This is a genomic window from Methylobacterium sp. WL9, assembly GCF_008040035.1.
GTDB classification, from domain to species: Bacteria; Pseudomonadota; Alphaproteobacteria; order Rhizobiales; family Beijerinckiaceae; genus Methylobacterium; species Methylobacterium thuringiense.
Window position 1 is genome coordinate 1 of the sequence record NZ_VRVE01000003.1, and the last position, 56,259, is coordinate 56,259.

General features: G+C 67.9%; 52 protein-coding genes and 4 pseudogenes (1 of these 56 only partly in view). 24 read left to right on the forward strand and 32 right to left on the reverse strand.

The annotated features are described in order from the left end of the window. Positions 1-532 (reverse strand): annotated as a pseudogene (locus tag FV217_RS01845) (IS481 family transposase); the annotation flags it as partial. A gap of 129 nt (positions 533-661) precedes the next feature. On the opposite strand from FV217_RS01845, the pseudogene FV217_RS01850 reads away from it, so the two are divergent. Next, a pseudogene (locus FV217_RS01850) lies at positions 662-1,740 on the forward strand (IS630 family transposase). Positions 1,741-1,940: 200 nt separating this feature from the next. Here the strand turns inward: FV217_RS01850 and FV217_RS01855 are convergent. Further along, positions 1,941-2,393 (reverse strand): annotated as a pseudogene (locus tag FV217_RS01855) (integrase core domain-containing protein); the annotation flags it as partial. A 206-nt stretch (positions 2,394-2,599) separates the two neighbouring features. Between FV217_RS01855 and FV217_RS01860 the strand changes: the two are divergent. Both FV217_RS01860 and FV217_RS01865 read left to right on the forward strand, forming a co-directional pair. Then, a complete protein-coding gene (locus FV217_RS01860; protein ID WP_147813734.1) occupies positions 2,600-6,400 on the forward strand; it encodes a glycosyltransferase in 3,801 nt (1,266 codons plus the stop codon). Beyond that, the gene (locus tag FV217_RS01865) at positions 6,397-6,993 is read left to right on the forward strand and encodes a hypothetical protein (protein ID WP_147813736.1); all 597 of its coding nucleotides are present in this window, start codon (positions 6,397-6,399) and stop codon (positions 6,991-6,993) included. Before FV217_RS01860 ends, FV217_RS01865 begins: the two co-directional genes overlap by 4 nt. Before the next feature lie 198 nt (positions 6,994-7,191). Here FV217_RS01865 and fae read toward each other — a convergent pair whose 3' ends face one another. Further along, positions 7,192-7,731 carry a formaldehyde-activating enzyme gene (fae, locus tag FV217_RS01870; protein ID WP_147813738.1) on the reverse strand — a complete coding sequence of 180 codons (540 nt, stop codon included), beginning with the start codon at positions 7,729-7,731 and terminating at the stop codon, positions 7,192-7,194. 157 nt (positions 7,732-7,888) lie between these two features. On the opposite strand from fae, the gene FV217_RS01875 reads away from it, so the two are divergent. Further along, positions 7,889-8,125, forward strand: coding sequence for a hypothetical protein (locus tag FV217_RS01875; protein WP_147813740.1), 237 nt, complete (start codon positions 7,889-7,891; stop codon positions 8,123-8,125). Positions 8,126-8,140: 15 nt separating this feature from the next. On the opposite strand, the gene FV217_RS01880 is transcribed toward FV217_RS01875, so the two are convergent. Then, positions 8,141-8,575: a hypothetical protein gene (locus tag FV217_RS01880; RefSeq protein ID WP_147813742.1), complete on the reverse strand. Its 435-nt coding sequence runs from the start codon at positions 8,573-8,575 to the stop codon at positions 8,141-8,143. 188 nt (positions 8,576-8,763) lie between these two features. Here FV217_RS01880 and FV217_RS01885 point away from each other — a divergent pair, with 188 nt between their 5' ends. Then, positions 8,764-12,204: an SbcC/MukB-like Walker B domain-containing protein gene (locus FV217_RS01885; RefSeq protein ID WP_147813743.1), complete on the forward strand. Its 3,441-nt coding sequence runs from the start codon at positions 8,764-8,766 to the stop codon at positions 12,202-12,204. 29 nt (positions 12,205-12,233) lie between these two features. Beyond that, positions 12,234-12,608, forward strand: a complete 375-nt coding sequence (locus tag FV217_RS01890; protein WP_147814000.1) for a helix-turn-helix transcriptional regulator — start codon at positions 12,234-12,236, stop codon at positions 12,606-12,608. A 4-nt stretch (positions 12,609-12,612) separates the two neighbouring features. Here the strand turns inward: FV217_RS01890 and selA are convergent, their stop codons facing one another. Next, positions 12,613-14,022, reverse strand: a complete 1,410-nt coding sequence (selA, locus tag FV217_RS01895; RefSeq protein ID WP_147813745.1) for an L-seryl-tRNA(Sec) selenium transferase — start codon at positions 14,020-14,022, stop codon at positions 12,613-12,615. Positions 14,023-14,244: 222 nt separating this feature from the next. After that, on the reverse strand, positions 14,245-14,448 hold the full coding sequence (locus tag FV217_RS01900; protein WP_147813747.1) for a hypothetical protein: 204 nt from the start codon (positions 14,446-14,448) through the stop codon (positions 14,245-14,247). A gap of 362 nt (positions 14,449-14,810) precedes the next feature. Between FV217_RS01900 and FV217_RS01905 the strand changes: the two genes are divergently transcribed. Further along, on the forward strand, positions 14,811-15,098 hold the full coding sequence (locus FV217_RS01905) for a hypothetical protein (RefSeq protein WP_147813749.1): 288 nt from the start codon (positions 14,811-14,813) through the stop codon (positions 15,096-15,098). 61 nt (positions 15,099-15,159) lie between these two features. Here FV217_RS01905 and FV217_RS01910 read toward each other — a convergent pair whose 3' ends face one another. Next, on the reverse strand, positions 15,160-16,500 hold the full coding sequence (locus FV217_RS01910) for an adenylate/guanylate cyclase domain-containing protein (RefSeq protein ID WP_246682699.1): 1,341 nt from the start codon (positions 16,498-16,500) through the stop codon (positions 15,160-15,162). A 112-nt stretch (positions 16,501-16,612) separates the two neighbouring features. On the opposite strand from FV217_RS01910, the gene FV217_RS01915 reads away from it, so the two are divergent. Continuing rightward, positions 16,613-17,839, forward strand: coding sequence for an MFS transporter (locus FV217_RS01915; protein WP_147813751.1), 1,227 nt, complete (start codon positions 16,613-16,615; stop codon positions 17,837-17,839). A gap of 130 nt (positions 17,840-17,969) precedes the next feature. Here the strand turns inward: FV217_RS01915 and FV217_RS01920 are convergent, their stop codons facing one another. From FV217_RS01920 to tolQ, 6 genes are all read right to left on the reverse strand, one after another. After that, positions 17,970-18,260, reverse strand: a complete 291-nt coding sequence (locus tag FV217_RS01920) for a type II toxin-antitoxin system RelE/ParE family toxin (protein WP_147813753.1) — start codon at positions 18,258-18,260, stop codon at positions 17,970-17,972. Between the two features lie 3 nt (positions 18,261-18,263). Beyond that, the gene (locus FV217_RS01925) at positions 18,264-18,503 is read right to left on the reverse strand and encodes a type II toxin-antitoxin system ParD family antitoxin (RefSeq protein ID WP_147813755.1); all 240 of its coding nucleotides are present in this window, start codon (positions 18,501-18,503) and stop codon (positions 18,264-18,266) included. Positions 18,504-18,579: 76 nt separating this feature from the next. Beyond that, positions 18,580-19,905 (reverse strand): Tol-Pal system beta propeller repeat protein TolB, encoded by a 1,326-nt coding sequence (tolB, locus tag FV217_RS01930; RefSeq protein WP_147813757.1) that lies wholly within the window; start codon positions 19,903-19,905, stop codon positions 18,580-18,582. 164 nt (positions 19,906-20,069) lie between these two features. Further along, positions 20,070-21,362, reverse strand: a complete 1,293-nt coding sequence (gene tolA / locus FV217_RS01940) for a cell envelope integrity protein TolA (protein WP_147813759.1) — start codon at positions 21,360-21,362, stop codon at positions 20,070-20,072. Positions 21,363-21,375: 13 nt separating this feature from the next. Continuing rightward, the gene (locus FV217_RS01945) at positions 21,376-21,828 is read right to left on the reverse strand and encodes a biopolymer transporter ExbD (protein WP_147813761.1); all 453 of its coding nucleotides are present in this window, start codon (positions 21,826-21,828) and stop codon (positions 21,376-21,378) included. Between the two features lie 24 nt (positions 21,829-21,852). Beyond that, on the reverse strand, positions 21,853-22,569 hold the full coding sequence (gene tolQ, locus FV217_RS01950) for a protein TolQ (RefSeq protein ID WP_147813763.1): 717 nt from the start codon (positions 22,567-22,569) through the stop codon (positions 21,853-21,855). Positions 22,570-22,982: 413 nt separating this feature from the next. Between tolQ and FV217_RS01955 the strand changes: the two genes are divergently transcribed. After that, on the forward strand, positions 22,983-23,720 hold the full coding sequence (locus tag FV217_RS01955) for a class I SAM-dependent methyltransferase (protein ID WP_187272398.1): 738 nt from the start codon (positions 22,983-22,985) through the stop codon (positions 23,718-23,720). On the opposite strand, the gene ybgC is transcribed toward FV217_RS01955, so the two are convergent. The 7 genes from ybgC to FV217_RS01985 form a co-directional block, all read right to left on the reverse strand. Next, entirely contained in the window at positions 23,717-24,163 is a 447-nt protein-coding gene (gene ybgC, locus FV217_RS01960; protein WP_246682700.1) for a tol-pal system-associated acyl-CoA thioesterase, read from the reverse strand. The genes FV217_RS01955 and ybgC overlap by 4 nt on opposite strands. A 190-nt stretch (positions 24,164-24,353) precedes the next feature. Continuing rightward, positions 24,354-24,896, reverse strand: a complete 543-nt coding sequence (locus FV217_RS01965; RefSeq protein WP_147813767.1) for a sigma-70 family RNA polymerase sigma factor — start codon at positions 24,894-24,896, stop codon at positions 24,354-24,356. 788 nt (positions 24,897-25,684) lie between these two features. After that, a complete protein-coding gene (locus tag FV217_RS22645) occupies positions 25,685-25,861 on the reverse strand; it encodes a hypothetical protein (protein WP_187272399.1) in 177 nt (58 codons plus the stop codon). A 51-nt stretch (positions 25,862-25,912) separates the two neighbouring features. Continuing rightward, positions 25,913-26,227, reverse strand: coding sequence for a hypothetical protein (locus FV217_RS01970; protein ID WP_147813769.1), 315 nt, complete (start codon positions 26,225-26,227; stop codon positions 25,913-25,915). A gap of 52 nt (positions 26,228-26,279) precedes the next feature. Beyond that, positions 26,280-26,696, reverse strand: a complete 417-nt coding sequence (locus tag FV217_RS01975) for a CsbD family protein (protein ID WP_147813771.1) — start codon at positions 26,694-26,696, stop codon at positions 26,280-26,282. 65 nt (positions 26,697-26,761) lie between these two features. Continuing rightward, entirely contained in the window at positions 26,762-27,052 is a 291-nt protein-coding gene (locus FV217_RS01980) for a hypothetical protein (protein WP_210245115.1), read from the reverse strand. A 56-nt stretch (positions 27,053-27,108) separates the two neighbouring features. Then, positions 27,109-27,981, reverse strand: a complete 873-nt coding sequence (locus FV217_RS01985) for a DUF6502 family protein (protein WP_147814006.1) — start codon at positions 27,979-27,981, stop codon at positions 27,109-27,111. Between the two features lie 383 nt (positions 27,982-28,364). On the opposite strand from FV217_RS01985, the gene FV217_RS01990 reads away from it, so the two are divergent. Continuing rightward, on the forward strand, positions 28,365-28,745 hold the full coding sequence (locus FV217_RS01990) for a hypothetical protein (RefSeq protein ID WP_246682703.1): 381 nt from the start codon (positions 28,365-28,367) through the stop codon (positions 28,743-28,745). A 75-nt stretch (positions 28,746-28,820) separates the two neighbouring features. Here the strand turns inward: FV217_RS01990 and FV217_RS01995 are convergent, their stop codons facing one another. Next, positions 28,821-29,567, reverse strand: a complete 747-nt coding sequence (locus FV217_RS01995) for a glycerophosphodiester phosphodiesterase family protein (protein ID WP_147813775.1) — start codon at positions 29,565-29,567, stop codon at positions 28,821-28,823. 2 nt (positions 29,568-29,569) lie between these two features. Beyond that, on the reverse strand, positions 29,570-30,043 hold the full coding sequence (locus FV217_RS02000; RefSeq protein ID WP_147813777.1) for a RidA family protein: 474 nt from the start codon (positions 30,041-30,043) through the stop codon (positions 29,570-29,572). 215 nt (positions 30,044-30,258) lie between these two features. Between FV217_RS02000 and FV217_RS02005 the strand changes: the two genes are divergently transcribed. The 3 genes from FV217_RS02005 to FV217_RS02015 all read left to right on the forward strand — a co-directional run bounded on the left by FV217_RS02005 (position 30,259) and on the right by FV217_RS02015 (position 33,081). Further along, positions 30,259-31,461 (forward strand): aspartate aminotransferase family protein, encoded by a 1,203-nt coding sequence (locus FV217_RS02005; RefSeq protein ID WP_147813779.1) that lies wholly within the window; start codon positions 30,259-30,261, stop codon positions 31,459-31,461. Positions 31,462-31,502: 41 nt separating this feature from the next. Next, complete coding sequence (gene argF / locus FV217_RS02010) at positions 31,503-32,459, forward strand: ornithine carbamoyltransferase (RefSeq protein WP_147813781.1); 957 nt, start codon at positions 31,503-31,505, stop codon at positions 32,457-32,459. A gap of 196 nt (positions 32,460-32,655) precedes the next feature. Next, on the forward strand, positions 32,656-33,081 hold the full coding sequence (locus FV217_RS02015) for a CAP domain-containing protein (RefSeq protein ID WP_147814010.1): 426 nt from the start codon (positions 32,656-32,658) through the stop codon (positions 33,079-33,081). A gap of 12 nt (positions 33,082-33,093) precedes the next feature. Here FV217_RS02015 and FV217_RS02020 read toward each other — a convergent pair whose 3' ends face one another. Together FV217_RS02020 and FV217_RS02025 are read right to left on the reverse strand one after the other, a co-directional pair. After that, complete coding sequence (locus tag FV217_RS02020; RefSeq protein ID WP_147813783.1) at positions 33,094-33,927, reverse strand: flagellar motor protein MotB; 834 nt, start codon at positions 33,925-33,927, stop codon at positions 33,094-33,096. A gap of 19 nt (positions 33,928-33,946) precedes the next feature. Beyond that, positions 33,947-34,720 carry a MotA/TolQ/ExbB proton channel family protein gene (locus FV217_RS02025; RefSeq protein ID WP_147813785.1) on the reverse strand — a complete coding sequence of 258 codons (774 nt, stop codon included), beginning with the start codon at positions 34,718-34,720 and terminating at the stop codon, positions 33,947-33,949. Between the two features lie 257 nt (positions 34,721-34,977). On the opposite strand from FV217_RS02025, the gene FV217_RS02030 reads away from it, so the two are divergent. Beyond that, a complete protein-coding gene (locus FV217_RS02030; RefSeq protein ID WP_147813787.1) occupies positions 34,978-36,765 on the forward strand; it encodes a glucan ABC transporter ATP-binding protein/ permease in 1,788 nt (595 codons plus the stop codon). 391 nt (positions 36,766-37,156) lie between these two features. On the opposite strand, the gene FV217_RS02035 is transcribed toward FV217_RS02030, so the two are convergent. The 3 genes from FV217_RS02035 to FV217_RS02045 all read right to left on the reverse strand — a co-directional run bounded on the left by FV217_RS02035 (position 37,157) and on the right by FV217_RS02045 (position 40,086). Continuing rightward, positions 37,157-37,387: a hypothetical protein gene (locus FV217_RS02035; RefSeq protein WP_147813789.1), complete on the reverse strand. Its 231-nt coding sequence runs from the start codon at positions 37,385-37,387 to the stop codon at positions 37,157-37,159. Between the two features lie 225 nt (positions 37,388-37,612). Beyond that, positions 37,613-39,190: a glycosyltransferase 61 family protein gene (locus FV217_RS02040; protein ID WP_147813791.1), complete on the reverse strand. Its 1,578-nt coding sequence runs from the start codon at positions 39,188-39,190 to the stop codon at positions 37,613-37,615. Continuing rightward, positions 39,187-40,086 carry a YihY/virulence factor BrkB family protein gene (locus tag FV217_RS02045; protein ID WP_147813793.1) on the reverse strand — a complete coding sequence of 300 codons (900 nt, stop codon included), beginning with the start codon at positions 40,084-40,086 and terminating at the stop codon, positions 39,187-39,189. The genes FV217_RS02040 and FV217_RS02045 overlap by 4 nt, the downstream gene beginning before the upstream one ends. Positions 40,087-40,291: 205 nt before the next feature. Between FV217_RS02045 and FV217_RS02050 the strand changes: the two genes are divergently transcribed. Then, the gene (locus FV217_RS02050; protein WP_147813795.1) at positions 40,292-41,173 is read left to right on the forward strand and encodes a DMT family transporter; all 882 of its coding nucleotides are present in this window, start codon (positions 40,292-40,294) and stop codon (positions 41,171-41,173) included. Between the two features lie 113 nt (positions 41,174-41,286). Continuing rightward, positions 41,287-42,978 carry an acyl-CoA dehydrogenase family protein gene (locus FV217_RS02055; RefSeq protein ID WP_147813798.1) on the forward strand — a complete coding sequence of 564 codons (1,692 nt, stop codon included), beginning with the start codon at positions 41,287-41,289 and terminating at the stop codon, positions 42,976-42,978. Positions 42,979-43,066: 88 nt separating this feature from the next. Here the strand turns inward: FV217_RS02055 and FV217_RS02060 are convergent, their stop codons facing one another. Next, positions 43,067-43,264 (reverse strand): hypothetical protein, encoded by a 198-nt coding sequence (locus FV217_RS02060; protein WP_147813800.1) that lies wholly within the window; start codon positions 43,262-43,264, stop codon positions 43,067-43,069. Positions 43,265-43,318: 54 nt separating this feature from the next. Then, on the reverse strand, positions 43,319-44,617 hold the full coding sequence (locus tag FV217_RS02065) for a glycosyltransferase family 4 protein (RefSeq protein WP_147813802.1): 1,299 nt from the start codon (positions 44,615-44,617) through the stop codon (positions 43,319-43,321). A 116-nt stretch (positions 44,618-44,733) separates the two neighbouring features. Here FV217_RS02065 and FV217_RS02070 point away from each other — a divergent pair, with 116 nt between their 5' ends. The 4 genes from FV217_RS02070 (at position 44,734) to FV217_RS02085 (ending at position 49,226) form a co-directional block, all read left to right on the forward strand. After that, the gene (locus tag FV217_RS02070) at positions 44,734-46,002 is read left to right on the forward strand and encodes a glycosyltransferase (protein WP_147813804.1); all 1,269 of its coding nucleotides are present in this window, start codon (positions 44,734-44,736) and stop codon (positions 46,000-46,002) included. A gap of 265 nt (positions 46,003-46,267) precedes the next feature. After that, positions 46,268-46,621, forward strand: coding sequence for a phasin (locus tag FV217_RS02075; RefSeq protein ID WP_147813806.1), 354 nt, complete (start codon positions 46,268-46,270; stop codon positions 46,619-46,621). A gap of 157 nt (positions 46,622-46,778) precedes the next feature. Further along, positions 46,779-47,687, forward strand: coding sequence for a phasin family protein (locus FV217_RS23645; RefSeq protein ID WP_147813808.1), 909 nt, complete (start codon positions 46,779-46,781; stop codon positions 47,685-47,687). Positions 47,688-47,771: 84 nt separating this feature from the next. Next, a complete protein-coding gene (locus FV217_RS02085; protein WP_147813810.1) occupies positions 47,772-49,226 on the forward strand; it encodes a Do family serine endopeptidase in 1,455 nt (484 codons plus the stop codon). 99 nt (positions 49,227-49,325) lie between these two features. On the opposite strand, the pseudogene htpX reads toward FV217_RS02085, so the two are convergent. Further along, positions 49,326-50,150, reverse strand: a pseudogene (gene htpX / locus FV217_RS02090) (zinc metalloprotease HtpX); the annotation flags it as partial. A 166-nt stretch (positions 50,151-50,316) separates the two neighbouring features. Between htpX and FV217_RS02095 the strand changes: the two are divergent. After that, positions 50,317-51,627 carry a replication-associated recombination protein A gene (locus tag FV217_RS02095; RefSeq protein WP_147813816.1) on the forward strand — a complete coding sequence of 437 codons (1,311 nt, stop codon included), beginning with the start codon at positions 50,317-50,319 and terminating at the stop codon, positions 51,625-51,627. Between the two features lie 58 nt (positions 51,628-51,685). Here the strand turns inward: FV217_RS02095 and FV217_RS02100 are convergent, their stop codons facing one another. After that, a complete protein-coding gene (locus tag FV217_RS02100) occupies positions 51,686-52,258 on the reverse strand; it encodes a TetR/AcrR family transcriptional regulator (RefSeq protein ID WP_147813818.1) in 573 nt (190 codons plus the stop codon). A 7-nt stretch (positions 52,259-52,265) separates the two neighbouring features. Further along, positions 52,266-52,739 carry a nuclear transport factor 2 family protein gene (locus FV217_RS02105; RefSeq protein ID WP_147813820.1) on the reverse strand — a complete coding sequence of 158 codons (474 nt, stop codon included), beginning with the start codon at positions 52,737-52,739 and terminating at the stop codon, positions 52,266-52,268. Positions 52,740-52,892: 153 nt separating this feature from the next. On the opposite strand from FV217_RS02105, the gene FV217_RS02110 reads away from it, so the two are divergent. The 3 genes from FV217_RS02110 to FV217_RS02120 form a co-directional block, all read left to right on the forward strand. Next, the gene (locus tag FV217_RS02110; protein ID WP_147813822.1) at positions 52,893-54,398 is read left to right on the forward strand and encodes a carboxypeptidase M32; all 1,506 of its coding nucleotides are present in this window, start codon (positions 52,893-52,895) and stop codon (positions 54,396-54,398) included. A 90-nt stretch (positions 54,399-54,488) separates the two neighbouring features. Further along, on the forward strand, positions 54,489-55,769 hold the full coding sequence (locus tag FV217_RS02115; protein ID WP_147813824.1) for an Hsp70 family protein: 1,281 nt from the start codon (positions 54,489-54,491) through the stop codon (positions 55,767-55,769). Positions 55,770-56,042: 273 nt separating this feature from the next. Further along, positions 56,043-56,259, forward strand: partial view of an RluA family pseudouridine synthase gene (locus tag FV217_RS02120; protein WP_147813826.1) — the start only. It continues 1,244 nt past the right edge of the window; 217 of the gene's 1,461 nt are visible here — the first part of the coding sequence; it begins with the start codon at positions 56,043-56,045; the stop codon falls past the right edge of the window.

Below are 56,259 nucleotides of genomic sequence, written 5' to 3' on the forward strand. Positions count from 1 at the left end.
AGTCACCGGCAACTCGCCGTGTCGCCTTCTCGTGCAACTCGACGAAGGCGAACTTGGTCGTGCGATCGATGGCGACGAGCAGGTAGAGCCGGCCTTCGGCGGTGTGAACCTCAGCCAGATCGATGTGGAAGTAGCCAAGCGGGTAGGCCTTGAAGCGCGACCGCTTGGGCTTGTCGCCGTCGACCTCCGGCAATCGGCTGATCCCGTGCCGCTGCAGGCAGCGATGCAGCGACGAGCGGGTCAGGTGCGGGATCGTGGCCTGAAGCGCGTAGAGGCAGTCGTCGAGCGGCAGGAGCGTGTGGCGGCGAAAGGAGACGACCACAGCTTCATTTTCGGGTGACAACACCGTCGAATGCGGATCCTTCGGCCCCGTGCGCTGGTCGGCGACCGAGGTCCGTTTCTTCCACTTGGCAACCGTCTTCGGGTTGATCCCGTAGCGCTTCGAGAGCGTCCTCAGGCTCGCTTGACTATGTTGGATCGCTCGACGGACCGCCTCCGTCGTTGTGGCGCTGCCGTGAAGAACCTGGCCCATAGCGCGTCCCTCCACTCCGACGTGAAGACTGCACCATCAAACCCTGGGATCAAACATTTAGTGGCTGAAATCTAACGGGCGAGTCCGTGGCGGGTTTCGGTTTCGGGTTTGTAATGCGAGTCTGTGGGGATGCGGCATGGCATCTCGATCACCCTCACGCCTGCGGATCGCAACCGGCTCGCGGCAATCGTCGGGGACCGGAACACGGCCCAGAAGCACGTCTGGCGCGCCAACATCGTGCTGCTGAGCGCCGACGGCCTTGGCACTCATGCGATCATGCGCGCAGCGGGCGTGTCCAAGACGGCCGTCTGGCGCTGGCAGGAGCGGTTTGCTCAGGAGGGTGTCGACGGGTTGCTGCGGGACAAGACGCGACCGGCGCGTCTTGCGCCACTCGGTCCGGAGGTGGCGGAACGCGTGGTGGCCCTGACGCAGGGTGATCCGCCCGGCGAGACGACGCATTGGACGGCGGCGGCCATGGCCAAGGTCGCGTCCATCAGCACCTCGTCGGTGCAGCGGATCTGGCGCGGGCATGGCCTGCAGCCGCACCGGGTCCGCCAGTTCAAGCTCTCCACCGACCCGGCCTTCGCCGCCAAGCTGCGTGATGTTGTTGGGCTCTACGTCGACCCGTCGGCTCATGCCGTCGTGCTCTCCGTTGATGAGAAGAGCCAGATCCAGGCGCTCGCTCGCACACAGGCCCCCCTACCGATGAAGCCGGGCCGCCCGACGACGCGCACCCACGACTACAAGCGCCACGGCACGACGAAGCTGTTTGCCGCCCTGAACGTGCTGGAGGACAAGGTGATCGGCCGCTGCATGCAGCGCCACCGGCATCAGGAGTTCATCCGCTTCCTCAATGCGATCGAGGCGGCCGTGCCAGCCGGCAAGGTCGTGCACGCGATCCTCGACAACTATGCCGTCCACAAGCACGCGAAGGTGCGCGCCTGGCTCGATCGCCATCCGCGATGGACCTCCACTTCACGCCAACCTCCGCCTCCTGGCTCAACGCCGTCGAGGGCTTCTTCGCCAAGCTCACACAGCGGCGGCTGCGACGCGGCGTGTTCCGATCCCTGATCGACGTGCAGGTGGCCATCAAACGCTTCGTCGCCGAGACCAACCGCCAACCAAAGCCCTTCGTCTGGACCGCCTATCCGGATCGCATCATCCAAGCCGCAAAACGCGGGCACCAAGCGTTAGATTCGACCCATTAGCCTTCCCGTTGATGCTATATTCTCTACCGATACCGTTCGCCGCAAAAGCTGGCGCAGATGGGAGACTATGGCCCAATCCGCTGCATTTGCCGTTCGTGCATGCCGCGAATGATACGGAATATTGAATTGATTTCCCGAGCAGCTGGTAGCGCATTGCTGCACTTTGACCCGACGTGGACAGAGTGCCTGACCTAGACCCATCAAACTGAGTCAGGGTCAGGTCTCCTGACGATGGTGGCGCTGGCGAACGGCGTTGAGCTGCTCGGTTCGGTTGGCCAGATGACGACCTCTGGCGCAGGCGGCTGGTAGCCGAGTGACGAGTGCGGACGAATGCTGTTGTCGTGCCTCCGCCATTGCTCGATCACGACGCTGGCCTCTTTAAGGGTGTGGAACACCGCGCCGTTGAGAAGTTCGTCCTGCAGTTTGGCGTTGAAGCTCTCGCAATAGCCGTTCTCCCACGGACTGCCCGACTCGATGTAGGCGGTCTGCGAGCCAACTGCTGCGATCCAGTCCTGGACCGCTTTGGCGATGAACTCCGTCCCGTTGTCCGAGCGGATATGACCCGGCACACCGCGCCGGCTGAACAGATCCGAGAGAACATCGATCACGTCGAGTGCCTTCAGCTTGCGAGATATACGGATAGCCAGGCACTCGAATGCCGATTGGTATTAAACGGACTCGGCCGACTGCGGGTTGATGCCCCTTGCAGGCGAGTTCCCGCGAAGGCGTGGCTCGCCGCCGTGGTATCTTTTAATGACAAAAACCGCACTGCCGCCTATGTGTCCCGCTCGATCTTCGATGGTGCGGTGCGGGAGCACCGCATGCGACTGGAACGATCCTAACCAGAGACATACGGTCCGTGAAAATCCTCCTCGATCTGCAAGGGCTTCAGTCGTCGAGCCGGGAGCGCGGCATCGGGCGGCTGACCCGGCAATTGGCGCTCGCGATGATCGCAGAGGGGGGGCACGAGTTTCATGTGCTCCTTGGAGAAGATCTCTCCCACGAGATCGATGCCGTCGAGACGGAGTTCCGGCGCTTGCTGCCGCCGGGGCGGATCCACACCTTCGGACCCTATGGACCGACGGCCTGCGTACACCAGGCCAATGTCTGGCATGCCCGCGCGGCCGCCCTGTTGCGCGAGGCGCGCATCGCGCAGATCGCGCCCGACATCGTTCACGTCGGCTCGCTGTTCGAGGGCTTCGTCGAGGACTTCATCACCTCCGTCGGGCTGCTCCAGGGCGACCACGCCACCGCGGTGACGTTGTACGACCTGATCCCGCTGGCCGATCCCGACCGCTATCTCGGGTCGCCGGCGTACAAGAGGCATTACCTGCGCAACGTGCAGGATCTGAAGCGTGCCGACCTGCTGCTCTCGATCTCGGAGTACTCCAAGCGCGAGGCTATCGATCTCCTGCAATTGCCGGACGAGCGCATCGCGGTGATGTTCGCCGGCGTCGGCGATCATTTCCGCCCCGTTTCCCTGTCGGCACCGGAGAAGGGCGCGTTGCTCGGCCGATACGGCATGAGCCGGCGCTTCGTCCTCTTCGTCGGCGCCGCCGATCCGCGCAAGAACATCGAACTGCTGGTCCGGGCCTACACGCAGCTGCCCGCGGCCTTACGCGCCGATCTCGATCTCGTCTTCGCGGGCAAGCTCGTGGCGCACGAGAAGGAGGCCATCGCGGCGGCGGCCGAGCGTCACGGCGTGCCGCCCGAGCACGTGATCTTCACGGGCTACATCGCCGATGCCGACCTGATCGCCTTGTACGGCCTGTGCGACGTGCTGGTCTTTCCGTCCACGCACGAGGGTTTCGGGCTTCCGCCGCTCGAGGCGATGGCGTGCGGTGCGCCGGTGCTCGTCGCCGACAACACCAGCCTTCCCGAGGTGGTCGGCCGGCAGGACTGCCTTTTCGACCCGTTCGACGTGGAGTCGCTGCGCGAACGGCTGCTCTTCGCCCTCGGCAATCGCCAGTGGCGGGAGGCCATGCGCGCCTACGGCCCGCAACGGGCAAGGATGTTCACGTGGCGGGCGGCGGCTCGGCGCGCACTCGACGCCTTCGAGGAGCTTCACGCCCGCCGAATGCGCGAGCGCGCCGAGATCCGGTTCCCGGAGCGTCTGGCGCTGCCTGCGCCGGCGCGCCGGCCCCGTATGGCGTTCGTCTCGCCCCTGCCGCCCGACCATTCCGGGATCGCCGACTACAGCGCCGAGCTGCTGCGCGAACTGCTCGACCATTACGAGATCGATCTCGTGCATCCGGACGGCTCGACCGAGGATCCCTGGCTCGCCGGCAATTGCGCGGTGCGGGACATCGCCTATTTCGAACGGCATGCGGGCGGCTATGACTGCATCGTCTACTCCTTCGGCAACTCGACCTTCCACACCCACATGTTCCGGCTGCTCGCGCGCTTTCCGGGCACCGTCATCCTCCACGACGCTTTCCTGTCGAACCTCGCGATCCACCTGCTGCACGTCGCCGGGAAGCCTGCGGACGTGATCGTCGAGGAGATCTACGCCTCTCACGGCATCACCGGGCTGCGCCTGCTGGCCGACGAGGGATATGACGGCGTCGGCCGCGCACTGACCATGAGCGGCGCGATCTTCCGCAATGCCCACGGCGTCATCGTGCACTCCGACTTCGCCCTCGGAATCGCCGAAGCGGCCTTCGGGCCGACGGTGCGGCCGATGATGACGGTCGTGCCGCATCTGCGCTCCCTGCCGAAGCTCGGCACGCGCGACGCGGCGCGAGAGACGCTCGGCATCCCGCAGGACGCCTTCGTGGTCGCGAGCTTCGGCATCGTTGATCCGCGCAAGCTCAACCTGCTGACGGCCGAGGGCTTCGTCGCGAGCGGCCTCGCAGCGGACAACACGAGTCGCCTCGTCTTCGTCGGGCCCCACCATGAGCCCTATGCGGGCGAGGTGCTGGCCGCCGTCACCGATCGCTATCCCGATGCCGTGGTGGTCTTCGCTGGCCGCCTCTCCGACGCAGAGTACGGGCACTACATGGCGGCGGCGGACGTCGCGATCCAGCTCCGGACCGAATCTCGCGGCGAGACTTCGGGCGCCACGCTCGGCGCGATGGCTTATGGCCTGCCGACGATCGCGACGGACCTCGGACCCGTGACCGAGTTTCCGGACGATTGTCTGGTCAAGCTCGCGCCCTATGCGGACGCCGAGGAGGTCGGCGCCGTCCTGCTTCGTCTCCGCGAGGATCGCGAGGAATGTTGTCGGCTCGGCGAGGCGGCTCGTGCGCATCTCGCCGTCGCGCACGAGCCGAGAACCATCGGCCGTCGCGTGCGGGACATCGTGAATGGATTCGCGACGACCTCGGGGCGTGTCCGCGAACGCGTACTGGTAGATGCTGTCGCCGACATCTCGACCGATACGCAGCCGAATTCAAACGATCTTGTACGCTTGGCAGGCCATCTGCGTGCTCTCTATCCGTCTCCCCGCCTCCGCCAGATATTCTGTGATGTGTCTGGCATTGCGCGCGACGATCTACGGACTGGGATCGAACGAGTGGTTCGCGCAGTGCTCGATCGCCTGATCTCAAACCCACCGGAGGGATTCCGTATCGAGCCGGTCGTGATACGCGACGGTATCCCGCATTACGCGCGCTCGTTCGTCCGCGACCGGCTCAGTTTGTTGATCGGCTCGCTCGATGACACACCCGTCGCCTTCGGCCCAGGAGATCACTATCTCGGACTGGACTGGGTTCCGGACCGGCTTCCGGATGCTGCTCCCTGGCTAGGCCGCTTCAGACGTGCCGGTGGTACCGTTACCAACGTTGTCTATGATCTTCTCCCACTCGAAATACCTCGGTACTTTCCGGATTGGCTCGAAGCGTTGGACCGGCGCTGGTTCGACACCATCACGACCTGTGCCGATCACATTGCTTGCATCTCTGCTACAACCGCCGAGAGCGTGATTAAGTTCGCCGCCTCCGAGGCGATCGCCAAGCGTGCCAGCCCTCTCAAGATCGGCTGGTTCCATCTCGGCCACAACCTCGCGGTCGGGATGCCGACCACCGGCGTGCCGGAGGACGGCGAGGCCGTGCTGGCGGCGATGGGCCGGCGGTCCACCTTCCTGATGGTCGGCACCGTCGAGCCCCGTAAGGGCCATGCCGATGCGCTCGACGCCTTCGACACCCTTTGGGCGGAGGGGGGCGACGTCGCGCTCGTCGTGGTCGGCAAGGAGGGGTGGATGGTTCAGGAACTCGCCGAGCGCATCCGCGGCCACCGGGAATACGCGACACGTCTCGTCTGGCTGCCGAAGGTGAGCGACGAGTACCTCGACAGGCTCTACGGTGCCGCCACGGCGGTGGTCGTCGCTTCGCATGGCGAAGGCTTCGGCTTGCCGCTCGTCGAAGGGGCGGCACGGGGCACGCCGATCCTCGCGCGGGATCTACCGGTCTTCCGTGAGGTCGGAGGGACGAGCGCGGACTATTTCGACAGCCGGCCCGGCGGCCTCGCTGCCGCGATCCGATCCTGGCTCGCCGCCCGGCAGAGCGGACGGATCGCTGCGCCTGCACCAATGACGCATTTGACCTGGGCCGATTCGACTGAGCAGCTTCTGGCCGTGATGCGCGGAGAGCGGGTCTATCGCACGTTAGATCCCGACGAGATGTCCACGGGCCGCGCGCGCCTCATCGGAGCCGCCTCATGAAGCGCTTCGTTCGCGGTACGTGGTATCGGATCCGGCGCTTCCGCCGGTCGATACGGTCCAACGCGGTCACGGTCGCGAGGCTCGCCGAGATCTTCGACGCCGCGTGGTATCTGGAGCATTATCCCGATGTCGCCGCCGCCGGGGTCGACCCGTGGCGCCATTTCCGTGATCACGGCATCGACGAGGGTCGGCGACCGAACCGCTTTATCGACCCTGACTGGTACGCCCGCTTCTATAAGGACGTCGGGTCGCAATCGGCGTTGCTTCATTACGCGCGCATCGGCCGCCGCGAGCGGCGGGATCCTGGACCGGAATTCGGCGTGGGCGCGTATCTCGCGGCCAATCCGGATGTCGCTGCCGACGGCATCGAGCCGCTTCATCACTACATCCGGCACGGCAAGGCCGAGGGACGCCTTGCGTTCCGGTCGCCGCTGGCCGCCGACCGCAGGACGACATCCCGTTCCGTGGAGGCGCTCGTCGCCCGCTTCGCCTCCGGCGAGCGGGAGGCCGGATTCAGCCTTCACGTGCCCGACGAAATCCTCCTGCGGATCAACGAGGCCGTGTTGCGGCGCGGAACGCGCGTCTCGGATTGATAACAAACCAAACGCGGTCAGCCGCCGCGTTCAGGCTGCGATGCCAGCCGAGCCGAATTATCCATTCCGTCATCCGGTGCTGCGTAGCGGAACCCGGATGACGGGCGCGCAGAGCGTTTCATCCAAGGCCGGCCGCAGTGTGTCGGGCGGATCCCGGGTTCCCGCCTTCGGCGAGCCCCCGGGCTGACGGCATGCGGATCAATAGTCGATCACGTCTTCCAGCGCGTAGTGCTTCACCGTCTTACGGTTGGCGATCAGCTCGTCGATCGTCGGCTCGCCCTTCATGGCGCGGCCGATGGCGAGCTTCGTGGCTTCGTAGTTGGTGCGGTAGAGGTCCTTGCGGTCGACGTTCGGGTCGCTGCCGCAACGCTCGTCGAGCCAGATCATGATGATCATGCACAGCTCATCGAGGCCGTCCTTCGGCAGGATGCCCTCGATCACGCAATCGACGATGGCGTCGCCGGTGGCGGCCTGGACCACGCCGCCGAGGAGCTCGGCGTATTCGGCGGTGTGGATCGTGACCTTCGTGGTCATCATCGTGGAGGGGCGCACGAGCTGGTTGAGGTCGCGCACCACGAACATGCGTGTGTGGCCCTGGACCTGGCCCATCATGCCGGCGAAGGCTTGGCCGACCGGGCCGCGGGTCGAGCCGATCAGCACTTCGGGCATGGCGTCGGTGTACTGACCTTCGGCGGCGAGCACCGTCGCCTCGCCCGTGCGGAACCAGATCTCGGCCATTGTCGTCGCGTCCTGCGTGAAGGGAGATGCGCCTGTGAGCGGCGCGAGCCGGCCGCAGACACCATCCCGCACACCGCCCGTCAATCGTCTTCGACGCATCGCCCACTGGTCTCCGGCGCACCGATCGGTCATGCAGGCGGGGGTGGAGGAAAAGACGATGAGCGGGCCGGGCGGCGGCAGATCTTCGAGCGGAGAGCGCGGCTGGAGCCTGTCGGCCCGTGCCGAGGGCGATGGCGTGCGGCTCGAACTCGGCCTGCCCGATGTCGGCGGTCAGCCGGTGACCGCCGTTCTCAGCCTTGACCGGACCGAAGCGCGGGCGTTCGCGCGGGCGCTGCTGGCGGCGGCGGGGGACGCGACGGAGCGGACCTTTACGTCGCCGGCGGATGACGCCTGAGCGTCGTCCGGCCGATCACATCGTCCCGACGCGGCCGCGGCTCGGCAGGCGCGGGGTCTTGGTGCCGCGGCGCTCGATCGGCGCCTCGCAGGTATAGGCGAACTCGGTCTGGAGATCGGCGAACACCGTCTCGCCGGTGATCCGGCAATCCTCGCGCACAGTCTCGTCGAGGAAGGCTCGGGCTGCCGTGCGGAAGCGCTCGGCGCGGGACGCCGCCGGATCGCGTCCTTCGTTGCGCTCGCCGATGCCGCAGCCCGTGACTTCGCGCAGCGAGTTCGAGACGACGAGCATGCGCCGACGCTGGCGGTTGTCGTAGACCTCGTAGGGCTCGTTGCAGCCGATCGTCACCACCTGGGAGGGCAGGGCGACATAGGTCTTCGAGATGTATTCGAAGCCGGTGCAGCCGGAGAGGACGGTGCCGAGGCAGAGCAGGATCGCGAACCGCTGCATGTCGTCGCCTCCTGCGCCCAATCCCGAATGCGCGCGCATTGAAACAGCTACGCTTGTGCGGTCAAGCCCGACGCGGGCCACCGGCAGCGTGATTCGCCGGGTGCTGTCTTTGAGGTGACTCCCGAACGGCCGTCGAATCCTGTAGCTCTGCCGGGACTTCTTGCCCGAAACCACTGGCCAGCCACCGTTTGTACCTCCTCACCGACATCGCGCTCTCGAACTGGTATCTGATCCGCCGCCAGCAGATCCGGATCCGGGGCGCCGCCGCCCTGGTCGGACCGACGGGCGCCGGCAAGTCGACGATCTTCGACGCGGTCGGCACTGTGCTCGCCGGCAACAATGCCAGCCGCCTCGCGCTGAACGCCTCGGCCTCGGGTCGCAGCTCGCGCACGGTACGCGATTACTGCCTCGGCTGGATCAGCGACCCCGCCGAGGGCGGGCGTCCGACGCGGGAATCCTGCGAGACCGTCATCGCGCTCACCTTCGAGAACGAGGCGAGTGGGCGCATCGTCTCGGTCGGGTTGGCGCTCGCCGCACGCTCCGACGAGCAGCGCGAAGAGACGATCTCGCGCTTCATCGCCGTCGGCCACCGCTTCGAGATCGCCGACTACGTTCGCGAGACCGACCGCGGCAGCTTCGTCGCCCCGTGGAGCGAGATCGCCGCCGATCTCAACCGCCGCGCCGAGCGCTTCGAGCAGTTCCGCTCCTCCGGCGAGCGCTTCACCGCCGAGGTGCTGGCCCTGATGCGCGAAGGCGCGCCGGCGCCCGAGCCGCGGCAATTCCTGCGCACCTTCTCCAATGCCGTCGCGTTCAAGCCGATCTTCGACCCGAGTGCCTTCGTGAAGAGCTTCGTGCTGGAGCCGGCGCCCCTCGACGTCGCCCGTATCCGGCAATCGGTCGAGAACTGGCGCCGGCTCTGCGAGACCATAGAGGAGCTGGAGACGCGACTCTCGCATTTGCGCCGGATCGTCGGGCGCTACGAGACCTGGGCCGAGTCGAGCCTCGCGGCCGCTCTCGACGAGTTGCGGGCGGCGAGCGCAGAGCTTCGCCGCCGCATCGTCGACTGGACCAGCGCCCGCACACGGCTCGTCGAGACCGGCGACGCGCTGCGGATCGCCCGCGAGAGCGTCGCCACCAGCCAGGGTTTCGTGCGCGAGATCGATTCCGAGATCGCCCAGCGCAAGGCGCTCATCATCGGCAGCGCCGCCGAGGGGCGGCTCGCCGCCTCGAATGCCGGGCTCGCCATGCTGGCCCGCGACCGGCGCGACCTTGCTGCCCGCGTCGCCGAGCTCGTCGGCCTGGTGCAGGAGGCCGGACGGCTCTCAACCGTCTCCGCGACGATCCGCGCCAGCGCACCGGAGGCCGCCCGCCTGATCGAATCCTGCGCCCGCTCGGGCCTGCGCCGCGACGCCCCGCCGGAGGAGACCCTGCGCGCCGACGGGGTGCTCGGCCGGCTCGTCGCGGGCCTCGCCGACCTGCCGGACATCGCGGCCGGCCTCGACGAGGCCGCCGAAGACCTCGCCATCCGTGCCCGTACGGGAGAGAAGGAGGCGCAGGCGCTCTCCGCCGCCTTTTCCTCCGGCCACGGCAGCGCCGGGCGCCTCTCGCCGCACACGCTGGCGTTTCGCGATGAGCTGGCCCGGATCGGCATCGACGCGACGCCGATCTGCGAGCTCGCCGAGATCACCGATCCGGCCTGGGGGCCGGCGCTCGAAGGCCTGCTCGGCGGCGCCCGCGAGGCGCTGGTGGTGGACCCGGACCGGCTGAACAAGGCGTTCGGCCTGCTGGAACAGCAGAAGGCCCGGTTCTACCGCTGCCTTTTGGTCAAGACGACCGACACTGCCCGCCGCACGGCCCGTCGCTTCGACGACGGCCCGCTCGGGCTGATCGAGACGGACAGCGACCACGCCGAGGCTTTCCTGGCCGCGCGCCTCGGCGGCTACGACCTCGCCCCGAACGACGCGGCGCTGGCCCATATGAGCCGCGCCGTCGCGCCGAGCGGCCGCTCGACCTCCGGCATGGCCTACTCCGTGGTGCGCCCCGTGCAGCTGATGATGACCCGCGGTCAGCGCGGGCCTACGGCCGAGGGCCGCCGCAACCTCGAAACCGCCGTCGAGGACGCGCGACGCCTGCGCGGCGAAGCCACCGTGATGCGGGAGGCCGCCCGCATAGCCGCCTCGCTTCGCGCCCGTCTCTCCGCAGCGAGCCTCGATGTCGCCACCCTGCGCGAAGAGGCCGACACGATCGAGGGCCGGCGTCGTAGCCTCACCACCGAGCACGAACAGCTCAAGCAGGCCGATACCGGTGCGCTGGAGGCCGAGATCCGCGAGCTCACCAAGGAGCGCTCGGCCTATCTCACCGAGTTGGTGCAGGTACTCGAGCCCAAGCGCGACGGATTTTTGGCCGAGGAAGCGGGACTGAAAGCGAAGCTTGGTTCCGCTCGGGACGCTGCCCGCGCCGCGTTGGGTGCCCGTCGTACGGCCTATGCCCGCTGGGCCGGCGGCGATTCCCTGCGCATTCGGATGGCGCGCGCCGAGGGGCTGGATCCGGCGCTGCTGCGCGAGATGCGCGCCGATCTCGCCGGTCTCGATTTGAAGGAACTCGCGGCTGTCGCAAGCGCCGCTCGTACGTCCGCCCGCTCAGAACTCGAGACCGCCCGCACCGAGGGTCGGGCCGCCGAGCGCGATCTCGCCGAGTACTGCGTGCAGCGCCGCATCGACAATCCCCTCGGCCGCGATGAGGCCACCGCCGCCTTCGGCTATGCCTGGGCGCGGCGCGAGCACGATTCGGTCGAGGGGCACGAGCTGCGCCGCTACCGCGACCAGGCCGAGCGGGCGAACCGCGAGATGCGGCGCCTGATGACCGAGGACCTGCTAACCCGCCTCGCCGACCGCTTCGAGCGCGTGAAGACCCGGCTCGACGCGCTGAACGAGCGTCTGTCCTCGCAAAAGTTCACCGGCCAGACCTATGCCTTCGAGGCGGTGGTCGACAGGCGCTACGCCGCCGTCCACGCGCTGGCCACCGAGGTTGCCCGCTCGCCCGACGCCGCGCAGGCGGTGCTGCCCGAGGTCGAGGACGGTCCGTTGTCGGCCGCGATGGAAGAGATCACTGCGCTGATCGCCGGTGAGGAGAGCGCCGCGCGGCTCGCCGACTACCGCAACTACTTCGTCTACGAGATCGGCATGCGGGACGGGGCCGGCAACCGCACCACCCTCTCGAACCGCGCCACCCGCGGCTCCGGCGGCGAGGCGCAGGCCCCGTTCTACGTCGCCATCGCCGCCTCGCTCGCCTCCGCCTACTACCCCGGCGACCGCCCCGGCCACGAGCATCCCGGCCTCGGCCTTTGCCTCCTCGACGAGGCCTTCTCGAAGCTCGACGTGCGCAACTCTCAAGCGCTGGTCGACCTGTTCCACGCCTGGGGACTGCAGCTCCTGATCGCTGCGCCCGAGGACAAGCGCACCACGCTGACCGAGGTGATGGACACCATCGTCACCGTGTACAAAAGCCCCGATCTCGCCTCCGTCCGTATCGAGTCGGAGCATCCGCTGGAGGCGGCGAAGCGCGCGCTCGCGGCGATCAACCCGGAGCGGCGGGGGATCGAGGCATTTCGGGTGGCGGAGCCGGTGTGAGCGCTGCGATGGTTCGGGAAGGACGAGGCATTAACGCACAGACCATCGTCACGCCGGCCGGCGAACGTCTCGTCATGCTGTCCGAGGCCGATTTCAAACTCCTAGCCGAGGCCGCCGAAGACAATGCGGATCGCCTCGCCGTTCAAGAGTACCGTCGCAGGCTCGCCGCGGGGGAGGAGGAGTTGGTCCCGTCCGAGATCGTGGATCGCCTGCTCTCCGGCGAGAGCCGCATCCGCGTCTGGCGCGAGCATCGTGGCATGACCGCCAAGGTGTTGGCGGAGGAGGCCGGCATCGCGCAGCCGTTCCTCTCCCAAATCGAGACGGGCAAGCGCGAGGGTACCGTCGATACGCTGAGAAGCTTAGCAGACGCGCTTGGGGTCACGATCGACGACCTCGTCGGATAGTCTTTCAAAGCGCGAACCCATCGATCTGCGCCAAAAACCCGGCCTCGTCCTCCAGCGTCCGCAGGTCGAGCCGCAACGCCCCGTCGCTGATCCGGCCGATCACCGGCATCGGCAATCCCCGAAAACGCTCCGACAGCCGCTTCAGCCAAGTGCCTTCGCCACGCGCGCTCTGTTCGGGCGGGTGGAAAGCGAGGCAGGCGCTCGGCAGGGTCTCCACCGGCAGCGCCCCCGAACCGATCTGGCTCATGCAGGGTTCGACAGTGACCCGTGCCCCCGCGCCGATCCGCGTTGCGACCTCCGGCAGCAGCCGTCGCGCCTGCGCCTCGATCTCCGTCGTCTTGCGGGTGAGAAGCCGTAAAGCCGGCAGCCGCTCGTGCAGGCGTTCGGGGTGGAGATAGAGACGCAGCACCGCCTCCAGCGCAGCGTAGGTCATCTTGTCGACCCGCAGCGCGCGTTTCAGCGGGTTCTTGCGGATGCCGGCCAGCAGCTCGCGCCGGCCGGCGACGATGCCGCATTGGACCGCGCCGAGCAGCTTGTCGCCGGAGAAGGTGACGAGGTCGGCGTTGGCGACCGCCTCGCGCACGGTCGGCTCCGGCGGCAGGCCGTAGGCCGCGAAGTCGATCAGGTTGCCGCTGCCGAGATCGACCGCGAACGGGATCGCACGCTCGCGGCAGAGCTTTCCGAGCGCCGCCTCCTCGACTTCCGCCGTGAAGCCGCGGATCTCGTAGTTGCTCTGGTGGACCTTCATGACGAGGCCGGTTTCGGGGCCGATCGCCTCGGCATAGTCGCGCAGATGCGTGCGGTTCGTGGTGCCGACCTCGCGCAGACGGCTGCCGGCCCGCATCATCACGTCCGGTACGCGGAACGAGCCGCCGATCTCCACGAGTTCGCCGCGCGAGACGATGGTCTCGCGGCCCATGGCCAGCGCGTTTAGCACGAGGAGCACGGCCGCCGCGTTGTTGTTGACGACGAGCGCCGCCTCCGCGCCGGTCAAGCGGCAGATCAGCGCCTCGACATGGTCGTCGCGCTCGCCCCGCTCGCCGCGGGCGAGGTCGTATTCGAGGTTCGAGGCCTGCAGCATCACCCGCGCGACCGCCTCCGCCGCCTCCGGCGGCAGCGGCGCCCGGCCGAGATTGGTGTGCAGCACCGTGCCGGTGAGGTTGAAGACCGGACGCAGCGAGGGCCGGTTGTCCTGAACCAGACGCGCATCGACGCGGGCGAAGATGGCTATCGGGTCGACCAGGGCTTCCCGGCCCGTGCGCCCGTCCGCCAGCACCGAGCGGATCGCGTGCAGGACGGCGCTGCGGCCATGGGCCGTCAGGCTGGCTGCGGCCTCGGGTGCGGCGAGCAAACGTTCGACGGAGGGCGGCCGGGCAGGGGCTGCCGAGGCCGGCGGCGGGGCGTTGGCGTTCATGGCCTCAACATAGCAGAACCAAACGATGCGGTGATCGCGAGCCGGCTGCGCTTCCGCGTCGCCACGCCCTGATCTAGGCTCCCGGAATGAACGACGACCCTTTGCGCGAATCACGCCCGCAACTGATCCTCATGGCGCTTGCCGTGGCGGCGGTTCTGGTGTTCGGCGCTGTGACCTTGATCGCGCAGATGGGCTGAACCGAACCATGACCGTCCTGGCCGATCACTCCGCGATGGTCTTGAGGTGCTGGTCGAAGCTCTCGAGCGCCTTGGCCTGCTCCGGATCTGGATTCGGGCCGCTGACATAGGCGAGCGTTACGCGGGCGATGCGCAGGGCCGTCGCGAGGTCGCGCCCTTCGAGGCGTGCCTGTTCGATCACGGCGGCGACATCCGCCATGATCTGCGCATTGGCTGCATAGCCCTTCATGGCGTCGCGCGCCCCTGCACCGGATCTCGTCTCCGCCGCGCCGATCGCGGGTCCGTTGTCCGTATCATCGCGGCTCTGGCGCTGGAAACCCGCATCCGATGCCGACCGTTCCCAGGACCAGCTCGACCCTCGACCGCGCGCGGCAAAAATTGCGCTTCAGATTGGATTTAATCCCGAAAATTCTTCTACCCGGATCAGGCTCGTGTGGAAATGCACCCTGCGTCTGAGTTGAACGGATTAGAATCTGAGTATTGTTTGGTGATAAATCGCACTGATATTCAAGTAATATTGAAGTAGGCTGTCGATGTGCCGCGGGATTCGGACTCCGGCGGCGACCGAATTCAAAATAGAGAGTACGTCCCATGAAGAGCCTTGCCGCCTGCGCTATTCTCGCCGGCACCCTCGTCCTGCCGATGGCCGCTCAAGCCGAGAGCAGCGGCGGAAGCCGTCAGGCCGCCGGTGGCGCTCACATGAGCTCCTACGTCAGCGACCCGTACCACGATCCTCGATCGGCTCACTCGCAGCACCACAGCACGGGTCAGATCCTCGGCCAGCCGATGGTTTCCGAGAATGCCGGGGCGCACAACGTCCGTAGCCGCCTGGTCGAGCCGCATTGGGCCGCCGGCACCACCGGCCGCCGCGCCCGCTGATCCGCATCGGCGCTATGCCGGGCCCGGATGGCGGACGCCATGCGGGCCCTTTTTGTGTCGATCAGGCGCTCGGCACCGGGGCAGGGGTCTCGTCGGTCAGGGCGTAGAGGGCCGGTAGGCGTCCCTCCTGCACGTCGGCCGTGCCGGCGCGGGTGGTGCGGAAGCCGTCTGGCAGGTGTCCGGCGAGGAGGCGCACGACCTCGTCGGAGGCGGCCAGAGCGAGGTTCTCGGACTTCGCCTGCGCTTCGAGGCGGGCGAGCATGTTCATGGCCGGCCCGAGTACGGTGAACTCCGCCCGCAACCCGTCGTCGAAGACCCCGGCGAGGACGTGGCCGGCATGCAGCGCGATGGTGATGGCGAGCGGCGGCAGCTTCGCCTCCCGTCGCTCCCGGTTCAGCGCGTCGAGGCGCGTGCGGATCGTCCGCGCGGCATCGAGCGCGGCGCGCGCCTGACGCTCCGGCGATCCCACCAGGAAATGAGCCAGCACCCCGTCTCCGATGTACTTGTCGACGATGCCGTCGTGTTGCGTGACGCTGGTATGGGTCAGGGCGCGCACGTCGAGGAGCGCACGCACGACCTGCTGGGGCGGCTGTTCGCGCGTCAGAGCGGAGAAGCCGCGGATGTCCAGCGCGAACAGGCAGGCATGCCGCTCCCGTACGCTGCCGAGGCCGCCCTCGCGGGCGAGTTCGACGGCGACGCTTCCTGGGACGAAGCGGGCGAGCATGGTGCGTTCGTGTTCGAGGCGGAGCGCCATCGTCACTGCGCTGCGCAGGCGGCGGACGCCGTCGACGACGACGAGGCTCGTGGCAATGAAAGTCAGGAGCGTCGGCGCCTCGTCCGACAGGCTGACATGTGGACCGAGCAGCGCCTCCTCCCGGACGGCCAGGAGGATGGTGCCGCTCCAGGCCAGCGTCACGGCGCCGGCGAATGCGACCGTGTGCGAGACCCGCATGGTCAGCCCGGTCTGCAGCAGGAGCAGGAAGGCCGGCAGCTTGCTCACTGCGCCGGCCGCGTCGTCGAAGCCGGCATTCGCGCCGACGAGGAGGTGTTCGACCTCGACATAGATCGCGACGCCCGCATTCAGCGCCGTCGAGGCCCAAGCCAGCGCCTCGGCGCGGCGGCTGGCGAAGCTCACGCCGTTGCGCGTCTCGCCGCTCCGGTCCCGGCGTTCGGCGAGGCCGAGCCCAAGCGAGCAGATCGCGTAGGCGACGAGCACGATCCAGTGGCTGATCGGATGGATCGAGCCGTCGTAATTCTGGGCGGTGGCGAGTAGCACGACCACGATGAGCGCGTGCATGGCGAGAAGGCGACGGCCGGACGCCGCCTGCAGGAGCCGCAGCGCGCTGGCTTCGCCGTTACCGTTCGTCCCGGCCGTCCGAGAACCGTCGCGGTCCTGCTCCATCAAAATCCCGTGTCTCCCTGGGCCGAGGTTCTTACACGCCGTACCCGTTCATCGCGATGGCTACGGCATGGTGCTTGACGCACGTGCTCGGTGCACGGCAAGCGGGCCGGCAATGACGTCGCCTTCCTCCACCGGCTTGGCGCTGTTTCGCAACCGCGATTTCAGGCTTTTCGGCGCAGCGCGCTTCCTGACCAGTCTGGCCAGCGAGATGCAGGTCGTCGCGGTGGGCTGGTTCGTCTACGATCTCACCCGCAGCCCATTCGCCCTCGGCCTCACCGGGCTCGCTGCCTTCCTGCCGGCGATCCTCGCCGCGCCGATCAGCGGTCACGTCGCCGACAGCCATGACCGGCGTCTGATCGCTGCGGGCGCCTGGAGTCTGGCGACCCTCGCGCAAGTCGGTCTGTTCGCTTTCGCCCTGCTCGGCGGCCACTCGGTCTGGCCGATCTATGCCCTCGTCGTGGTGATGGGGATCGGTCGCGCCTTCGCCAGTCCGGCGCTGAGCGCGCTCCTGCCGACCCTGGTCCCGCGCGAACACTTCGGCACCGCCGTGGTCTGGGTGTCGTCGTTCTGGCAGAGCGCCGCGGTGATCGGGCCGGCGCTCGGCGGCGTCCTCTACGTGCTCGGGCCGACGACGGTCTTCGGGGTTTCGGCCGCGATCTATGCGCTTGGCAGCCTCCTCGTCGCCGCGATCCGCTTCCGGCCGGAGAAACCGGCCGCGCGGGGCGCGATCACCTGGGCGAGCCTGTCGGCGGGGTTGTCCTACATCCGTGCGCAGCCGGTGGTGCTCGGCGCGATCAGCCTCGATCTCGTCGCGGTGCTGCTCGGCGGCGCCACCGCCCTGCTGCCGATCTTCGCCGCCGAGATCCTGCATGTCGGCCCGCTCGGGCTCGGCGCGCTGCGCAGCATGCCGGCCGTCGGCGCTGTCGCGGTGGCGATCTGGCTCGCCTACCGCCCGCTCACGCGCCGGGCCGGGCCGAAACTCCTGATGGCCGTGGCCCTGTTCGGCCTCGCGACGGTCGTGTTCGGCCTCTCGCACGATTTCTGGCTCTCGATGGCGAGCCTCCTCGTGGCCGGCGCCGCCGACATGGTCTCGGTCTATGTCCGCCAGAGCGTGGTTCAGGGCGAGACGCCGGATGCCATGCGAGGCCGGGTCTCGGCCGTGGAATCGGTGTTCATCGGCGCCTCGAACCAGCTCGGCGAATTCGAATCCGGCACGCTCGCAGCCCTCGTCGGCGCCGCGCCGGCCGTCGTTGCAGGTGGACTGGCTACGCTGCTCGTCGCGATGGTGTGGGGGCGGCTGTTTCCGGCGCTGAAGGCGCGGGATCGATTGATGGTGTAGCGGGGGACGGTTCGCCTGCTCTCGGCAATTGCTGCAGAAGCGATTATCCCTCCTTGGACTTCCGTTTCTTGCGGAAGGGATAATGGTATTTAGCTCAAGGCTTTAACCGCCCCGCGTAGTCGCGCGAGCGCTACAGATGCCGCGCGACGTCCATTCGCTGGTGCAGCACGCGGATCACGACGACGTCGCCTGCCGCGGCGTGGCGATAGAAGACGACGTGCGAACCGACCGGCACCTTAAAGTAGCCCTTTCGGATGTCGTTCGCGGCGCGGCCCGGAATTGATCCGTCAGCGATATTGCCGAAAGCCTCGGCCAATTGGCGAATGTAGCGGTCGGCCTGATCCGCGTTCCAGTGCTCGGCCGTGTAGTCCCAGATGCCGTCGAGATCAGCCCGCGCCCTGGGCGAGAGCGTGAAGCCCATGGCCTATCTCAGTGCGCGCTTGGCGAGAAGGAAGGCTTCTGTCTCGAAGGGCTCCGGCGTGCCGCTGGCCTCACCCTCGATCAGCGCGGCCCGGAGAGTTTCGAGCCGCGCCTCCTGCTCCTCCAACAGGCGCAAGCCGGCCCGTACGACGTCGCTCGCCGAACCGTAGCGCCCACCATCGATCTGCCTGTCGATGAAATGTGCGAAATGATCGCCGAGCGAGATGGACGTGTTGCGCGCCATGAAGGCTTCTCCTCACGACATAATGTACCAAAAAATGGTACATTCAACCTTGTCGGTGCGTCGATAGAGGCTTGGTCTACCGCCCCGCCAGCAACGGCGACCACGTCGGATCCGACGCGAAGGACGGCGTCGGCACCGGGTTCTCCACCTTGCCGGTGATGTCGACCATGTAGAGCTTGCCGCCACCCTGGCCGCCCGGATCACGGAAGAACATCACGTATTGGCCGTTCGGCGCGAAGGTCGGGCCCTCGTTGTGGAAGCCTTCGGTCAGCACGCGCTCGCCGGAGCCGTCGGGCTTCATCACGCAGATGGCGAAGCCGCCCTTGCGCTGGCGGGTGAAGGCGATGAGGTCGCCCTTGGGCGACCAGGCCGGCTGCGAGGCCGAGCCTTCGCCGAACGAGATGCGATGCGGGTTTCCGCCGTCGGCGCCCATCACGTAGATCTGCTGCGAGCCGCCTCGGTCGGATTCGAACACGATCTGGCCTCCGTCCGGCGAGTAGGTCGGCGACGTGTCGATGGCGAGCCCTTGCGTCACCGGGTGCTGGGCCTTCGAGGCGATGTCCACGGTGACGATGTCGGCGTTGCCGCCCTGCTGCACGCTCATCACGAGGCGGCGGCCGTCCGGCGAGAAGCGCGGGCTCGTGCTCATCGAATCGAAGCTGCCCACCGTCTGGCGGGTGCCGCTCTCGAGGTCGATCATCTGCACCTTCGGCTGCTGGCCGGAGGCCTGCGTCATGAAGGCGATGTCCTGGCCGGCCGGGGAATAGCGCGGGGCCACCACCGAGACGTCGCCGGAGGTCAGCGCGCGGACGTTGGCGCCGTCCTGGTCCATCACCATCAGGCGCTTGCGGCGGCGCTCCTTCGGCCCGGACTCGTCGATGAAGGCGACTCGGCTGTCGAAGTAGCCGCCGATGCCGGTGATCTTGGTGTAGACCACGTCGGAGATCAGGTGGCCGGCGCGGCGGGCATTGCCCGGATCCGTGCCGTATTGCTGGCCGGTGACCTGCTGACCCGAGGTGACGTCCCAGAGCCGGAACTCGACCTTGAGCTTGCCGCCGGCGTCACGGCCGACGCGACCGGTGACGAGCGCCTGGATGCCGGTGCCGCGCCACTTTTCGAAGTTCGGCGCCGCGTCGAAGCTCGGAGCTTCGGGGAAGCGGGCCTTCTCCAACGGCGAAAAATAGCCGGAGCGGCGCAGATTGTTCGTCACCACGCTCGACATCAGCGTGCCGAGGCTCGGGTCGCCCGCGAAATCGACGACCGCGATCGGCAGCGGTTGGAACGCGCCGCCGCCGATGCGCAGCTGGAGCTGGGCCTGCGCGGGTGCCGCGGCGGCCAGGCTCAGCGCGAGCGCGGTGAAGGCGGCGGCGAGGCTGCGCCGGGTGAGGAAGTGCTGCGTCATGATCGCTTCCGGATAGGGAGAGGGTCCGGGTGTGGCTCCCCCCTCCCACTTGTGGGGAGGGGTAGGGGTGGGAGTGGTTCAGAAGGCACCGTGGCGGCTCATCCGACGCCACCCCCACCTCCAACTCCTCCCCACAAGGGGGAGGAGCGCGCGTCGCGCTTGGCCTACACCCGCGAGAACTCGAACTCGGCGTTGATGGCTTTCCAGTCGTTGTAATACGGCGCGTATTGCGACGGAATCTTGTAGGGCGCGCAGCGGCGCACGGCCCGGAGCGCGGCCTGCGCGATCGACTGGTCGACCGCGTTCTGACCCGAGCGCAAGATCCGCGGCTCGGAGGTCAGCGATCCGTCCGCGTTCAGTTTGATGTCGAGCATCGGCAGGATCACGCCCTGCGCCGCGCCGGGCGGAGCCGAGTAGCAGCGCTCGATCTGCTGCTGAAGCATGCCGACGAGGGCGTCGCGCAAGGACGGCGACAGCTTCTGGGCGTTGCCCGTCGTGGTGCCGAGGGAGGCCGTCCGCTGGACCTCGCGGCCGGTCGAGCCGGTGGATTGCGACGGCGCCTTATTGGCGAGCAGTTCCTTAATGTCGCCGGCGTTGAACTTTTCGGCCATCTCGGCCTGCTTGCGGGCCTTGGCTTCGGCATCCGCCTTGGCCTTCGCCTCGGCCATGGCTTTCACCTTGGCCTTTGCCGCCGCCTCGGCCCGCGCCTTGGCGACCGCATCGGCCTTCGCCTTCGCGTCGGACTCAGCCTTGGCCTTGGCTTCTGCGAGCTTCTGTTGGGCCTCGGCCTTCGCTTCCGCCTCGGCTTCCGCCTTGGCTTTCGCGTCTGCCTTCGCTTTGGCCTCGGCTTTTGCCTTGGCTGCAGATTCCTTCGCTGCGGCTTCCTTGGCGACCGCCTCGGCCTCCTCGTGCTCGACGAGTTTCTGCAGTTCGTCGCGCTTGGCAGCCTCGGCCTTCTCGGCCTTCGCGGCGGCTTCCGCAGCCTTCGCGGCTTTCACTTCGGCAGCCTTCTCCGCCTTGGCGGCGGCGGCGCGCTCGGCTTCCGCCTTGGCTTCGGCGGCCTTGGCAGCTGCGGCCGCGGCCTCTTCCTTGACGGTCTCGGAGGGCTCGGCGCGCAGCGGGATTTCGTCGACCGAGGCGACCTTCATGTCGGCGGGACGGGTCGGGGGCGCCGGCTTGTCGACCTTGGCGTTCTCGGGCTCGCGATCTTCGACCTTCTCGGATACGCGGTCGGCCTTGTTCGGCTTCTCCTGCGGCTTCTCGGCGTTGCGCTCGCCGCGGGTCAATTCCGAAAACTGCTGTTCGGTCAGCACCTCGACCGGCACGCCTTCGTCGGCATTCGGCAAAGCGGGCGCCGCCACCGCGAACAGGGCCAGCGCTAGCAACGCGACATGCGTGCCGGCGGAGACCCAGACGCCGGGCTCGCTGCGATCGAAGGAAGGTAAGGGGAAGCGCACCTGCCGGCGTCCCTCAGTTCTGTTCCGGTTCGGTGACGAGCGCCACCTTCTTGAAGCCGCCGCCGGTGACGATCGCCATCACCTGCGCGATGCGGCCGTACTCGACGCGCTTGTCGCCGCGCACGAAGACGCGCTCCTCGGTGCCGGTGCCGGCCTTCGACGTCTCCATGAGCTGGGGCACGATGTCGTCGTCCTTCAGCTCGGTCTCACCGAGGAAAATCTGGCCCGACTGGCGCACCGAAAGCGTGATCGGCTTGACGTCGGAGTTGAGCGGGCTCGCCTTCGATTGCGGCAGGTCGAGCGGCACGCCCACGGTCATCATCGGTGCGGCGACCATGAACACGATCAGCAGCACTAGGACGACGTCGATGAACGGCGTCATGTTGATCTCGTTGATCGGGCCGGGACCGCGCTTGCCCCGCCGGCGGCGCTTGCCGCCACCACCCGCACCGTGGCTCATGCCCATCAGGCTGTTCCTACGTTTCTGGGATCAAGCGGCGAGCGAGAGGCGCTCGTCGATCTGGCGGGAGAGGATGGCCGAGAACTCGTCGGCGAAACCTTCGAGGCGCGACTGCGACTTCGCCACCGAGGCCTGGAGCTTGTTGTAGGCGAGCACCGCCGGGATTGCCGCGAACAGGCCGATGGCGGTGGCGAAGAGGGCCTCGGCGATGCCCGGAGCCACGACGGCGAGCGAGGTGTTCTTCGAGGCTGCGATCGAGGTGAAGGCGGTCATGATGCCCCAGACCGTGCCGAACAGGCCGATATACGGGCCGGCCGAGCCGATCGAGGCGAGGAAGAGCAGGCGCGATTCGAGCTTCTCGACCTCGCGCTGGATGGTGACGTCGAGCTGCTTCTCGATGCGCTGGCTGAGCGACTGGACCTGACGGCCCGAACCCTCGAACGACCGCTTCCACTCGCGCATGGCGGCGACGAAGACTGCGGCGAGACCGGTGGCCGGGCGGTCGTTGTAGGAGCGGTAGAGCTCTTCCAGCGAGCGGCCGGACCAGAACGCCTCCTCGAAGGCGTCCATCTCGGCATCGGTGCGGCGGAAGAGAAGCGTCTTGTCGACGATGATCGACCAGCACCAGACCGAGGCGACGAGCAGCCCCACCATCACGAGCTTGACGACGAAGTGGGCCTGCCAGAACAGGCCGAACAGGCTCATGTCGATGGCAGGTGCGGCCTGCATGGCATCGGCTGGATTCATCGGTCGTGATCCCAAGAGTCCCCAAGGCGCGACGACGGGTGCGGCGTCCCTGCCGGGCCCCGCGCTCTCGCCGGATCCTTGAGCGATATCAAAGGAGATCGCTCGGGAATCTGTCGAAAGTAAGGGTCGAGCTTGTCCGGCCGCCGCATGGTCGTCGCGACCTTTTCGCGATCCAGTTTAGGCGCGCGTCAAGGTTAAGGAATGGTTGTCGATCCGGGCTATCTTACGGCCGCACGGTGTTCGTACGGCTGATCCGGTGAGCCGTGCGACCTTCGGCGCGGACCCGGTGGGGGCGGCCTGAAGCCCCACGGCCACGGTTTTAACCGCGTCGTCAACTTCCGGCCGCGCCCGGCTCGATTGCGCGTGCACTTCCGTCCGAAACGATGTTCAGTCGTCGGCAACAGGAGTGCATGATGTCGTCCGACGCAATCTGGCAACGCTACGGCGAGAGCGACCCGTATTACGGCGTCCTCACCCTCGACGCCTACCGGAAGGACAACATCGCCGCGAACAAGGGCGCCTTCTTCGCCTCGGGCGAGCGCTCGGTGGAGCGGGTCCTGGCGCAGGTCGAGGCCGCCGTCGGCCCGGTGCGGCGCGACCATGCGGTGGATTTCGGCGCCGGCGTCGGACGCCTCAGCCTGCCCCTCGGCCGCCGTTTCGCGGACGTGACTTCGATCGACGTCTCGCCCGGCATGCTGCGGGAACTCCGGAGCAATGCGACGGCTCAAAGCGTGCCCAACCTCACGCTCTGCAACCGCGTCGACGAGGTTTCGAAGCCGATTGATTTCGCGATGAGCCTGATCGTGCTCCAGCATATCGATCCGCAGCGCGGCCGCGACGTGATCCTCGGCATTGCGGACCGGCTCGCGCCGGGCGGCGTGCTCGCCCTCGACGTTCCGATCATGAGCCGCCGTTCGCGCGGCTGGCATCTCGTCCGCAGGTTGCGCGACCGGGTGCCCTTCGCGCAGACCGCCTGGAATCTGCTTCGCGGGCGCCCGCTGCACGACGGCGGCATGCAGATGAACCTCTATCCCGTGGCGGAGATCACCGAAGCGCTGTTCGCTCGCGGCATGGCGTCGGTGACGCTGCTGCCCACCGAGCCCGACCCGTATTTCGCCGGAGCGCTGATCGTCTGCCGGAAAGCCGGTTAGCCGACGACGGGGATCGAGGGGGTGAGCGAGCGCCTGAGCGAATCGGGCAGCCGGATCGCGCGGCCGTCGCGCACGCAGGCGACGACCACGTCGGCACGGGTCAGCGTCTCGCCGTTGCGACGGACCTCCTGCGACAGGTGCATCGAGGCGCCGCGCAATTCGCTCGACCAGGTCAGCACGTCGAGCAGGTCGTCCATCCTCGCGGGCCTCAGGAAGTCGAGGGCCATCTTCCGCACCACGAAGACGAGCCCGCGCGCGTCCCGGTGCAGGTCCGACTGATCTCCGGCGAGCGAACGCAGCAGCTCCGTCCGCCCGCGCTCCATGAAGCGCAGGTAGCTCGCATGGTAGACGAAGCCGGAAAAGTCGGTGTCCTCGTAATAGACCCGCAGCGTCAGCCGGTGGACGCCGTCGCCGAGGGCTCCGCCGATAGGGGGTGTCGTCACACGGCCTCCGCGTTTGCGACCATTTGCGGCTGCGCGGCGCCATCCCGGACGATCCGCTGCGCGGCCGAGGGCCGGGCTAACATCCGGCGGCGGCGGGCGCAAAACGCTCGGATACCTATCCTTGGAAACGGCAAGGCCGTGCAAACCCGCGGCTGCGCCAGATACTCCGGCTTCCTCCGTCCGCGGAGCCTCAGGCCGCGACCGCAGCCGGTACCATTCCGATTTCGTCGTCGAGCGCCCTGCGACAGAGCGCCGTGGCGTCGCGGATCATGAAGTTCACCAGCGTCGGCGAGACGCCGTTCTCGGCGGCGATGGTCTTCTGCGGCACGTCGTCGAGGCGGTGGGCGAGGATCGCCCGGCGGGTGCGGGCGGGTGCCAGGTCGAGCGCCGCGAAGACGGCCTTGAGGGCCTGGCAGGCCTCCATCCGCTCCTGCGGGCAGGCACATGGGCTGGCGGCGCCTTCGGCATGGGCGATCGGCGCGAGCAGCCGGCATTCGAAGCCGACCTGCCGTACGGCGTCGATGGCGAGGTTGCGGATCATGCGGCGCACGTAGCCCTTGGGGCTGTGCAGCTCGGTCCCGGAGCCGCTCTGCCAGATCCGCAGGGCCGCCTCCTGCACGACGTCTTCCGCTCGGGCACGACATTTGAGGACGCGTTGCGCCACCTCGACGAACCGTTTGCGGTCCGCGAGCAGGATATCGATGAGGTCCTGCCTCGCAACGGCGTCCTGCATGGTCTGTACTGGTTCGCCCGTCGGCGAGCGCCTCTACGATCGGGGCCCGGCATGCCCGAACAGGCATCGTCCGGGCCGACATGCCGGGAGCAAACCCGTATCCGGAAGCTTGGTTGCCGGACTTGGTCGATCGGCTCGGTCTAGCAGCGGAAAAATCCGTACTCAATACGAGAATATCACGGGAAAAGAGCAGACTTCTTGCTGAAAGATCGAAGTTTTTATTTATTCTAACTTCGATGTGAGCGCTGGATAATCCTATCTGCTCGCCGTCGGCGCTGCCGGCTCGGGGCGTTGATCTTGCCGATTCGGCTTTTCGGTCCGTCATGCCCCATGCCGATCCGTGACGCCGAAGCGTCGCTCGACGTCAGTCCGGCAGAGTGGACTCTCCTGGCAGTTCCGTAGCCCGGAGACCTGGTCCGCTGCGTGCTTGACTCCGGCAGTCGTGGGTCAACCCGGCAGGGCGTGGCATGCTCACTCAGCCACGTTGCACGCAGATCGCCTTGGTCCCGCGACCGCCCTTCGCTCCGCGGAGCGATTTCGGACCGATCGACTCTTGTCGCGATCCAGTCGCAAAATCTCAGAAATTATATCTGTGACCAAACACCTTTATCCCGGCAAAGGTGATGGCTGCCAAGATAATACCCGCCGAAAAGCCCAGACAGGCCGCTTCAAGACCAGGAGATATTGCATAAAGAGATGTCATCGAGCTGCAATCCTTCGATATTTGGCTGCATCAAGGGCGCGTGGTAATTTTTACTAACGATATCATAACAGGATTTGTAAATACTTCAATTTGGCGCCAATCGAAATTGTCGTGATATGAAGCTGCTGAGAAAAGCGAGCGCAAAAATCGCCGCGCTGGTCAGTGCCGGGATCAAAGCCGAGGTGAGCATGCCGTCGTCCTGCTTCCTCCGGCAGCGCTGCGGAGCGCACGCTGTTTCGCCGGGGGCGCTGTCTTGTGACATCGCGCCTCCTCGCAGGGCTGACTCGACCTGTCAGGGAATTGTCAGGAGGGTTCAAACCGCCCGACGGCCGATGCGCGGCATTGTGAGCAGGGTGTGCGCCTTCCGCCTGAGGCCGGCGTCTCTGACCTCTGATCGGATCGGATCGGCGCGTCGTTGCCGTCGTATGACGGTTTGCCGCCGTTCAATGGCGGCGTTTCCCGACCTCACGATCGAGCGCGCGAGGATGTCCGCATCGCCGGCGACGACCGGCCGATCCTGCGCCACGAATTTCAGAAAACGATCGATGCTCGGAATACGGGGCCAGCGGCACTGTCGCCCGCTCGCCGTTCGAGCCCGGTGCCGCGGATAGGGCAGCGCGGACTTCATGACCCCGTGAACCCCGCCGCCGCTTTCGGCCGGCGGGGTCTTCCGTTGGCGGCTAGCGGCGATTACCGTTGTTCAGGAGGAGTGCGAGGCCGTAGCCGACGGCACCGGCAATGAGGAGCGCCACCATCGGGTTCTCTTCCACGCGTGCGGTCACGGCACGGTGGCCGTCCCGGACGTAGGAGCCGCCGCGGTCGTAGGCCTCGCGGGCGTAGTCGCTGCCGCGGTCATAGGCCTCCCGCGCATAGTCGCTGCCGCGCTCGTAGGCGTCGCCGACGTAATCGCCGACATCGTCCGCCACGTCGCGAGCCTTGTCCTTGGCTTGGCCGAAGGCCTCCTGGGCCTTGCCCTCCGCCTCGCGGTAGCGGCCCTCGACTGAGTCGCGCGACGTGCCGAGGGCGTCGCCAACCGCGCCCTGGACCTTGCCGCCAAGGTCCTTGGCACCGCCGATGACGCGATCCGTGTCCACCATGTCCGTACTCCTCGAAACCATGCTCCATCCGCCCGGCGCCAGGTCCCGCGCGGCGGGTGGATCGATCACAGAACGCCCGAACGCCGAATGTGTCCCGCGCTGCCGCGAATTTCTCGGACGGAGGGTGAACGGTAGGAGGGCGAGCGCAAAGCGGCGCGCTCAGCGTCCGCCGCCTGCATCGCAGACGCGGCCGCCCGGGCCGGCGCGCCGTCGATCCGCACCGCGACGTCATGCGGGTAGCCGATGCGCAGGTCGTTGACGACGATGGAGCCGAAACGGCGGATCGTGCCGATCACGCCCGTTCCGCCGATGCCGCGGTCGCTCGGATCGGCCTGCTGCGCATGCGGCAGGCGCACCGAGGCGAGTAGGCGGCGGCGTCGCGATGAAAAAGCGTCGCTCTCGGCGCGTCTCCTCAAGCGGTCGCGACGGGGGCCGGGGGCGTGATCGCAGGCGGGGTCTCCTCGCGAAACACGTAGATGCCGAAATTCCAGCGATGCGTCCCGCCGGGATCGTCGATGCAGGCCGCGTCCGCCTCGGCGTTGGCCTGTCTCAAGGCGTCCATGGCGATCTCGCGGCCTCGCGCCTCGAGTCGCTCCGCGAGCGTCTGCGAGAGGCCGTCGAAATGCACGGCGCGCTCCAGGAAGCGCGGCGCCTTGCCCATGATGTTCTCGACGGCAGCCGCGACGTGGTCGTGCAGGTTGCGGCCGAAACAAGAGAACTGCGGCTCGCCTCCGCCGCGTGGCAGGTAGGCGCCTTCGAGCAGCACGACGCGGCCCTGGTCGTCGAGCACGGCGAGGCCACGGTCGAGCCATTCGTCGAGGACCGCTCGGGGGCGCACGTCCCGCGTAACGCCGGCCACCAGCGCCTCGAAGGACGGGCCGGCCTCCTCGGCGAGGCGCGGCAGCGGCAGCGGCCGGCCCTGGCCGTCGGTGAATTCCGGGGCGGCAATCCAGCGGGCGATGATCCGGCTGGTGCGCGAGACCACGCCTGGCAACTGGCTCACCGGCGCCCCCGCCCCGCGCAGGCGCCGGACCTCTTTGCGGTGGATTCCCGTCAGCAGGGTCACGCGGCTGTCCGTCTGCTCCTTGCCCGCCAGCGCGAAATCGTACTCGGCCACGTTCACGTAGAGCTCGCGCAGCAGGTCGGTGAGGGCCGGGAAGGTGATTCCGCGCGCCACGAACAGCCGCACCAGCGGCCGAAGCAGGCGAGCTACGGGCGCATGAAGGCTCGCTGCCTGGGGGGATGCGGCGTCGGTCGGCTCGGGCCTGTCGGTCGGGTCGGACATGGCCGCGAGCTTAGTCCGCTTCATGTGGGATACAATCCCACGACGTGTGTTTCGGCACCTTCTCTGTTGCGATCTCGGATCAAGTGGAGAAAATACCCACATACAGTGTGGGTGTCGCCACTCAATGGCTCCGGCGTAGGAAACGCCCGCGCGGGTCGGAACGACCGGTTCTGGCCGCGATCTCCCGACAGGACGGAACGCCCGCCGCGGGGAACCCCGACGGGAACGCCACCGTTCTGATCCATCGAGACCGGACACCTTGCGCCTGTCTGCCGGCGTCTACGACGATGGGAGGTTCTCGCAAGGGGTTTATGATCGATCGAGGAGAACTGAACGTGGCCTTCTTCCCCCTCCGTAGCGCGGGCCGGCGTCTCGCCCTTTCGTTGGCCTTCGCCGGCACGGCGGCCCTCCCGGCCTTCGCCCAAAATCTGCCCGGGATCGAAATCCCGAACATCGAGACGCCCGACGTCGACGGTTCGGACGGCGATCAACCCGATACCAAGGGCGATCTCGTCTTCCACGGCAATTATTGCGGCCCCGGCAGCCGCGGCGTCGGCCGTCCGCCGGTGGATGCCCTCGACGAAGCCTGCATGCATCACGATGCCTGTTCTCCTTCGGTCGGCACGGGCTTGCCCTCTTGCGGCTGTAACGCCCGCCTCGCCCGGGAGGCCGCTCGCGTCGCCCACAGCCCCCGTGCCGATGCGGAGCAGCGCGTCGCCGCAGAGTTCGTCGCCGAAGGTGCCAAGGTCCTGGCCTGCCGCTGATTTCTCTTCGGGGGTGGCCGGCCGGCTTCGCTCGGCCGGACTGCGAGAATTGAAGCCGATCGTCTCGGCTTCACCTCACGGACGAAACCCCTCGAACACCATCTGGTCCGCATGGGCGGCGGCGGTCTTGCGCTGGTCGTCGGTGCGAACCGTCCAGGTCATGACCGGCATCCGGCCGAGCTGGCGGCAGAGATACGGCACCCCGCCCGGCAGGTCGTCCACGCGCCAGGACACGAAGTCCGGCCTGCTCTGGTGCAGATGCAGCATGTTGGCGAGGCCGAAGCGCTGGGTGCGCGTCAGCCGGGCGTAGGACGGATCCTCCTGGCTCTTCTCGGCGACGATCCCGCGCGGCACGCCCTTCGCCAACTCGCCCAGCGCCGCGACGATGCGCGGATCGAAGGACTTCAGCGCCACCGGCCCGGTATAGCCGGCGATGACCTCGGCGACGCGACGGGAGAGACGCGGATCCTCGTCGAACTGCGTCTTCACCTCGATGATCAGCGGCGTGCGGCCGGCGATCATGCCCAGGAATTCCGGTAGCGTCGGGATACGCTGCTGCGTGCCCGCGACGGCGAGCTTCGATAAGTCGGCGGCGTTGCGCGAGGCCGTCGGCTCGCTCGACGTCGTCAATCGTCCGAGGCCTTCGTCGTGAAACACCATGGCCTCGCCGTCGAGGCTCGGCTGCACGTCGCACTCGATGGCGTAGCCGCCGGCGATCGCGGCCTCGGCCGCCGCGATCGTGTTTTCCGGAATGCCGGCGGCACGGTTGTGCAGCCCGCGATGGGCGATCGGCCGCGCGGTGAGCCAGCCGGGTGCGGCCACCCTCAGCGGACTTCGAACATGGCTTCGACCTCGACGGCCGCGTCGAGAGGCAATTCTGCGACGCCGACGGTGGAGCGTGCATGGCGCCCGCTGTCGCCGAGGATCTGGACCATCAGGTCCGAGGCGCCGTTCATGATCGGGGCGAGGCCGGCAAAGCTCGGCACGGCGTTGATGAAGCCGCCGAGCCGCACGCATTGCACGACGCCGTGGTCGAGATCGCCCACCGCCGCCTGGACCTGTGCCAGCACGTTGAGTGCACAGAGCCGTGCCGCCGCGATGCCCGCCTCGTTCGAGACCTCCGCGCCGAGCTTGCCCTTGTGTTCGTCGGCGAGCTTGCCGTCGGCGCCGAAGCAGATCTGGCCGGAGATCACCACGAGGTTGCCGACGCGCACGAACGGCACGTAGTTCGCAACCGGCGCCGCCGCCTTCGGCAGGGTGATGCCGAGCTTTTCCAGGCGTTCCTTGACCGAACTCATGCGCGTCTCTCCGAACCGAATGGCTGATTGCCAGCGCTCTGAGCACGGGCCGAGGCCGGCGCGCAAGGCGTTGCGGTGATCCGAATCCCGTTGGCAACGCTGTCACAATTGACACGTAGAGCCCATGTCATAGTAATCGCCCGCGTGCCGCCCGTCCTCGAGGCGGCACTTTCTTTTGGAACGGCCGCCCGTGCGGCCCCGTCACGGAGAGCCCCTTGGCATCCGCTTCCACCTCCGCCCTCGTGCCGACTTATGCCCGCGCGCCGATCGCCTTCGAGCGTGGCGAGGGCGCTTGGCTCGTGGCCGACAACAGGGAGCGATACCTGGATTTCGGCGCCGGCATCGCCGTGAACGCCCTTGGCCACGCGCATCCGCATCTCGTCGAGGCGCTGACCACGCAGGCCCAGAAGATCTGGCACACTTCCAACCTGTTCCAGATCCCGGACGGCGAGCGGCTCGGCCGGCGGCTGGTCGACGCCACCTTCGCCGACGTCGCCTTCTTTGCCAATTCGGGCGCCGAGGCGAACGAGGCGGCCATCAAGATGGCGCGCAAGTACCATGCGGTCGGCGGCCACCCCGAGCGCTACCGGATCGTCACCTTCGAGGGTGCCTTCCACGGCCGCACATTGGCGACGATCGCGGCCGGCGGGCAGGCCAAGTACATCGAGGGCTTCGGACCGAAGGTCGACGGGTTCGACCAGGTGCCGGCCGGCGATTTCGAGGCGCTGGACGCCGTGATCGGCCCCGAGACCGCTGCGCTGATGATCGAGCCGATTCAGGGCGAGGGCGGCGTGCGCGCCATCGACAACGATGTGCTGCGCCGCCTGCGCGCGATCTGCGACGAACGCGGCTTGCTGCTAATCTTCGACGAGATCCAGACCGGCGTCGGCCGTACCGGAAAATTCTTCGCGCATGAATGGACCGGTGTCGCGCCCGACATCATGACCGTGGCCAAGGGCATCGGCGGCGGGTTTCCCCTCGGTGTCTGCCTCGCCACCACGGAGGCGGCGCGCGGCCTGACTGCCGGCACGCACGGCACGACGTTCGGCGGCAATCCGCTGGCGATGGCTGTCGGCAACGCCGTGATCGACGTGATCCTCGCCGACGGATTCCTGGAGCAGGTCCAGCGGACCGGGCTGCTGCTGAAGCAGCGGCTCGCGGCGCTCGTCGACCGTCACCCGCGGGTCTTCACCGAGATCCGGGGGCAGGGGCTGATGCTCGGCCTCAAGCTCAACGTACTCAATACCGATTTCGCCGCCGCCGCCCGCGCGCAGAAACTGCTCGTGATCCCGGCCGGCGACAACGTGGTGCGTCTGCTGCCTCCGCTGATCATCACGGAGGACGACGTGGCCCAGGCCGTCGAGCGCCTGGATGCCGCGGCGAGCACCCTCGAGGCGCAGGTCCGCGGAGCGGCCTGACCGACACGTACGAACACGAACGACAAGCGAAGCACGAGATTATGGCCGCGATTGCAAACGGTGCGAGACGGGACGTCCGCCACTTCCTCGACCTCAAGGATTTTTCCGGAGCCGACCTGCGCCGCATCATCGATGCGAGCGCCGCCATCAAGAGCATCCGCCGCAAGGGCCGGCCCGCCGACGAGCAGCCTCTGGCCGGGCGCCAACTCGCGATGATCTTCGACCGGCCCTCGACCCGCACCCGCGTCTCCTTCGACGTGGCCATGCGCGAGCTCGGCGGCGAGACCTTGATGCTGACCGGCAAGGAAATGCAGCTCGGCCGCGGCGAGACCGTCGCCGACACGGCGCGCGTGCTCTCGCGCTACGTCGACGCGATCATGATCCGCATCCTCGATCACGGCCTGATGGTCGAGCTGGCGCAGAACGCCGAGGTGCCCGTCATCAACGCGCTCACGAAGGTCTCGCACCCGTGCCAGATCATGGCCGACGTGCTGACCTTCGAGGAGCATCGCGGATCGATCCAGGGCCGCACCGTGGCTTGGTCGGGTGATGCCAACAACGTGCTGGCGAGCTGGGTCCACGCCGCCGCGCGCTTCGACTTCACTCTCAACGTCGCCGCGCCGCCCGAACTCGCGATGCCGCCCGCGCTCGCGGACTGGGCCAAGCGCGAGGGCGCCCGCGTCAACGCCACCACCGACGCCTACGCGGCGGTCGAGGGGGCCGACGCCGTCGTGACCGATTGCTGGGTCTCGATGGGCGACGACGACGAGCACTATCGTCACAACTTGCTCTCGCCCTACCGGGTGGACGCCAAGCTGATGAAGGCCGCACGCAAGGACGCGCTCTTCATGCATTGCCTGCCGGCCCATCGCGGCGAGGAGGTCACGGCCGAAGTGATCGACGGTCCGCAATCGGTGGTGTTCGACGAGGCCGAGAATCGCCTGCACGCGCAGAAGGGTATTCTGGCGTGGTGCCTGGAGGCGCCGGGACTGGCCTGAGCTGGCAGCGCCCTCGAGAACGACCGTCCACGGCCAAGTGCGACTCGCCACTTGAGACGGCCACGCTGGAGTCCCATTTCAGGGTCTCACCCTGTGGAGTCGAGAACCCGTGACCGAGCGCCGTCTTCTGCGCCGCTTCAGTGCCGCGTCCGGCCTCGGCCTCGCCGCCGGCCTCCTCACGGGCTGTGCCGGCGACATGCAGCCGAGCACGGGGCTGCCGAGCCTCTATCTCCCGCTGACCACGTCGAACGCGCATGTCGACACCACAGCGGCGCGCGACATGATCTCAGCCTATCGCAAGGGTCGTGGCGAGCCCCCGCTCGTTGTCGATCCGGAGCTCCAGAAGCTCGCCGAGACCGAGGCCGCCGCCATGGCGGTCGCCGACAAGCCGAGCCAGAGCCGCACCGTCAGCGCCGCGATCGGCCGGCTCGGCTACGCATCCCCCGGCGCCAACCTCTCGGCCGGCTATCACACCCTCGCCGAAGCTTTTTCGGGGTGGCGCGACAGTCCTCCGCACAACGCGGTGATGCTGAGCGCCGAGGCCGGGCGCATGGGCATCGCCACCGCCTACGCGCCGGGCTCGAAGTACAAGGTGTACTGGGCGCTGCTCGTCGCGAAGTAGACCGACGGATCGTTACGGCAGCCCCTTGCCCGCGGGCGTCGGGGGTGCTTCCGACAGCAGCGTCACCGTCACCCGGCGGTTGGCCGCGAGGTACGGGTTGTCCGGAAACATCGGTTCGGTGTCGGCCTTGCCGGTGACGGAGGCGAAGCGGTCGTCGGGGACGCCAGACTGCGCGAGGATGTCGCGCACGCTGATGGCGCGGCCGGCCGAGAGCTCCCAGGGTGGGGCAGCGGGCCTGCGGCCGGGCTTCTCGCTGGCGGTGTAGCCGGTCACGGTGATGCGGTTCGGCATCTTGGCGAGGGCCGGGGCGAGCTTTTCCAGCAGCCGGCGCGTGAGTTCGTTCGGCCGGTTCGAGCCCTCCGGGAACATCGAGCGCCCGTCCTGATCGACGATCGAGACGTCGAGGCCCTTGTTCGTCGGCGAGACGATGACGTTCTTCGACAGCTCGGAGATTTCCGGCATATCCTGCAGCGCCTGACGCAGCGAGGCGGCTGCGAGGCCGAAGCCCTCCGGGTAACCGTTCAGCGGGATGCCTTCGTCGATGCCGAGATCCACCGTCGGCGGCGCGGTGTGATCCGAGGCCTGCTCCGGCGGGATGTCGCGCTTGTTCTTGACCTTGTCGGCGATGGGCAGCCCGTTGACCTCGATGATGCCGGCGAAGCGCGAATCCTTGTTCACGCCGAAGGCGTCGCGCATCGAACCCGCGACGAGCTGCATCTTCTTCTGGTCCTGGGTCGAGTACGCCGCGATCATCACGAAAAAGCTCATCAGGAGCGCCATGAGGTCGGCGAAGGTCACGAACCAGCCGTGACCGCCATGCGCCCCACCGCGTTTCTTCCTGGCCACGACTTACGATCCTCCCCGCTCAGGCCACGGCCTCGGACATGTCCTCGCGGGTGTTGTGCGGCAGGTAGGCGATGAGCATCTCGCGCACGAGGGTCGCGCTCTTCTGGTCGCGGATCAGCAGGATGCCGTCGATGATGAGCGAGCGCGAGACGTCCTCCTCCTCCAGCTTGAGGTGGAGCTTATCGGCGAGCGGCAGCGCGATCATGTTCGCGATCAGCGCCCCGTACAGCGTCGCGAGTAGCGCTGTCGCCATGGCGGGGCCGAGCTTCGAGGGGTCCGACATGTGGGCGAACATCGTCACCATCCCGAGGATGGTGCCGATCATGCCCCAGGCCGGAGCGCAGTCGCCGAAGGCCCGGTAGATCTTCGAGCCCTCGTCGAGGTGCATCAGGAAGTTGTCGCGGTCGCGCTCCATCGTGTCGCGGATGAACTCGCGGTCGTAGCCGTCGGCGATATAGCGGGCGCCCTGCGCCAGGAACGGATCGGAAATGTCCATGCTCTCCAGCGCGATGGGGCCGGACTTGCGCACGACCTCGGCGATCTTGGTGATCTCCTCGATGAGTTCGCGCGGCTTCACGGCGCGCATGGTGAAGGCGAAGCGCAGGCCCATCGGCAATCCGTGCAGGATCGTCGAGAACGGAAACCGCATCATCGTCGCCATGGTGGCGCCGCCGAAGATCACGATCATGGCGTGCTTGTCGTAATAGGCGCTGAAATCGCCGCCATCGATCATGATCAGCGTGAAGACGACGCCGAAACCGCCGAGCAAACCGACACCGGTTGCGAGATCCATGACGCGACGCTCGACCTTAGGCCCTGCGCAGATGGCGGAGCGGTGCCACAGATCTAAAAAATTACACTGAACGAACCGTAAAAGCGGACCCGGAAATGATTCCGCGGGTCATGCAGCGTTCAGCCTGGATTTGCGATAAGCCCTTCGTCACGATGCGATAAGGGCCGCCAGAGCCGTGTTCGCGATCGGACGAAGAATCGGTGCCGCGGCCTCTGCCCGGACCGTTTCTCCGGGGCGGGTTGGGAGCTGTGTCCACCATGTCGATGATTCGTCTCTATGCGCGGGTCATGGGTCTCCTCGGCGCCGACAAGCGCCTTGCGATCGGCCTCGTCTGCGCGAACGTCCTGCTCGCGGTGGCGGCCTTCGCCGAGCCGCTGATCATGGGCCGCATCATCGACGGTCTCACGCACCTCACGCGCGGCCACAACGCCTTCGCGACACTCGTGCCGTGGATTGCCGCCTGGGTCGGCTTCGGCATCTTCACCATCGGTGCCGGCGTCACCATCGCCCTGCATTCCGATCGGCTCGCCCACCGCAACCGCCTCTCGACCATGGCCGGCTATTTCGAGCACGTGCTCGACCTGCCGCTCGCCTTCCACTCGGCCAACCATTCCGGCCGCGTCCTCAAGGCGATGCTCGAGGGCACCAACGGCATGTCCTGGCTCTGGCTCGGCTTCTTCCGCGACCATTTCGTCGGGCTGGTCTCGCTCGGCGTGCTGCTGCCGATGACGCTGTTCATCAACTGGCAGCTCGGTTCGATCCTGGTCGTCCTGGTCGTCGTGTTCACGGCGCTGACCTCCTTCGTTATGCGCCGCACCGAGCAGCTGCAGGGCAAGGTCGAGCAGTTCCATTCGGGACTCGCCGCGCACGCCTCGGATGCCATCGGCAACGTCGCCGTGATCCAGTCCTTCACCCGCGCCAAGGCAGAGAAGGAGGCCATGCACGGCATCATCTCGAACCTGCTCAAGGCGCAGATCCCGGTCCTGTCGTGGTGGGCGCTCGCCGCCGTCGCCACCAAGGCCTCGGCCACGCTGACCATGACCGCGATCTTCATAACGGGCATCGTCCTGCACCAGAACGGCGCGGCCACCGTCGGCGAGGTCGTGGCCTTCATGAGCCTCGCGACCATGCTGGTCTCGCGCCTCGACCACGTCGTCACCTTCGTCAACGGCCTGTTCCAGCAGGCTCCGAAGATGCGCGAGTTCTTCGAGATCCTTGATACGGTGCCCACCGTGCGCGACCGCCCGCACGCCGTGCAGGTCGCCCGCTTCGAGGGCGAGGTCAGCTTCGACGACGTCGCCTTCTCCTATGACGGCCGCCGCCAAGCCCTCGACGGGGTCTCGTTCAAAGCCGCGCCTGGGCAGACCATCGCGCTGGTCGGCACTACGGGCTCGGGCAAGTCGACCACGCTCGGCCTGCTGCACCGCAGCTTCGACCCGAGTGCCGGCTCGATCCGCATCGACGACACCGACATCCGCGACATCGGCCTGACGAGCCTGCGCCACAACATCGGCGTGGTCTTCCAGGAGCCGATGCTGTTCGCCCGCTCGATCCGCGAGAACCTCCAGGTCGGCCGCCCGAATGCGACCGACGAGGAGATGCTCGACGCCCTCGATCGCGCCCAGGCCAGCGAGTTCATGGCCCGCCAGATGGACGGCCTCGATACAATCATCGGCGAACGCGGCCGCTCGCTCTCCGGCGGCGAACGCCAGCGCCTCTCGATTGCCCGCGCTCTCCTGAAGAACCCGCCGGTGCTGATCCTCGACGAGGCCACGAGCGCACTCGACGCCTCCACCGAGCGCAAGCTCCAGGGCGCCCTGGAGGAGGTCATGAAGGACCGCACCACTTTCGTGATCGCGCACCGCCTCGCGACGATCCGCAACGCCGACCGCATCCTGGTCTTCCACGAAGGCCGGATCGTCGAGAGCGGTACCTTCGACGAGTTGGTGGCCGAGGGCGGCCGCTTCACGGACCTCGCCCGGGCGCAGTTTATGGCGGCCGAGGCCGACGTGATGCCCGAAGATCGGGTCGCCATCGCCGCCTGACCGCCGGGCAGAGACACGTAAGGCCGAAGCGGACCGCTTCGGCCTTTTTCGTACCTGCACCTCGGTCGCCCCTCGCATCGCGCGACACGTTCGCGAGTGACGCGACGTCCGTCGCGATCATCCGACGGTCCGGAGAGTATCGGCAAAAAAAGACCTGCCGTCCGGGAGGACTGCAGGCCGATCAGGCGAGGGATGTCACAGAGAGCGCAGGGTCAAAGCGCCGCAGAGGGTCGAAGTTCCGTCACCGACCCGACGGATCGGCTGGGTATCCCGAAATTCTTCGCGAAACGGACATCGTCAGAGAACCCGTTTAGTGGTGAATAGGCAAAAGCCCACCTCCGGCTGCGAAGCCGGAGATGAGCGTCGGAAATCGATTTGGAAGGGGAAGGCGTTACTTGCCGGAAGCGCCCTTCTGCTTCTCCTTGTCGGCCGAAGCAGCGTTCTCCTGCATGTTCTTATCGGCCGAACCACCACCCTTGCTGGACGGTTCCGCGGTGCTGCCTGCTGCAGAACCGGAGGTCTTGCCGTCGGAGGCCTTCTCCTCGGCAAATGCGCCGGAGGTCGCCAGCAGGCCGAGTGCGAGAACCGCACCGAGGCCGGCGCGCGAGATCATCTTCGTCATTGAGCGTTTCCCTTCGCTTTCAGCAAGCCGATCGGTGTGCCTTCAGGCGCACTCGTCTGCCGCTGCACAATCAACGACGCCGATCCGCATAAAGTTCACGACTGTCTTGCTCGAAGATCCCGTAAGTTCATCAATTGTATGTTTTTATACAATCTGATGGTTCTCGCCGGTATCGTGGTCATGCCAGAACCACAGCCAAAAGAACTGTGTGATATCTGACGGACCTTATCCTGTCGGGCGTCGTGATCGCAGGGAGCCGATCCAGGCTCGTGCTCGCGAGAGCACGCCGACGGGGCCGGCTGGGGAGATATTGCTCGAACGGCGGTCGAGGACAGCGTGCATCAGTGCGTCGGGGAGCCCGACCTCCGGCTCCAATCGCTCGCCGAACACGGCGATCTCGCCGATGTCCAGATCCGAACCCGGCATCACCTCGATCCGAACGAAGTGGGTCGGGAGAGGGTAGCCCGAGCGGAAGGTGAAGGCGGTGGCATGCGGGCCGTCCGGCCTCGCTTCGATGGCGTCCGGCCCCGAAACCGTGTTCCAGGTGACGGCGTCGCCCGAGACCTGCACCGAGAGCGCCGCGGTCTGGGTCGAGCCGGCGCGGTCCCGGACCGTGATGGCGTTGACCGAGCGCACCGCCTTCCACCCGATCTGCCAACGCGTGATCCGGCCGTTCCGGCGCTGGGCCTTCACCGCGCCTTGCCCGGCCATATCCTCGCCGAACGGAGCGGGGCCCGATGGAATCGTCCAGAGCCGTCGCGGTACGCGCGCAGACGCTTGCGGCGAGATACGTCGGTCGCGGAAGGCGTCGGCGATCCGGGCGAGTTCGGCCGCCATCCAGGCCGGATCCGCGATGACCATCGAGACGGTGAAGCCCGGCACCGTGCTCTCTTCTTCGCGCAGGCCGTCGATGGCGTGCAGGAAGAGGCTCCGGTTGCCGCAGACGCGATCGATCAGGGCCTGGTTGCTCGACGCCGCGAGGTTGTTCGACAGCGTGCAGAGTTGCCGCCCGCCCCGGAACGCCGTCGTGTGGAAGGCCGAACTCGAGAAACCCATGGCGAGGCGGGTGCGCGACCAGAGCCGAAGCTGGTCTGCGAAGCCGAGGCGCTCGGGATGCACGGTGGCGATGCCGTGGCGCGCGAGCGCCTCGGTCAGCTTGGCCTCGTTGACGATGGTGCGGTTGCCCGACGTGATCAGCGCCTTCGACAGCCAGAGGTCCGCCGGGGGGGCGGTCTCGGCGGCGGCCTCGCCGAGGATGCGGTCGCCGATGTCGCGCATCATCCGGCCGTAGACGGGCGAGGCGGAGAAGTTCTCGACGAAGGACGGCTCGGCGATGGTCAGCGACGGGAAGCGCATCGGCCCCTCGACCCGCACCAGCTGCTCCTGCCGGACGCCCAGGGCCTCCAGGCAGAGCCGGACGTGATCGTGGCCAAACAGCGCGTCCGGCTCGGCGGTGCCGACGTAGGCGATGCGGGTGGCGGCGTCCGCGTGCTGCGCCAGCGCCCAGAGCCGCGCCAGCGTGCCGACCAGGAAATGGCCGAAATGGACTTGGAACAGCCCGAGCCAGAACACCTCGCCCTCGGGCATGCAGGGCGGGGCGGCCGGCGGTTCGATCCGGGGCGGGCCGCCGACGCTGGCGTGGTCCGGGAAGGCGCGAAAGAAGCCGCTATCCTCGATCATGCGGCCGGAGCGGTCGTAGATCGACCAATGGTGCAGGAACACGTCCCGGTGGCGCACCACGCGCAGCGCCTCCTCGACGACGTTGCACCGGCCCCACAGGATCGGGCACTTCGCGAGCATCATGGCGGAGAGGTCCGCGTGCCGGCCGCCTCGACCTGCTTCGCCTTCATCCGGGCCTGAAGCCGCTGGCGGCGGGCGGCGATGACCGTGCCGTTGATCTCGCCGCCGAACAGGAACATCGCGGCGAGCCAGTACAGGAACACGAGGAAGACCATCGCCGTGGCGAGGCCGCCATAGGTCGAGACGTAGGCATTCGAGAATCGGTCGAGATAGAAGCCGAATCCTAGGCCCGCGAGGAACCACAGCAGCAACGTCACGCCGATTCCCGGCAGCACCGCGATCAGCGGCCGACGCCCGGCCGCGACGAACTTGTGTGCAATCACCAGCACCACCGCGATCAGCAGGGCCGTGATGCCGATGCGGGCGATGGTGACGGTGAGGCCGAGGGATTCGAGACCCGGGGCCACGAACACCGCCTGCCGCCACAACAACGGCCCAAGCACCACCAGCAGTGCGAAGGCGAGCATCGCGAACGCGCCGCAGATCACGTAGCCGATCGATTCGAGCCGGGTCAGCCACCAAGAGCGCATTTCGCGCCGGCCATAGGCGCGGTTCAGCCCGACGCGCAAGGATTCCACGCCGGAGGAGGAGAAGTAGAGGGCCAGCACCGCGCCGAGCGTCAGCACGCCGCCGCGCTGCTCGGTGAGCACCCGGTGGACCTCGCCGGCGATGGGGTTCGCCACCTCGCGCGGCAGCGCGTCGAACAGCAGCGTGCCGGCCTCGTCTGCCAGCGACTTCGAGCCGAACAGGCCGGCCAGCGCCGCGAGCAGGATCAGGAACGGAAACAGCGAGGTCAGCAGCGACAGCGCGATGTGGCTGGCGATGGCCCAGCCGTCATGGGCGACGAAGCGCTGCGCGGCGATTCCGGCGACGTCGAGGCTCTTGCGGGTGCGGTTCACGGGTACGGCGGCTTCGGGTTCGGTCCGGGTGCCCGCAGGCGGGCTTGGGCCGACTTACGCGGAACCGGCGCGGGTCCGTCAACGTGGCGGCGGGCGTCGCGCCGTTTCGCGGCCGGCGGTGGCGCGCCGGTCACAGCCGGTGCATGGCAGCCCGCCGATGCGGGAGGTTGCATCGCCGCCCGTCGCATGGTGCAGGCCGCGCATCATGCCGAGGACCTCCGCCGGGCTGCAGGCCGCCCTGATCCCGAGCCTGTTCGTGGTGATCTGGGCGACCGGGTTCGTCACGGCGCGCCTCGTCGCCCCGCATGCGGAGCCGCTGGCCTTCGTAGCGGTGCGCGTCGTCGCCACAACCGTGGTGCTTTTCACGATCGCCTGCGTCCGGCACGTGCGCTGGCCATCGGGGCGCGCGGGGCGGGACGCGCTGATCGCCGGCGTGCTGATGCAGGGCATTTACATCGCCGGCGTGTTCTGGGCCGTGCATCGCGGCCTGCCCGCCGGCATCGCCGCCCTCGTCGGCAGCCTGCAACCACTCCTGACGGCTGCCATCGCCGGGCCGATGCTTGGCGAGCATGTCGCCGGCCGGCGCTGGGCCGGTATCGGTACGGGATTTCTCGGCGCGGCGTTGGTGCTGATGCCGAAGCTCGGCGCAGTCGACGCCTCCGGCATTCCGCCCATGCCGCTTGCCGTATGCATCGGCGCGATGGTGTCTATGACCTTTGGCACGCTGTGGCAGAAGCGCACGGGCGGCGGCGTGGATCTGCTCGCCAACGCCACCATCCAGTTCGCCGGAGCGTCGCTGCTGATGGTGCCGCTGGCAGCGTTCCTCAGTGATTGGCGTTTCGATGTCGGCTGGCCGCTGGGCCTCGGCTTCGTATGGTCCGTGCTCGGAAATTCGGTTGCCGGCATTCTCCTGCTGATGGCGCTGATCCGGCGCGGAGCGGTCGCGGGGGTCGCGTCGCTGTTCTTCCTGGTCCCGCCGGTCTCCGCCGTGATGGCCTTCGTGATGTTCGACGAGGCCCTGAGCCCGATGCAGATCGCCGGCATGGCCGTCGCTGCGGCAGGCGTCGCCTTGGCCAGCCGGGGCTGACTGCATTTTGCATTCAGCCGGGATCGCAGCGGGGTGGGGCAACAAACCTCTACTGCAGGGCCGATCCACCCTATAATGACCCTCAAGGACTTCATATCACGAGAGAGTGAGACATGGCCGCTTCCCCCGCCATCAGCCCCGCCAACGACACTCAGGACCTCGTCGGCCTGACACGCGATGCGGCCCAATCCGCCAAGAAGCTCGTCGCCGAGGCGACCGCGCGCGTCCGCAAGCTTGTTCTGACCCCCGAGGGCAAGGTCGACGCCGCCAAGCTCGAGGCCGAGCAGCACGCCGCCCACGGCCTCGCCTGGCTCGCCACCTACGGCGAGGCGGTGCGCGAACTCGCCGGCTACGCCGAGCGCCTGCAGTCCGAGGGCAAGCTCGGCGAGACCGAGACGCTGCTCGTGAAGATCGGCGCCGGTGAATATCTCGACCAGATGTTCGGCGGCATTCCGATGAGCCAGGGCGAGATGGTGCGCCCGACCTCGTCGCTGGGCTTCCAGCAGAGCGAGCTCGCGCAGTACCGCACCGAGGCCGTCGAGGCGGCGATCGCCGACGGCAATACGGCGGCCAACCGCAAGGCCCTCGTAGCCAAGATCCGCGAAGGCGTCGGCGCCGGCTCTGCGACGATCGGCGATTCCGGCCTCGACGAGGACATGGAATCCATCCGCTCCGAGATGCGCCGCTTCGGCAAGGCCGAGGTAGTCGATCAGGCGCACGAGTGGCACCTGAAGAACGACTACATCCCCATGGAGATCGTGGAGAAGATGGCCGAGCTCGGCGTCTTCGGCCTGACGATCCCCGAGGAATACGGCGGCATGGGCCTGCCGAAGATCTCGATGTGCGTCGTCTCGGAAGAGCTGTCGCGCGCCTATATCGGCGTCGGCTCGCTCGGCACCCGCACGGAGATCGCGGCCGAGCTGATCCTCGGCGGCGGCACCGAGGAGCAGAAGCAGCGCTTTCTGCCGAAGCTCGCCTCGGGCGAGATCCTGCCCACCGCCGTCTTCACCGAGCCGAACACCGGCTCCGACCTCGCTTCGCTGCGCACCCGCGGCACGAAGGAGGGCGACGTCTGGAAGATCAACGGCAACAAGACTTGGATCACGCACCCCGTGCGCGCCGACATCATGACGGTGCTGGTGCGCACCAAGCCCGAGGAGAAGGGCCATCGCGGCCTCTCCATGCTCATCGCCGAGAAGGCCCGCGGCACCGACGCAGAGCCCTTCCCGGTCGAGGGCCTGTCGGGCGGCGAGATCCACGTGCTCGGCTATCGCGGCATGAAGGAATACGAGCTGTCCTTCGAGGACTTCTCGGTGCCCGGCAACAACTTGCTCGGCGACGTCGAGGGCAAGGGCTTCGCCCAGCTCATGCAGACCTTCGAGTCGGCCCGCATCCAGACCGCCGCCCGTGCCATCGGCGTCGCTCAGTCGGCCCTCGATGTCGGCCTGCGCTACGCCGAGGAGCGGGTGCAGTTCGGCAAGCCGCTGATCGAGTTCCCGCGCGTTGCCGACAAGATCGCGATGATGGCGGTGGAGATCAACATCGCCCGCCAGCTCACCTACTTCTCGGCCCGCGAGAAGGACGAGGGCAAGCGCTGCGACCTCGAGGCCGGGATGGCCAAGCTGCTCGGTGCCCGCGTCGCCTGGGCGGCCGCCGACAACGCCCTGCAGATCCATGGCGGCAACGGCTTCGCCCTCGAATACCAGGTGAGCCGCCTGCTCTGCGACGCCCGCATCCTCTCGATCTTCGAGGGCGCGGCCGAGATCCAGGCGCAGGTGATCGCGCGCCGGCTGCTGGAGCAGTAGACCGCTCCGGTCGAAGGTGCCGCGACGACCAATGAAAAACGCCGGGGCATCCACCCCGGCGTTTTTTCGTTTCGTAGCGGCTTCTCGACTACTTCGTGATCTTCACCGAGACCGGGTCGCTCGACGGAAACGTTTCTTCGAGGGCTTCGTCGAGGCGGTCTTCCATCTTGCCCTGCGTGTTGGCGGGGTTGGACGTGTCGCCGGTCGGTTTGTCGCTCGGACGCTTGCCGTTCTCGTCGGCCTTCGCGTCGCCGCCGGCCGGATTCTTGGCTGTCGTCTCGGACATGTCGGGTCACTTCCTACTTCGGGTCGGCATCCGCATCGCGGTGCGCGTGGCCGGTCAACGCAGCGCGCGCGGCGGTGTTTCCGTTCCGATCGGCGGTGGGCGACGGGTGGCCCCGGCGACGATGCGCTGGCGCTGCCCCGCCGCCTCGCGGGCCACGCGCTCGTAGACCTGCTCCAGCCGGTCGAGATGGGCGTCGACGCTGAGCGGGCCGGACCAGTAACGCTCGTGCGCCTGCCGGCTCAGCCTGTCGGCGAGTGCATCGTCCGTGAGCCGCGAGAGATGCGCGGCGAGCGCGGCCGGATCGCCGGAGCGGAACCAGAAGCCGTTCTCGCCGTCCTCGATCGCCTCACGTCCGGCACAGGCATCGCTGACGACGACCGGGCAGCCGACGGCCAGAGCCTCGTAGACCGTGAGCGGCTGGCCCTCGTACCAGATGCTCGGGAACACCAGAGCGCGCGCCTCGCGCATCAGCGCCTGGACCTCTCCCGCCTGCTTCCAGCCGAGCATGACGCTCTCGGGGTAGCGCGCCTTGAGCTCTGCCGCGCTCGGCCCGTCGCCGACGAAGACCGGCCGTACCCCCGCCCTGCGCGCGGCTTCCGCGAAGATCGGTGCACCTTTCTCGGTCGAGATGCGGCCGACGAACAGGAAGTCGCCGGGCGGGCCGGAGCGGGGCGGGGCCTTGGCCACCGAGATCGGGTTGTCGACACGGTGAAACACCGTGGTTTCGGGCAGCAACGGCGCGATCACACGCTCCTGCAATGCGCTGATCGTGACGACATGGCGGAACAGGTCGGGCAGACGGGAGACGTGATCCAGGCCGACATGGCGCACGACCCGCAGGAGTTTTCGCGGGTAAGAGCGCGCATCGCAATTTGTGCCGAGGCAGGAGAGCGACATCGGCGTGCGGTGGCAGATGGCTTTCGCCGGGTAGTCGTAGAAGCCGCCGTTCGGGCAGACCAGGAAGAACTCGTGCATCGTGTAGAGGCACGGCAGGCCCGACGCCCGGATCGGCACGCCGACCGACGGCGAGAGCGACTTGGCGAAGGCGTGGACATGCACCAGCGTGTCGGCGGGATCGTAGTGTCGGAGTTCCCTGGCGAGTGCGGCGGCGGCCTTGCGGTTCCAGATTGCCTGGGTCGCGAAGGCGAGTTTGTTCGTCGTGGAAGCGATGTCGTCCTGCCCGAGGCAGACGACGCGGATGCCGGCGGCTCCAAGTCGCGGATCGACCGGGCCGACGGCGGCGAAGACCGTGACGGCGTGTCCCCGCGATCGCAGCCCCAACGCCGAGTCGAGGGCGACTTTCGCCTGCCCTCCATTGATGTGGGCGTGATCGAGAACCAGGACGACACGCACGACGGCAGCCGATCATTCCGGGGAAAGTCGATCATCTTTACCGGTCGGCAGTTGATCGTGCGTAAACCCGAAGACGATCCGGGCCGCGATACGCCCGGCGACCGGGGCGTCCTGCCATGCATGTCGTGATCCTCGCCGAATTCGCCGTCGCGAGCGGCGGCGCGGAGAAGGTCGCCGTGGAATCCGCCCGCGGCCTCGCCGAGGCCGGCGTCGCCGTCAGCTTCATTCAGGCGGTCGACGGGCCGGCGGACGCGCTGCTCGACCATCCGCACATCCGGCATATCAGCCTCGGCCTCGCCGACGTCTGGTCGCTGCCGGCCTGGAAGGGCGCGCTTACCGGCATCTGGCACGGCGAGGCCGCCCGCAGGCTAGGCGCCGCCCTCGATGCGCTGCCTGTTCGGGCCGATTGCATCCACCTGCATCAATGGACCCGCGCGCTCTCGCCGTCAGTGCTGCCCGTTCTGCTCGCCCGCGGCGTACCGGTGGCAGTGACCTTGCACGACTACTTTCTAGCCTGCCCGAACGGTCTCTATTACCGCTTCGATAGAGCCGAGCCCTGCACGCTGAAGCCGCTCTCGGCCTCCTGCATCGCGGCCTCCTGTGATCCGAAGAGTCGGCTGCACAAGCTGGTGCGCGTCGCCCGATCGGCCGCGATGCGGACAGCGATCGGCGCCGGCCATCTCGACGTCGTCCATGTCTGCGATGCCAGCATCGGACGGGCCGGCGCCCTGCTCGCCGGCTTCGACCTGCGGCATCACCGCCTCGACAATCCCGTGCGCACGCCGAAGGGGCCGGCAGCCGAGCCGGCCAGGGGCGACGCCATCGCCTATGTCGGCCGGCTGACGCCGGAGAAGGGTGCAGACCTCGTCGCCGACGCGGCGCGGCAGGCCGGGATCCCGGCCTTGTTCATCGGGGCGGGTCCGCTCGAAGAGCGGCTGCGGGCAACGCCCGGCGTCGAAGTGCTCGGCTGGCGCAGCCCAGTGGAGGTCGAGGCGGTTCTGCGCAACCGCGCGCGCGCCGTCTGCGCACCGTCGCGCTGGTACGAGACAGGGCCGCTCACCGTCTACGAAGCACTCGCTGCCGGTATCCCGGCGGTCGCCTCGACCCGCGCGGGCGCCTCCGAAAAGGTCGAGGACGGTGTGACCGGGTTCACCGTCGAGCCGGATGTCGGGGCACTCGCTGCGGCCTTCGCGAAGCTCGCCGACAGCCGGCTTGTGCAGCGCACAGGGCGAGCCGCCTATGAGCGCTATTGGGCCGCTCCGATGACGCTCGCGGTGCATGCCGCCGGCCTGATCCGGATCTACGAATCGGCGATGCGTGGCACCGCACGCAAGCTCAACGATATCAATCCGGATTCTGCATTCAGTCTCGCCATGAATCGTTAGTCAGCAGCACGGCCTCGAGCTCCTGGCTTACAGGTTCCGCCGATTGTCACATCTTCGGCTGGTGCGTTTGACCAGGGCCCATCCGGGCTGCTAGCCTCTGTTCAGCCGATTTCAGTTTTAGATCAATTACATGCCGTGCAAATGCGACGCACGGAACGTCCTCGAAAGCCGTCTTGACTTCCATGTTGCACTGCAACATATCTCCGACGGGCCGGACGCGACGAGTCGCCGCGGCCGGACGAAAATGTCCACAGGAGAGATTGCTTTGGCTACGCAAGGTTTCGAGATCCCGACCGAATTCCGCGATTTCGCGGACAAGAGCGTCGACCAGGCCCGCAATGCTTTCGGCAGCTTCCTGAGCGGCGCCGTGAAGACCTCCGAGCAGCTGCAGAGCACCGGCGTCAACGTCCAGTCGACCGTACATGCCGCCGTCCTCAAGGGCATCGATCACGCCCAGACGAACGCGAACGCTACCTTCGACTTCACGCAGAAGCTCGTTCGCGCCCGCGACCTCCGCGAGGCCTTCGAGATCCAGTCCGAATACGTGAAGTCCCAGTTCGCCGCCCTCCAGGCGCAGGCGAAGGACTACGGTTCGCTGGCCCAGAAAGCCGCGCACTAAAGCGTTTCGCGCCTGACGCGACGAAGCATCTCCCGAAGAACCCGCGACCGGTCCGGTCGCGGGTTCGACCCCACGGAGAGGAGGCAGCCCGGAATTCCTCCTGTGGGATCCCGGCGCAACGCCTCGCACCGACACGAAACGACGAGGAGGCGGCCTGATGGCAACGCACACTGATCCGACGCGGAAATCCGATGCGGCCGCGAAGAACGCGCCAGCCGAGGATGCGAAGCCAGTGACGAAGCCGGCCGCCGAGGCGATCGCAAAGGCCGCGCAGAAGCCTCCGGCCGCTAAGCCTGCCCCGGCTCCGGTACCGAAGGCTGCCGCGGACAAAGCCGCGAGCATCACCTCCCCACCGGCCAAGACCCAGCACAAGACCGAGCCGGCGCAGACCTTCAGGCCTCCGGCACCGAAAACCGAGACCGCTGGATTGAAGCCCGTAGCCTCCGAGAAGGCCGCTCCGGCGACGGCGAATGCGTCCGTCCCGAAGGCGGAACCTGCAAAGCCTGTTCCGGTCGAGAGCAAGGTGGCCGCGGAGGCCAAGCCTGCGTCGAAGGCGGCCGACACGGCTGCCGCCGCCAATTCCAACGCGAAAACCGCTCCGCCCACCGCCAAAGTCGAGCCCAAGGCCGAGCCGGCCCCGAAGCCCGCGCCGGACACGGTGGAGGCCCAGCCGGCCCCTGCACCGAAGCCCGTTGCCGCAAAGCCGCCGGCTCCCGAGGCCAAATCACCGGAGTTCGAAGCTCCGGCCCCGAAGGCACCGGCTGTCGAGACTGTCGTTGCGGCGGCTGCCAAGCCTGCCGCGATTGCCGCCAAGGCGTCCGCAACCTTCGGTGTTGGTGCATCCTCGGCTCAGTTCACCGAGATCAACGAGACCGTGCTCACCTTCGTCCGCAAGGAAGGCGAGGCTGCGCTCGCCCACATGCAGGCGCTCACCAGGGTGAAGTCGCCGGCCGAGTTGATCCGTCTCCAGGTCGGCGAGTTCCAGCGGGCGGCCGATTCATCTCTCAGTTGCATCAGCACCATCGTGCGCAGCGCGAGCCGGATGGGCGGCGTGCGTCTCCCCTGACGCAACGGGGCGTGTGAAGCCACGCGCACGCCCGATTCGGCGTGATAGACACCCCGAAAGCCTCATCGCCTTCGGGAGACCACCATGCCTCGTTCGCCGCTCATGCCGGCCCGCGCCCTCGCCGTCGCCCTGACCGCCGCGGCCTGCCTCGCGCCGCCGCCCGTCATCGCTCAGATGGCGGCGACTTCCGAGAAGGTGCCCCCGCTCTCGAAGGGTGAGATCCAGCTCTCCTTCGCGCCGATCGTGAAGCGGGCCGCGCCGTCGGTCGTCAACGTCTACGCCACGCATGTCGAGAAGCGGAACGCCCGCTCCAACGCTATGGCTGAGTTCATGCGCCGCTTCTTCGGTGAAGACGCGCCGGGCCGCGGCCCCGGCGGGACGCCCGGCGAACGGGCGCAGCGCTCGCTGGGCTCCGGTGTGATCGTCGACGCCTCGGGCCTCGTCATCACCAACAACCACGTCATCGACAACATGAACGAGGTGAAGGTCTCGCTTGCCGACCGCCGCGAGTTCGAGGCCACCATCGTGCTGCGCGATCCGCGCACCGACCTCGCCGTGCTCAAGATCAAGTCGCCGGCCGACGTCGCCCCAATGCCGATCGGCGATTCCGATCATCTCGAGGTCGGCGATTTCGTGATGGCGATCGGCAACCCCTTCGGCGTCGGCCAGACGGTGACGCAGGGCATCATTTCGGCGCTCGCGCGCACCCAGGTCGGCTCGTCCGACTACCAGTTCTTCATCCAGACGGACGCCGCGATCAATCCGGGCAATTCGGGCGGCGCACTGGTGGACCTCAAGGGCCACCTCGTCGGCGTCAACACCGCGATCTATTCGCAATCCGGCGGCAGCCACGGCATCGGCTTCGCCATTCCCGCCAGCATGATCCGCGCCGTCGTCGATACCGCCAAGGGCGGCGGTTCGACCGTGCGGCGGCCCTGGCTCGGCGCACGCCTGCAGACCGTGACGCCGGATATCGCCGAGAGCGTAGGCCTCGACCGCCCCACCGGCGTCCTGGTGGCCAGCATGCAGCCCAAGAGCCCGGCCGAGGATTCCGGTCTGAAGCGCGGCGACGTCGTTCTGGCCATCGACGGCCAGCAGGTCGACGACCCGGAGGCCTTCGGGTATCGCTTCGCCTTGAAGGGGACGACGGGCAAGACGACCCTCAGCATCCAGCGCGGCGCGAAGAAGCAGACGGTCGAGGTGAAGCTCGGCTCCGCACCGGAAACCCGGCCCCGCGACATGCTGAAGGTGAAGAGCCGCTCGCCCTTCGTCGGCGCGACGCTCGTCAACACGTCGCCGGCGGTCGCCGAGGAAATCCAGGTCGACCTGCCGGCGGACGGCGTGGCCGTCGCCGAAGTCGAGGAAGGCTCGATCGCCGGCCGCTCTGGCTTCAAGAAGGGCGACGTCATCGTCGCGATCAACGGCAGCATCGTCTCTTCGACCAAGGACCTCGAACGCATGACCCGCGACAGCCTCGGCGTCTGGGAGGTCTCGATCAACCGCGGCGGCGAGGTGATGACGACGGTGTTCCGGGGGTAGCCGTCAGCTCCAGGGTCCGCGCCGAGATGGATCCGGCGATCCGGCCCAGGGCGCGTCTCTGAATCCGCCGCCACCCACTCCCGCCGGCATCCCGCCGACGAGTTGCCGCAACGCCGCGACTCGCTCGCGCGTGGGCGGATGCGTCGAAAAGAGCGCGTCGATGCCCCCGCCCGTGAGCGGGTTGATGATGAACATCGGCGCGGTGGCCGGGTGGCTCTCGGCCGACGGGCTCGTCACCTGCCTCACGCCGGCCTCGATCCGCTCGAGCGCCGAGGCTAGCCAGAGCGGGTTGCCGCAGATGGCGGCACCCTCGCGGTCGGCCTCGTACTCGCGGGCGCGGCTGATGGCGAACTGCACGATCATCGCGGCGAACGGTGCCGCGATGGCGGCGGCGATCGAGACCAGCGGGTTCGGCCGGGCATCGCCGCGCCCGCCGAACAGGAAGCCGAACTGCGCCAGCGTCGCGATTGCTCCGGCGAGGGTTGCTGAGACCGTCATGATCAGCGTGTCGCGATTCTTGATGTGCGCCAACTCGTGCGCCATCACCGCCGCGACCTCTTCGCGGCTCAGCGTATTCAGCAGGCCGGTCGTCGCGGCGACCGCCGCGTTCTGCGGGTTGCGGCCGGTGGCGAAGGCGTTGGGCTGCGGATCGTCGACGAGATAGACCCGCGGCATCGGCAGGCCGGCCCGGCCGGCCAGATCGCGCACCATCGCAACGAGATCCGGCGCACTGTACGCATCGACTTCGCGGGCGCCGTGGGCGTTCAGCGCGAGGCTGTCGGAGCGCCAGTAGGCGTAGAGGTTCGTCAGCGCGGCCATGCCGAGCGCCAGCACCATTCCCTTGGCGCCCCCTAGCGCCAGCCCGACTGCACCGAAGAGGGCGGTAAGGCCGGCGAGCAGCACGGCGGTCTTGAGGGAGTTCATCGGTTCGCCGCCTCGCCTGTCGTCACCGGCTCGATAATGGGCGCTCGGCCGGCGCCGTTGAAGACATGGAGGTGTGACGGCAGGCACCGCGCGGTTTCGGTTCGGTCTTGTGGGCGCGGTACGGGACGGGCTTGCCGAGCCGTCCGCCTGAGGTGTTGATGCGCCGATGTCCGACCTCTTCGCCTCCGCCGGCCTCGATAATTCCGCGCCGCGCCCGCTGGCCGACCGCCTGCGCCCGCAGACGCTCGCCGAGGTGGTCGGCCAGGAGCATCTGACCGGGCCGGACGGCTCGCTGTCGCGGCTGCTGAATTCGAAAGCGCTCGGCTCGCTGATCTTCTGGGGGCCGCCCGGCACCGGCAAGACCACGGTGGCGCGGCTGCTCGCCCACGAGGTCGACCTGCATTTCGAGCAGATCTCGGCGATCTTTTCCGGTGTCGCCGACCTGCGAAAGGTGTTCGAGGCGGCGCGCGGGCGGCGCTCCACCGGTCGCGGCACGCTGCTCTTCGTCGACGAGATCCACCGCTTCAACCGGGCCCAGCTCGATGCCTTCCTGCCGGTGATGGAGGATGGCACCGTCACCCTCGTCGGCGCCACCACCGAGAACCCGTCCTTCGAGCTGAACGCGGCGCTGCTCTCCCGCGCCCGCGTCCTGCTGTTCCGGGCGCTCGACGCGGCGGCGATCGCAAAGCTGCTCGCCCGCGCAGAGGACCTGACGGGTCAGCCGCTGCCGCTCGACGAGGAGGCCCGCGCCGTCCTCGTGCGCATGGCCGACGGCGACGGCCGCGCCTCGCTGACGCTCGCGGAAGAGGTCTGGCGCTCGGCCAGGCCCGGCGAGACGCTCGATGCGAAGACGCTCCAGGATCTCGTCCAGCGCCGCGCGCCGATCTACGACAAGGCGCAGGAGGGACACTACAACCTGATCAGCGCACTCCATAAGACCGTGCGCGGCTCGGACCCGGATGCGGCGCTGTACTACCTCTGCCGGATGCTCGACGGCGGCGAGGACCGGCTGTTCATCGCGCGGCGGCTCGTGCGCATGGCGGTGGAGGATATCGGGCTGGCCGATCCGCAGGCGCTGGTGATCGCCAACGCGGCCAAGGACGCCTTCGACTTCCTCGGCTCGCCGGAGGGCGAACTCGCGCTCGCCCAGGCCACGGTCTATCTGGCCTGCGCGCCTAAATCGAACGCCGTCTACAACGCCTACAAAGCCGCGACGCGAGTCGCGAAGGATCACGGCTCGCTGCCGCCGCCCCGCGTCATCCTGAACGCGCCGACGAAGCTCATGAAGACCATCGGCTACGGCGACAGCTACCGCTACGACCACGACGAGCCGGACGCGTTTTCGGGTCAGGATTACTGGCCGGAAAAACTCGACCGCCAGCATTTCTATGTGCCGACCGACCGTGGGATGGAGACGCGCTACGGCGAGCGGCTGGCCTATTGGGAGAGATTGCGGCGGGAGCGGCGCGAGAAGTAGCCGACCCCGATGGCCGCCGTCTGCGGTCCGCGATGACGGCGTTGGATCGGTTCAGCTTTCACCGGGGATTGCTCCCGGCCAGCAGCCGCCCCTCCAGCCGATTCAGCATCCGCCCGAACAGTTCGGAGTCCTGCAAGGCCCGCGATGCGACGAGCGCGCCCTGGATCATCGCGACGGCCTCTTCGGCGAGACTCGCCGCCATTTCCTGGGCGACGCCGGTTCGAACCAGCGCCGAAGCGAGCGCATCCCGCCACGCCAGAAAATACGAATGGATGCGCTCGGCGAAGCGGTCGCGCACGTCGCCGAGCGCCAGCACGCCGACGAGGCAGACGCGCCGGCCGGAGCGGAAATAGGCGTCCGTGTCACGCAGACTCGCCCGAATCGCGGCGGCCGCATCCGGCTCCTCGCGCAGCGGCCGAAAGATCCGGGTCTCGAACCAGCCGTCGATCTCGTCGAGCACGGCGTTGGCCATCTCCTCCTTCCCGCCCGGAAAGAAGTGATAGAGGCTGCCCTTGCCGAGGCCCGTGCGCTGGCCGATCAGAGCAAGGCTCGCGCCCTCGTAGCCGTGCTCGCGAAACACCTCCGCGAGCGCCGGCAGGATATCCGCGCGCTCGGCGACGATACGCGGCATCGGCGGGTCAAAGCCCGAGTTCGGTCAGCCCCGGATGATCGGCCGGACGCGGGCCCGAGCGGTCCCAGTGGAACAGCCGCTCGCCCTCCTGGATCGGCAGATCGTTGATGCTGGCATGGCGGACCTGCATCAGGCCGTTGGCATCGAACTCCCAATTCTCGTTGCCGTAGGCGCGGAACCACTGTCCGGCTGCATCCTGGTACTCGTAGGCGAAGCGAACCGCGATGCGGTTGTCGTCCTGCGCCCAAATCTCCTTGATCAGGCGGTACTCGTGCTCACGCTGCCACTTGGCGGTGAGGAATGCGACGATCGCCTCCCGGCCCCGAAAGATGTCCGAGCGGTTCCGCCAGCGGCTGTCGGCCGTGTAGGCGAGCGAGATCTTTTCAGGGTTGCGTCCGTTCCAGCCGTCCTCTGCGGCGCGAACCTTCTTGATCGCTGTCTCCTGGGTGAAGGGCGGCAATGGCGGGCGGGTCTCGGTCATGGGGCGTCCTCCTCGGTCGTTCTTGTACCGAACGGTACAGATTGTTCCGATTGGTTAAGAGGGGCGGCCTCCGTTGTCAACGGCGCGTCGCCAGCACGGCACGGGGCATGTTAGGCCGCTCACACCTCCTCCTGCCAAGGACACCCGACATCGATGCAGGCCTACCGCTCGCTCGCGACCACCTTCTCCCGGCTCGGCGCGCTGGATGACGCCGCCGGCATTCTCGGCTGGGACACGCAGACCCTGATGCCGGACGGCGCCTCGGACACGCGGGGTGAGCAACTTGCGACGCTGAGCGTGCTCTCGCACGAATTGCTGACGGCCCCAGCGATGGGGGACCGCCTCGCGGAGGCCGAAGCGGATGCCGCCGCGCTCGGCGAATGGGAGCGGGCGAACCTGCGCGAGATGCGGCGTGTCCACACCCATGCCTCCGCCGTTCCGGGCGATCTCGTCGAGGCCAGCTCCAAGGCGTCCACCAAGTCGGAAATGGTCTGGCGCGAGGCGCGCCGGAACGCCGATTTTGCGAGTCTGAAGCCGCATCTCGCCGAAGTTCTGCGGCTGCAGCGCCTCGTCGGCGAGGCGAAGGGCGCGGTCCTCGGCCTTTCGCCCTACGATGCGCTGCTCGACGGCTACGATCCGGGCATGCGCCGCGCCCGCATCGATCCGCTGTTTTCCGAGTTGCGTTCCACCTTGCCGGGCCTCGTCCAGCAGGCGCAGGCGCGGCAGGCCTCGCAGCCCCCGGTCAGGCCGTTGCCCGGTCCGTTCCCGGTGGAGAGCCAGAAGACCCTGGGGCTCGCGCTGATGAGCGCCGCCGGCTTCGATTTTTCGCGGGGGCGGCTCGATGTCAGCCTGCACCCGTTCTGCGGCGGCGCCACCGACGACGTCCGCATCACCACCCGCTACGACGAAGCCGACGCCACCCGCGCTCTGATGGGCGTGATGCACGAGACCGGGCACGCCCTCTACGAGCAGGGCCGCCCGGCCGCCTGGCGTCACCAGCCTGTGGGGCAGGCGCGCGGCATGAGCTTGCACGAGAGCCAGTCGCTGCTGATCGAGATGCAGGCCTGCCGCACGCGCGAGTTCTCGGAGTTTTTGGCCCCGCGCCTCCGCGAAGCCTTCCGGGGGGAGGGGGCCGAGTGGAACGCCGACAACGTCCACCGGCTCTACACGCGGGTGGAGCCCGGCTTCATCCGCGTCGATGCCGACGAGGTGACGTATCCGGCCCACGTCCTGCTCCGCTACGAACTGGAGACGGCGATGATCGCCGGCGACCTCGCCGTCGCCGACCTGCCGGGCGCCTTCAACGACGGGATGAAGCGGCTCCTCGGGCTGGATGTGCCGAACGACCGCCTCGGCTGCCTGCAGGACATCCACTGGCCCGGCGGCAGTTTCGGGTATTTTCCGACTTATACGCTCGGTGCCATGGGTGCGGCTCAGCTTTTTAAAGCGGCTTGCGCGGCTTTGCCGGGCAGCCTGCCGGCGTTGGCGCAGGGCGATTTCTCGGAGTTACGCGGCTGGCTGCGCGACAATGTCCATTCCAAGGGTAGCCTGCTGCAGACCGACGATCTGCTGGTCGCGGCGACCGGCAAACCACTTGGCGCAGAGGATTTTCTGGCGCATCTCGACCGCCGCTATGTCGCCGACGCCGCCGTGTCCTGACGCCGAAAACCGCGTCCCGCGGTAGACCGGCCGGGCCGCATGCCGTAGGCAACCGCCCCTTCCCAGGAAATGGCCGGAGACCCTTCGTACATGGCGGCCTGCGGCCTCGATTTCGGCACCTCGAACACCACGCTTGGCCTTGCCACGGCTGGCCGGCCCTCATTGTCGCCCCTGGAAGGCGCGCATCGGACGATCCCCAGCGCGATCTTCTTTCGTCCGGGGCACGAAGCCGTCATCGGGCGCGCGGCGATCTCGGCCTATGTCGAGGGTGAGCCGGGCCGGCTGATGCGCAGCCTCAAATCTGTGCTGGGATCGAGCCTCATCGAGGAGAGCACCCCGGTCGGCCGTGAACGCCTGCGCTTCCGCGAGGTCATCGCCCGCTATCTCGGCGCGGTGAAGAGCCGGGCGGAGGCCGCCGGCGGCGTCGAACTCGACACGGTGGTGCATGGCCGCCCTGTCCACTTCGTCGACGGCGACGAGGCCGGCGACCGCAAGGCGGAGGACACGCTCCGCGCCATCGCCGGCGAGGTCGGTTTCCGCCATGTCCGTTTCCAGTACGAGCCGATCGCGGCGGCGCTCGACTACGAACAGTCGGTCGCGAGCGAAGAAATCGCGCTGATCGCCGATATCGGCGGCGGCACCTCGGACTTTTCCATCGTCCGGCTCTCCCCCGAGCGGCACCGCCGCGCCGACCGCGCCGAGGACATCCTGGCCAATGACGGCGTGCGAATCGGCGGCACGGATTTCGACCGCCGGCTCAGCCTCGGCACGGTGATGCCGCTGATGGGGCTCGGCAGCCCGATGAAGCGCGCCGACCTCCTCGTTCCGAACGGCTACTTCCACGACCTCGCGACGTGGTCGAGCATCAACCGGCTCTACGACCGCAAGGTGTTTCGCGAGTTGGAGGAGGTCGCGCGCGATGCGGCGCGGCCCGAGCTGATCGATCGCCTTCGGACCGTGGTCGAGGCCGAGCGCGGCCATGCGCTGGCCATGGCGGTGGAGGGCGCGAAGATTGCGGCCTCCGACAGCGACGACGGCCGCATCGACCTCGATTGGGTCGAGGCGGGCTTGGTGGTTGCGGTCGACCGCGCCGGCCTCGCCCGGCAGACCGATACGCTGGCGGAGCGGGTCGCCGAGCGGATCGGGCGCTGTCTGGCTCAGGCGGGGCTGACGGCTGCGGGAATCGATGCGATCTTCCTCACTGGCGGTTCGACCGGCCTGCCGCATGTGCGCGCGGCGCTCTGCGCCAGCGTGCCGGAGGCGCGGGTCGTCGATGGCGACACCTTCGGCTCGGTCGGCGTCGGGCTGGCGATCGAGGCGGCGCGTCAGTTCGGGCCGGTGCGCGTGCTGGCGGGTGCCGATGCAGGCTGATCCTCAACGCCGGCCGGCCTCGTGACATCCTACCAACATCCCTCATCCTGAGGTGCCGCGAAGCGGCCTCGAAGGAGGGCTCCAGGTAACGCGCGATCCCTGGAGCCCTCCTTCGAGGCCTCCGCTTCGCTTCGGCACCTCCGGATGAGGGGGAGGGTGGAACCGGTCTCTTCGCCGTCAGACGCGAATTTGGGCGTGGTCTGCGCACGCATCGTCTCAGCCCCCACGCTTGGATCGCTTTCCGCACCGACGTCGGGGTGCTAGCAGCGTGCGATGACGGGAAGACCTCCACAACGCGGCGGAGCCGGCAAGGGTGCCGGCAGGGGCGCGGGTAATCGCGGCCCGCGCCATGGCGCCTGGCCGGAACGCGCCGGTACCGGCCCACGCACGACGGCCCTCGACGCGGCCCGCCGCGCCGCGAGCAATCGCGGCGGGGACACAGCCGCGCGCTCGCCGTGGGATGCGGCCTCCGAAGGCGCGAAGCCCGTGG

Excerpts from the sequence above, each read along its gene's own strand:
- FV217_RS01970 (WP_147813769.1), bottom strand. The coding sequence starts at position 26,227 with ATGAAGTCCGCGCTGCCCTATCCGCGGCACCGGGCTCGAACGGCGAGC.
- FV217_RS01965 (WP_147813767.1), bottom strand. The coding sequence starts at position 24,896 with ATGCAGGACGCCGTTGCGAGGCAGGACCTCATCGATATCCTGCTCGCG.
- FV217_RS02050 (WP_147813795.1), top strand. The coding sequence starts at position 40,292 with ATGCCGAGGACCTCCGCCGGGCTGCAGGCCGCCCTGATCCCGAGCCTG.
- FV217_RS01945 (WP_147813761.1), bottom strand. The coding sequence starts at position 21,828 with ATGGGCATGAGCCACGGTGCGGGTGGTGGCGGCAAGCGCCGCCGGCGG.
- fae (WP_147813738.1), bottom strand. The coding sequence starts at position 7,731 with ATGGCCGAGATCTGGTTCCGCACGGGCGAGGCGACGGTGCTCGCCGCC.
- FV217_RS02030 (WP_147813787.1), top strand. The coding sequence starts at position 34,978 with ATGTCGATGATTCGTCTCTATGCGCGGGTCATGGGTCTCCTCGGCGCC.
- FV217_RS01985 (WP_147814006.1), bottom strand. The coding sequence starts at position 27,981 with ATGTCCGACCCGACCGACAGGCCCGAGCCGACCGACGCCGCATCCCCC.
- FV217_RS01875 (WP_147813740.1), top strand. The coding sequence starts at position 7,889 with ATGAGCGGGCCGGGCGGCGGCAGATCTTCGAGCGGAGAGCGCGGCTGG.
- FV217_RS02035 (WP_147813789.1), bottom strand. The coding sequence starts at position 37,387 with ATGACGAAGATGATCTCGCGCGCCGGCCTCGGTGCGGTTCTCGCACTC.
- tolQ (WP_147813763.1), bottom strand. The coding sequence starts at position 22,569 with ATGAATCCAGCCGATGCCATGCAGGCCGCACCTGCCATCGACATGAGC.
- FV217_RS02055 (WP_147813798.1), top strand. The coding sequence starts at position 41,287 with ATGGCCGCTTCCCCCGCCATCAGCCCCGCCAACGACACTCAGGACCTC.
- FV217_RS02060 (WP_147813800.1), bottom strand. The coding sequence starts at position 43,264 with ATGTCCGAGACGACAGCCAAGAATCCGGCCGGCGGCGACGCGAAGGCC.
- FV217_RS02070 (WP_147813804.1), top strand. The coding sequence starts at position 44,734 with ATGCATGTCGTGATCCTCGCCGAATTCGCCGTCGCGAGCGGCGGCGCG.
- FV217_RS23645 (WP_147813808.1), top strand. The coding sequence starts at position 46,779 with ATGGCAACGCACACTGATCCGACGCGGAAATCCGATGCGGCCGCGAAG.
- FV217_RS01975 (WP_147813771.1), bottom strand. The coding sequence starts at position 26,696 with ATGGTGGACACGGATCGCGTCATCGGCGGTGCCAAGGACCTTGGCGGC.
- FV217_RS02115 (WP_147813824.1), top strand. The coding sequence starts at position 54,489 with ATGGCGGCCTGCGGCCTCGATTTCGGCACCTCGAACACCACGCTTGGC.
- FV217_RS02040 (WP_147813791.1), bottom strand. The coding sequence starts at position 39,190 with ATGATGCTCGCGAAGTGCCCGATCCTGTGGGGCCGGTGCAACGTCGTC.
- FV217_RS01905 (WP_147813749.1), top strand. The coding sequence starts at position 14,811 with ATGAAGAGCCTTGCCGCCTGCGCTATTCTCGCCGGCACCCTCGTCCTG.
- FV217_RS02105 (WP_147813820.1), bottom strand. The coding sequence starts at position 52,739 with ATGACCGAGACCCGCCCGCCATTGCCGCCCTTCACCCAGGAGACAGCG.
- FV217_RS01925 (WP_147813755.1), bottom strand. The coding sequence starts at position 18,503 with ATGGCGCGCAACACGTCCATCTCGCTCGGCGATCATTTCGCACATTTC.
- FV217_RS02100 (WP_147813818.1), bottom strand. The coding sequence starts at position 52,258 with ATGCCGCGTATCGTCGCCGAGCGCGCGGATATCCTGCCGGCGCTCGCG.
- FV217_RS02000 (WP_147813777.1), bottom strand. The coding sequence starts at position 30,043 with ATGAGTTCGGTCAAGGAACGCCTGGAAAAGCTCGGCATCACCCTGCCG.
- FV217_RS01920 (WP_147813753.1), bottom strand. The coding sequence starts at position 18,260 with ATGGGCTTCACGCTCTCGCCCAGGGCGCGGGCTGATCTCGACGGCATC.
- FV217_RS02095 (WP_147813816.1), top strand. The coding sequence starts at position 50,317 with ATGTCCGACCTCTTCGCCTCCGCCGGCCTCGATAATTCCGCGCCGCGC.
- FV217_RS01900 (WP_147813747.1), bottom strand. The coding sequence starts at position 14,448 with ATGAAGGGCTATGCAGCCAATGCGCAGATCATGGCGGATGTCGCCGCC.
- FV217_RS01955 (WP_187272398.1), top strand. The coding sequence starts at position 22,983 with ATGTCGTCCGACGCAATCTGGCAACGCTACGGCGAGAGCGACCCGTAT.
- FV217_RS01910 (WP_246682699.1), bottom strand. The coding sequence starts at position 16,500 with ATGGAGCAGGACCGCGACGGTTCTCGGACGGCCGGGACGAACGGTAAC.
- FV217_RS01865 (WP_147813736.1), top strand. The coding sequence starts at position 6,397 with ATGAAGCGCTTCGTTCGCGGTACGTGGTATCGGATCCGGCGCTTCCGC.
- FV217_RS02085 (WP_147813810.1), top strand. The coding sequence starts at position 47,772 with ATGCCTCGTTCGCCGCTCATGCCGGCCCGCGCCCTCGCCGTCGCCCTG.
- FV217_RS02015 (WP_147814010.1), top strand. The coding sequence starts at position 32,656 with ATGCAGCCGAGCACGGGGCTGCCGAGCCTCTATCTCCCGCTGACCACG.
- FV217_RS02025 (WP_147813785.1), bottom strand. The coding sequence starts at position 34,720 with ATGGATCTCGCAACCGGTGTCGGTTTGCTCGGCGGTTTCGGCGTCGTC.
- FV217_RS02110 (WP_147813822.1), top strand. The coding sequence starts at position 52,893 with ATGCAGGCCTACCGCTCGCTCGCGACCACCTTCTCCCGGCTCGGCGCG.
- argF (WP_147813781.1), top strand. The coding sequence starts at position 31,503 with ATGGCCGCGATTGCAAACGGTGCGAGACGGGACGTCCGCCACTTCCTC.
- selA (WP_147813745.1), bottom strand. The coding sequence starts at position 14,022 with ATGAACGCCAACGCCCCGCCGCCGGCCTCGGCAGCCCCTGCCCGGCCG.
- FV217_RS22645 (WP_187272399.1), bottom strand. The coding sequence starts at position 25,861 with ATGTCACAAGACAGCGCCCCCGGCGAAACAGCGTGCGCTCCGCAGCGC.
- FV217_RS01880 (WP_147813742.1), bottom strand. The coding sequence starts at position 8,575 with ATGCAGCGGTTCGCGATCCTGCTCTGCCTCGGCACCGTCCTCTCCGGC.
- FV217_RS01915 (WP_147813751.1), top strand. The coding sequence starts at position 16,613 with ATGACGTCGCCTTCCTCCACCGGCTTGGCGCTGTTTCGCAACCGCGAT.
- tolB (WP_147813757.1), bottom strand. The coding sequence starts at position 19,905 with ATGACGCAGCACTTCCTCACCCGGCGCAGCCTCGCCGCCGCCTTCACC.